Genomic DNA, 56,044 nt, shown 5'->3' with positions numbered 1-56,044 from the left:
CTAACGATTGACTATGCAGGAAGATAGGAAGTAAAAGAGACAGCCCAGTTGCATTTTACTCTGCAACCGGGCTGCTCGCTTTTAATAATCTCTGCGTCTTTGCAATGACTGACCAAATATCCTTTTCAAATTGGATACTACCATGAAATAGCGGAGCCAAAAAGAAAAGGGCCTCCTTTATATTCCTCAAATCCGCATAATCGGTTCGGTTGTCTTGGAGGTGTTGATGTGTTTCATAATATCGGGTCCGTAAATCTTCTGATACGGAATCTGAAGCAAAGTAGGTTGCAATGAGGCCGTCAATAAGTGCTACCTCATCCATCGTAAAGAACATATGATCTCTCCCATCACGCATAATACCAGCATATAGTACCACACAGCTCGCTCAAGTACAAGATGGAATACAGCAAGCACTATCCAGTTAGCTGAACTGGAAGTAATTGTTCTACAACAATACTACAATGAGACCAACAATAGATGCAAATAGCTGCGCTATGCTATAGCCTCTGATACCGCACCGGTATCAGAGGCATTTTTGTTTTTTCAAATTCATGGGTGGTCAAAAGGGTGTCGTTTTCTACATTTATTACGAGAAGCGCATGCGAGGTGTTTTATCTCTTGGCGACTGTAGCTTCTCGCACTATTTACCCAGCGCTGCACCTTGCTACGAAAATAAGTAGCGAGGGCGTGAACCTTGACAAACAGGCTTTCAACGCCTCATGAAAAACCATCGCAGCACAAAAAGCGGCAGGCCAAAACCTGTCGCCGGCCGAAGTATGGTACAGTGGGAATCAGCCTGGTGCCACCACAAAGTACCCCAGCTTTTGCAGTTCGTTCACCATACGGCTGGCCCGTTTGCGCTCACTTTGTTTTCTGCGGATCTCAAAACAGTCTTCGTTGTATGGAGAACCTGTCTTCAACATCGTGTAAATCAGCGCCAGCAGTTTGCGAGCCAAAGCAATCGTTGCACGTTTAGCGCCCTTCCGCTGTTTTATCCTCCAGTACCAACCGGAGAGGTACAAGCTTCGTTTTCCGGAGATGACCCATCCCACCTCGCAGAGCATACTCTTCAGATACGGATTACCTTTGTTAATGTGAGCACTCTTGCGTTTTCCGGCACTCTCGTTGTTACCGGGACTCAAACCAGCCCAGGAGCATATATGCTGGGAATCTGGAAAGGCACTCATATCGGTACCAATCTCCGCGATAATGGCTGCTGCCGCAGTTACATCAATGCCTGGTATGGAGCACAGGAGGCGTAATGCCTCTTCGTGCTTTGTGATCTCTTTCGTAATAGCGTCCTCCACAGTATGGCGGTGCTGTTCAAGCGCTTCCAAGTGCCCAAATATCATGCGAAGAAAGCCGCGCTGGTGCTCCGAGAGCGAACCGTTCAAGGCAATCAGTATTTCGTCGATACGTTTCCGGGTCTGCGTTTTCAGGCACCGGTCCAGAGCTTCCCGCGAAATATTTCCGTATTCCATGAGATGACGGATGATGTTTCGCCCGGAAGCGCCAAATGCGTCCGACAGAAACGCTGTGAAGCGGAAACCGGAGCTTTGCAGAAATTTATCGATGCGATTCTTTTGGGCGGTAATGTCGCGAACGATGCTCTTACGATACCGGGTCAGATGCCGCAGTTCCCGGAAGGTCTTATCTGGGATAAAACTTCCCTTTAGTAATCCGGCACGGAGTAATGTGGCGATCCATTGCGCGTCCCGCATATCCGTTTTACGCCCAGGCACATTCTTCATGTGGCGGGCATTCACGACCAGAATGCTGATCTGCCCATCAAAACATGGCTCCAGCATTTCGTAAATAGGCTGCCAGTAGATCCCGGTGCTCTCCATAGCGACATAGCGGCACTCTGCTTCCAACACCCAATCCCGCAGTTTCCGCATTTCCGGGATAAGTGTGCTGAAGGAGCGAATCTCGATTTCCGGATCGGTGCCTAGCTCACCTTTGGCAAGACAGGCAACGATAACGTCACGATGAATATCCAGTCCCATGGCGCAGGTCAATATGTCTTGCATCAAATCCCTCCCTGAATTATGCAGGCTGGGAATTGCCCGGGTGGGTATCCGAACTTTGCTACTCGTGCTCTTCACTTACGTGACGCAACATAGGCGGAGCGGTCCGGCCATGTAACGGCGCAGAGATCCAAAATGGGCGGGTGCATGCCTATGGGATGCCCAAAAAAATTCTTCCCTGCATGCAGGTGCTGGAATATGACCGTTCGTTTTTGGCTGCCCGGATTTTATTTGACCGCTTCAACGGTAGTATCATTATTTCCGGCGCGTTTGGATTGTTTAAAAAAAGCCTTGTCATTGACGTCGGCGGATATGACACCTCTACCATGGGAGAGGATATGGAATTGGTGGTCAAGCTCCATGTGTTCTGCCGGGAGCATGGGATCCCTTATCGAATCCGCTATGCTACCGACGCCATCTGTTGGACCCAGGCCCCGGAGTCTCTGAAGGACCTGTGCAAACAGCGCCGCCGCTGGCATATCGGCCTGTTTGAGTCGATGAGCCGTCACCGGCACATTTTGGCCAACCCCAAATATGGAATGGTGGGATTTGTTTCGTATCTATATTTCCTGATCTATGAGCTGATGTCTCCCTACATTGAGATTTTTGGCGTTTTCACCGTGATGCTGGCATCTGCTGTGGACCTGCTGAATGTCCCGTTTATGTTTTTGTTCTTTGGGATCTATGTGGTCTATTCTTCCATCTTATCGCTAACGGCATTTTTTGCCCGAATCCACACCATAGATTTGAAACTAACCTTTGCTGACATCCTGAAGGCCATCGGCTTGTGTGCTCTGGAAGTATCTTGCCTGCGGTTTATCCTGGCGTGGGTGCGAGCCACCTCGCTGATTGGATACCGGAAGCGTAAACCTTCCTGGGGAACGATTCAGCGAACAAGAATAAATGTGGAATGATGGAGGTACTATCATGAAAAAAGAAGATTTGAAAACCGGCTTTTGGGGCTATAAAAAATATAGCGTCTACCAGTACATCACAGCGCTTGAAGAGCAGTTCTCTGCCAAACTTTTGGCGCAGAGGGAAGAAGACCGTGCACTTCTGGAGCAAGAACGGCAGCGGGTGCACCAGCTGGAGGAAGAGCTGAACTCCTTGCGCCAGCAGCATGAGGCCTACCGCAATGAGCAAATGCTGATTTCCAATACTCTGATGGAGGCCCGGCGGTATGCGGAAATGCTGAGAGCGGAATCAGAGGAACGGGAGCGGGAGGCAGCGCAGCAATTGGAAGAGGAGGTTGGGAGGCAAAGCAAGCAGCTGCAGCAGTATGCCGAAAACCTGAGCAGTCTGCGGGAACGGCTGCGCTCCATCTTACAGGAGATGGATGACTCAGCTGAGCAGTTATCCACGGAGGTGGAGGACATGCAGACTAAGCTGTCCCATCGGAATATGTCTCTGTTTTGCCGCAAGTCGGAGCAAGCGGTGTGAGGTCAAAGCGGGTGGAAGATACTATTTTGGTCTATGTGGCCGGAAACCCGGATGCCTACCCGTTAGAGTACTACGATTCTGCCTCAGAAACCTACCAGGGGGTCATCCCACAGCTATTCGCGCAGTTTTCCGCCCAGAGCAACTATGAGATCGTCTATTACGCACCAGATAAAAGCGACCAGCGCAGCCACCTGGCCCGGAACCTTCAAGTGGACCTGCTTTCAGGATATGCGGAAGGAGAGGAACTGCCGCCGGAAACAGAGGAAATCGTTTTGTTTCATACACGCTATCAGGGAAACGAACGGTCCTACTACCTCTGCTTCACCAAGGCAGCGCCGGAATCGCTGCGCACAGATCTCCAACAATTCCTTTCCGCGGTATCGCAGGAAGAAATCAGTGGACTGCTGATGGAGTCAGCCGCAGTTGCGCCAAACGCAGATAGTCCCACTGTAGGAATGGGGGCTCTGGTTTTGTGTGCAGCCCTGTTGGCTGGAATCCTGGTGCTGGTTATGTGCCGCCATCGAAGGCAGATCAAAAAGATTCGGCGGGAGCTGGAGTGCGACAGGACCACGGGACTGGGACGGTTTGACGAGCTGAGCCGGGCTTGGTCACAAAAGGTTACGGAGAAAACCCGGATCCTGTATCATCTGATCTATTTTTATTTGGATACCGATCATTTGCACCGGATGGCAGGCGGGCAGGTGACCGAAGAAGTTCTGCGCCATTGTGCGGAGATTCTTCGGGAATATAGCCGCCAGGATGACATTTTGGCCAGAGTGGCAGAGGATGGATTTGTTTTGCTGCGGTTTTCTGAAAACCAAGAGCCAAACAGCGTCTGGATCGCCACGGCGCTGCAAAAAATCCGCGCCTACTGTCCGGAACACAATAAGGCCTTTGAAATTGACATTGCCGCCGGCGTTTATCCCATGTCGATGGGAGGGCAGGATCTGGAAGAAATCCTGTTTCTTGCCGGGCAAGAGGCGCGGCATGCCCTAGCGGTCCGTAAAGACGTTTCGGTTTTTACGGATGAGGCACGAAAGCGGCTTCAGTTAGAGAAAAAACTGCGGGATACCGTAGCACAAGCGCTGGATGGCAATGAGTTTCAACTCTACGTGCAGTTTTATGTGGATGCCAGTACAGATCAAATCGTGGGCGGGGAGGCACTTTCCCGGTGGTTCCATCCAGAACGAGGACTGTTGCTGCCGGGAATGTTTGTTCCTTTCCTGGAGAGGGAAGGACAAATTTCCAAACTGGACTATCACTGCCTGCAATCCGCCTGCCGTTTTTTGCAGACCCTTTGTGACCGGGGAGTACAGGATTTCTTTCTCTCCTGTAACTTTTCCAGAGATACCTTTGCCGCAAGTGATTTTCCTCAGCGCTGCCGGGAAATTCTAAACCAATACCAGTTTCCCAGGGAATTGCTGATTTTTGAACTGACCGAAAGTACGGCTGGACCAGGTTTTTCGCAGATTCGGAGCAATATGCTGCTGCTCAAAGAGTATGGCGTTCGTATTGCCCTGGATGATTTTGGAGAAGGGTTTACCTCCTTTGCTGATCTGCAGGAGTACCCGGCCGATGGAATTAAATTGGACAAGGCATTCATTGATCACGTTCTGACCAAGCCGGGCAATGCCATTGTGCGTGCCATGATTCAGGTAGGACATGAGCTGGGCATTACCATTCTGGCCGAGGGAGTGGAAACTGAGCCTCAGGCTATGGCTTTGCGGGAGGCTCAGTGTGATGTGATTCAGGGATTCCAGTTCCATGCCCCCATCCCAGAGGCAGAGGCCATCGAGAGAATTTTAAAGGCAAAACGGGCAGGGAACCGCTAACGGTCTGCTGTTAATTAACAAGGGGACGCATTGCAGAGAGGTCTTTGAGCAAACAGGATCTGTTTTGAGTGAAAAGAAAAAAGGCCCCCCACCCTTAGCCGGCAAAAGCGGACGGATAAGGGTGGGGAGCCTTTTGTTGTTCTTCGGACCGTCTGGTTTTAGTCCTCCTGCAAAGTGGGTAATAATCTTACGGCTGCCAGATAGTGGAAAGCCGCTGCGAAGATTACACCAAATGCCGCGCCCAGAAACGTATCCGCAATGCGCAGGATCACCGCCCCCTGGAGCCCATAGATCCCAGCGCCCAACATCAGCGCGCCGAAGCAATTCATGGCTGTTTTATACCGGTAGTCCGTGCAAAAGCCCAGACACAGACCTCCCAACGGCCCCATCAGGGAATGAAAGGATTCCGGTGTCACTTGATAGAGCAGGAAGAATGCGCAGCAGCCCGCTGCCACCCCTACCATCCGCTGCCGGAAGCGCACAATGGTACTGCCGGAGTATGGATATTCCGACAGCAGGGAGGCACAGGCAAACCCCATCCACATAAAACGTTCTACTCCAAATACCTGCCCAGCCGTCAGCACCAAGCTTACACCAAGAGCCATGCGCAGCTGCCACAGATAAACCGGCGAGGAGAAATCAAACCGTTTTACGATATGGTGAAAGCGGGTCGTGGTGTGTTGGTGCCGGTGTTTGATCAACAAAAGCGCACCACAGATGAAATAGCCTGCCAGTGCCATAAGTCCGCGGCGCATGAGAGCCTCTCCGGCTACCGGGTTGCCCGTCAGATAAATATAGGCAAAGCTATATAAGCCGCCATTGCCCATTTCAGGCCGCTGGACGGTCATATAGAGCAGGGCAAAAAAGGCGGCAAAGTGCAGTGGAATCAGAAAAATTGGGGGAAGCACCGCCGCCCAGCAGGGGACCAAAACTAAAATGGCCAAAACTGCGGCCAGAGCAGCCAATGAATCGCCAACGCAATACTCAAAATTGACAAAGCGGATTCCCAACATCATGCAGAACAGCGCTACCGCCAACGGGGTGTTGTCAGCGCCGAACAGCCCGGACAACAGGCTGATGAACACGACAGCAAAGGCTACGATCAGCACAGAGCGGACGGCCATGGCAGTCCAGTAATAGGCTTTCTCCCTGTTTGTGCTGCAAAGGGCACTGCTGCGTTTCAAAATAGCAGGGTCCATCTGGAGTGCATCATAAAACTTCATGGTCACGGGTTGTTTCCTGTCCTTTCTCAATGTGTGCGGCAAGCTGATCCGCGTAATACATAAATGCCTCAAAATCCTTCCGGGAACTGCGCCACAAATCGTAAAAAGGCTGCAAAATACGTTCGTACCCCTTTTTCAATTGGACGAGTCCTGTTTCGGTGATGAACAATTGATAGCTGCGTTCGTCTGCAGCCTGCCGCTGTTTGCGGATGCAGTCTTTTTCGTAGAGGGACTTCAGGCAGCGGCTCACGGCCTCTTTTTTCATGCCGCTGTTCTGACTGAGCAGAACGGGTGTGTTTTGTTCTGGATTCAGATACAGGTGGGCCAACAGTTCGCATTCGCTGGCAGTCAAAGCAGAGGCCTGCACGGGCAGCAGGGACCGCATGACCTTTTGGAACTGCTGCTGATAATGCACCATATCGGTCCATTCCATGGCATCACATTCCTCCCATATAGTTAACGATGTTAATTATATAACCGGGCCAGGTGCCTGTCAAGGAGAGAAATGGGGACAGTTTCCAGCGGTAAGATTGGCAGGGAATCATTGGAATGGTGCAGGAGCGGGGCCCCACAATCGTTCTCTCAAAGAAAGCAGCCCTGCACTTTGCATGCAGGGCTGCTGGTTTCATCGGTTCATCGGCACCATGGATATCTTTTTGCTGTCATGATGTTCGGGAAGGGGCAAATATGGCTCTGGCCTTCGTCATATTTTCCCGGATGCGCACCCCAAAGGGACAATTTGGCTCACATCTTCCGCACATCAGGCAATCGTCTGCCGTGGCAGAGAGAGACCAGTAGTGCTGTGCTACGGTCTCCGGTACACAATCCTGCTGGACAGCCAGATCCAGAAATTTGGTCACGGCGGCAATGTCGATGTGGGCCGGACAGGGCTGGCAGTGGTTGCAGTACATGCAACGGCCGGTCATATGGATGGCATTTCCGGCGCTGAAAATAGGAGCGTAGCTTCGTTCCTGTATGGGTGTGTCATAATATTTGACTGCCTCCAGCACCTCATCTACCGTGTGGCAGCCGACGATGACTACCTTGACGCCATTACGGTCCAAACAGTACTGGATACACTGAGGTACTGTCATAGCTACACCGAAGGGAGAGCTTTCCGCCTTCAACAGTGTGCCCGCGCCCAGCGGTTTCATCACGGTAATCGCCACCCCAGAGGCCTCACAGGCGGAGTACAGAGTTTGCCGTGCCTCATCCACCACAAGACCACTTTTTTTCATGCCCTTGAACTCCATCAAGTCATAGATATCGGTCTCAGCGCTCTCCATATCATAGGCGGGATTGATGCTGAACATCAGTACGTCAATGATTCCGCTCTCTACCGCCTTCAGGGCGATGTGAGGGTTGTGGGAACTCATTCCGATGTGGCGGATCACACCGGTTTCCTTCAATTTCTTAGCGTAGGCCAGAATAGGTCCCTCAAAGACGGTGCGGAAGTCCTCCTCGCTGTCCACATAGTGGATCATGCCCACATCGATGTAGTCGGTGTGCAGACGTTCCAGGAGATCTTCAAAGGAACGCCGGGTCTTTTCGATGTCTCGGGTGCGGGTATATTGCCCATCCTCAAAAACCGTGCACAGGTGTCCCTGAATCATAAATTTGTCCCGGCGCCCCTCCAGCGCAAAACCCAGATTACTGCGGGTGGGGGCCTGGGGCATGAAAATATCAATGTAGTTTATGCCCTTTTCCTGCGCCGCATCTATAATGGCGGCGCTCTCCTGGGCAGTCAAACCGTTGAACCACTCGCCGCCCAAACCAATTTCACTGACTCTTAACCCGGTGCGGCCCAATGTCCTGTATTCCATGTTGACCTCCTGTCAGGCTTGTTATCTTGCAAAACCATTAAAATCAGATATACTTGCATTATATCGGTTTGGATTTATCAGAACAAGTACGCACAATTTTCTTAGCAAGTGAACTAAATTTCACTATAGGAGGGGCCTATGGAAAAGATACGAGTGACCTGTGAGATGGAAGTTACCCTAAAAATGATCGGAGGGAAATGTAAGCCTCTGATTCTGGAAAGCCTGATTGAGCACGGCACCCAGCGCTTCAGCCAGCTTCTGCGTACCATTACGCAAGTGTCCCAGCGGACTTTGACCAACCAGCTCCGGGAGCTGGAGAGTGACGGCTTGATTGCGCGCACAGTGTACGCTGAGGTGCCCCCGCGGGTGGAATATTCCATCACCCCGAAAGGACATTCTCTACAGCCGATCCTGGAGCTGATGTGTGAATGGGGCGAAAAAAATATAGATGAACGCTTTGAGCTCACCAATCCCCAATGCACAAAGTAACGGTGTGGGGGAAGAAAAGAGCGTGTTATTTCGGCGGCGTTAGGAGTTTTGATAAAGCATGTCGCAGGTGCGCTGTGTGATGTCAATAGCGGCGGTCATCATCATCATTCCCTATGGCGTAAAAATGGTGGGACAAATGATGATGCGCAGCAGTTCCGCGCTGGGCATTCCCATGGGGTACATGTATTTGTCCATCCCAATCGGCTGTGTTGGAATTGCGGTTCAGTCCGCCTATAACATTTTGGAGCGGATTTTTGGAGGAAAGGAGGAAGAGTCATGGGCGCATTGATCTTTGGAGTCATGTTTTTCCTGATGATTTTAGGGGTACCAATTGCGTTTAGTATCTCTCTTTCTTCTACCGCATATCTGTTAGCTTCCGGCAATAATCTGGTGCTGTTGGCGCAGCGGCTGTTTTTAGGAATGGACTCCTTCGTGCTGCTGGCAGTCCCTCTGTTTGTGCTGACTGGTTATTTGATGGAACAGTGCGGCCTGTCTCAGCGGCTGATTGACTGGGTGGAGTGCATCTTTGGCCGGATTCCCGGCAGCGCCGGAATTGTGACCATCATTTCCTGTGCTATCTTCGCGGCTTTGACCGGTTCCGGACAGGTCACCATTGCAGCCATCGGTGCACTGACTCTTCCGGCCCTGTTAAAAAGCGGCTACAAGAAGGAAACTTCCGTGGGCATGATTGCCTGTGGCGGCGGACTGGGGCCGATCATTCCGCCCAGTGTTGGAATGATCGTCTATGGAACCACCATGAGCTTGAGCATTCCCAAAATGTTTATGGCTGCAATTCTTCCGGGCCTTTTGATGGTGGTTGGATTGTTGATTGTCAATGCCATTATCGTAAAAAAAGATAAAATTGCGGCCAGCACCGTGCGCTATACTGCCAAAGAAAAGGTGCTGCGTACCTGGAAAGCGCTCCCGGCTCTTCTGCTGCCCGTCATTATTCTGGGAGGCATTTACGGGGGAATCTTCACTGCCACAGAGGCTGCGGTCATTGCAGTGATCTACAGTCTCATTGTAGGCGTGGCTCTGCGTGAGATTCACTGGAAAGGCCTTTTAAAGGCGTTTAATGGGACCATCGAGACCTCTGCAATGATTGCACTGATCATCGGAGTATCCAATCTCTTTGGTTGGGAGCTGTCCTTCGAAAAGATTCCGCAGAGCATTGCCGATGCGGTGATTCCGTTTATCAAGAGCCAGAGTACCTATTTGATCGTCCTGTGCTTGATCATGCTGGTTGTGGGTGCTCTCATGGAGACGCTGACTGCCATTGTCATTTTGGCTCCCATTCTGGTCCCCATTGGAACGCAGATGGGCATTGATCCTCTGGTTGTGGGAATGGTATTTTGCCTGACGCTGATTGTCGGCATCGTTACACCTCCCTTTGGCGTCAATCTGTTTGTGGCCAGTTCTGTTATGAACGAACCCTTTGTCAAAGTGGTGAAAGGCGCGGCACCCTTTATCTTGTCCATGCTGATCGTTGTCATTGCTTGCGCGATTTTCCCGTCGATTATTACGCTGTTGCCCAGCATGATGGCGCAAACCTAAGAAAGGGCAAATTAGAATGAAGAAAGAATTTTACAAGCATTATATTTTTTCCGGGACGCCAAAAGAAGTGGGCCAACAGCACGGAGAGGAGCTGCGTGACGTGATTCATGCGCACCTGGAGCGCATTTATGACGACGCAGGTACCATGTCCGATTTAACCCGAGAGCAGGCATTGGAATATACCCGGCAGTTTGAACCCTATGTGGAGAAATATTCTCCCGATTTCACCCAGGAGCTCCAGGGGTTGGCACAGGGTGCCAATCTGACAGCGCAGGAGGCACTTTTGCTGCAGATCCGGCAGGAGGTATCCCATTATAAGCGGTTTGCCGCCCATGGACAGGAGTGTTCCTGTTTTGCGGTTGCTTCATCCTATACTCGGGATGGGAAGGTGTATTCAGGGCAGAACTGTGACCTGATCGGCGATTTTGAGCCTATGATGAACATGGTTACCATGGCAGTAACCGGAAAGCCCAAGGTAATGATGATTTTGCCCGCGGGGCAAATCAGCCACTCGGGCATGAACAGTGAGGGCATGTCTGCCAACTGTACCTTCTTAAATTGCAATGGATGGGGGATGGGTTATCCCCGCTATCTCATGTCGCGGCTGGCCTTGGAACAGTGGACGATGGAGGAGGCGTGTAAAAAGCTGGCGATTCCGGAGCGGTCTTCTCAGCGGAGTATTACGCTGTGCGACGCCAAGGGAACGATGCACATGTTTGAATTTACACACAGTGATATGGGAGAGCGGTCATGCAGCGGCTATGCCGTACATACCAATCACTTCCTGATTCCGGAGTTAAAACATCTCTCCAGTGCCACTCAATGGGAGCAGCACGATTCGGAGATGCGCCACCAGCGGCTGGAAGAGTTGGTTACCACCAACAAGGGAAATATCGACCATGAGATGCTCAAGAAGTTTTTGGCGGATCATGCCAACGGGAATAATTCCATCTGTGTCCATTCCTGTAAGGAGAATCCCTATCACACCTATGTAGCCATGATCAACAATTTGACGGATCGGGTCATGGAGGTTTGCCGCGGCAATCCTTGTCAGGGCGAATTTGCCATCTATACCTTTTCCGAATAGTTTAGAGACGGGAAAAGGGAGCGCTGCAGTGTAAGGCTGCAGCGCTCTTCTTTTTTGAAAATGGGAGGAAGCGGCACAGTCAGAGCAGTCTTCCAGGCTGGTCTGAATTATCTGTGCAGTGTTCATATCCCTCGTGTTTCTCATTGCCATTACCAGCCTGTTTCTTATGGCTTTTGTGATAGAAGGCCAAAGCTTGTTCAGAAGAGGCATCTTTCGGCTCATGGGGATGATCGCGCTTGTTCGCTGCCTGCAATTTCTGAATGCCATTATGAGAAAGGGGGAAGAAAGCCCTTCGCCTAAAACGGGATTGAAGAAATTTCCTGAACTCACTATAATAAAAGATAGCGCTTCGGTTGAGCGCAAAAGGACAACTACAGGCGGAGGAAATGTTCTAAAGTGCCTGAGTCAGCAGAAGGAGGATACCATGGAATCAAAGGAAACTTCCCCAAAACGTTTTTATCTCAAATGGCCCTGGAATGTGCTGGTTTACATCGCTCTGGTGGTGCTGCTGCGCATTTTTGCCATTCCGGTGATCCTCCTCATCATGTGGTGGAACAAAAAGCAGCAGCCGAACGGACCGGAGGAGGGCTACTGCCTCCAGCGTACACGGGGACGGCTTACCGGGCTGATCTGGGCAGCTCTTTTCCTGGTGGGGGGCGGACTGGCCATCTGGTTCTTCCTGACGGCCCAGACCATACCCCACGAGGCGGAGCAGTTAAAAGAGGAGCTAAGTTTCGGCTATTACCTCATTCCAGTGGGGGGAGCGGCGGCCATACTGGTGGGCCTCTTTCTGGCCTACCAAAGCCTGCGGGACGCTCTGGTCCCGGAGAAGAGTGCTCTGGCCCAGTCCATCCGCAACCAGCTTCCTTACCCCGACGAGGTGCCGCCGGTGAAGGAGCTCTTCGCCATGGTGGACCAGGACCTGAAAGCAAACGGTCAGTGGTGCGGCAAGCTGGGCGTGGGCAAGAAGTGGGTGCTTGGGGACGAAGTCTCCTCCATACCCCGCATCCGGGGCGTGTTCCGCCGGGAGGAGCATCATACCCGCCGCGCCGGTAAACGTACCCAGGTCATCCACATCTATGAGATCTGGATCGTGGACGACCGCCGGGAGCGGCAGGTCACCTCGCTGAAATCCAGGCGGGAACTGGATGAGGCCATGGACTGCCTGCAGCGGCGGGCCCCTGCCGCCGTGTTTGGGGTCTACGACTCCAAGGAGTACAAAGACCTGGTCTATGCCGAAGAGGACGAGCTGCAGTACGCCCAGGAACAGGCCTACCGCCAGCGGAAGGCCCGCTTTGAGGAGCAGGAGCGACGGGAGCAGGAGCGGCAGGCCCAGACCCAGGTGCTCACTCTGCCGGACGGCTCCGTGACCTCCCGTATCACATGGGATACCATCCATCAGCTGCTGCGGCAGCCCGATCAAATGGGAAAGACCGTGCCCTTCCAGTTGGTGCCCGGCATTCCCATCCAGGGGGAGGGACACACCTTCAGCCGTCTGGTGGGCCTGGCCGGGGGTGCGGCACAGCCCACCCGCATCCTGATGGAGGAGTACTCCGGCACACCCGGCGTGCCGGGGCAATACGCCTGGACACGGGATGTGGACGCCGGTGAGGCGGAGAATATCCTGCAGGGCTGGATGCGGGGGGAGATCCCTTCCCTGGAGAACTGGAGGAAAATGGAGCGGTCCGGCCGCACCTGGCAGCAGGTGGCGGAGCGCTGGAGCAGAGAACCTATCCCCACTCCCCCTCAGCCCCACCCGGACTGGCCCTGGCTCCTGACTGTGGGCGGTTATGCGGGCAGTACATCTGCCCCAAGCTGGACTGATGTTGAGGAAAACCTGCGGGAGCTGAGCCAGGAGGCGGACAGCTATCTGATCCTGGAGCAGAAGGACCCGGAAAACCTGGAGCAAAACTGGTTCATCCAGTGCGCCGTGGCCCTGAAAGGGCCGCAGGTCGGGATGTATGCGGTGGAGATTGGCTGCTCCACCCCCGGTGGTCCCCGCCTGTGGGAGCGGATGGCACCTGATGTGCAGGAGGTTGTAGAATATTTCTCTAACGCCTACTACCACAGAAACCTGGATGTCTCCGGGTTCCAGGAGACGGAGTTTTGAAAGCCTGAATCGGGAGGTACCTTACCATGAAAGAGAGAATCGGATACTGCGGACTGGACTGTGAGGTGTGCGATGCCTATCTGGCTACACTCCATAACGATCAGGCGCTGCGGGAAAAGACGGCCAAGCTGTGGGCTGAACTGAACCAGGCACCCATCTTGCCGGAACACATCAACTGTCTGGGATGCCGTGGAGATGGGATCAAAACGGTGTTCTGCGAACACCTGTGCGCCATCCGTCAGTGTGCCTTAAAAAAGGGCGTGACCACCTGCGGCAGCTGTCCAGAGCTGGAAAACTGCCGGACAGTGGGAGCTATTATTCAAAATAACCCTGCGGCCAAGAAGAACTTGGAAGAAACTGCGGGGCTTATGAATGGTACTTGACGAGGCGGAAGGAGGACATACATATGGGACGCTTTTTCAGCGACAGAGTGGAAACAGCCCTGAAATATATTTACTACGACCTGCGCTCCGGACGGGGCCAGGAGGGGTTCCGGCTGCTGGAGCAGGCGGTAGCCGACGGGGACGCCGACGCATGCTGCATCTTGGCCCGGTGCCTGTACGGACCGGAGTACACCTGGCCTGGCCACAATTTTCCCGCAGACGAACATGCGGGGGATGAGCTGATGCGCCGCTCCGTTCTGGAGGGCAGCGCCATCGGGACCCTCGTTTCCCTGCGCTGTGGGATCATGGATGACAAACTGGAACATACCATGCCATTGGAAAGCCTCCAGGCTGCCTTTGATATTGTACTGGATAAGGCCGAACATGGAGAGCCTTTCTGCCAGATGGTCATCGGCAATGTATACTACTGGGGAGATTTCTTCCGCATCCAGAAGAAGGACCGCCAAAGTTTTGACAGTGACGACGCCTTTTTGAGCTATGCGCGGGAAAACATTTCCCGGTGTGAGGACTGGCTGTGGAAGTCCCTGCGCAACGGGATTACCACCGGCGGGGTCAACCTAGCCAATTTCTATCGGGAGGGAGAAAAGGGGCTTATCTCTCCCCGGCCGGAAAAGGAAATTGAGGTGTACCGCTATGGGGCGGAGAAGGGCTATCCGGATTACCTTTTCTATTATGCCAACGAGCTCTACAACCAAGGGAAAAAGGAGGAGGCCTTTGCCCTCTACCGCAGGTCGGCGGAGCTGGGGGAGCCACGGGCCTTCTTCTGGGCAGGTTATGCCTATGAATTGGGTGAGGGGGTGCCCAAAGACAATGCACGGGCCGCCCAATATTATCAGCAGGCACTGGCGGCGCCCATCCAGGGAAAAACAAACCCCGCCAACCGCTTGGGAATGTTCTACTATGATGGTGAAGGCGTGGAGCGGGATTATGCCAAGGCCTTTCAGCTGCTCAAGTGGGCGGAAGACCATGGCGGTTCGGCTATGCTTTATTACCTGGGTGCCTGCTATGCCAACGGCCAGGGAACCCAGCAGGACTACGCCAAGGCCTTCACCTACCTGGAGCGGATCAACTGGAACTGTCATCCCGGATTTTATCTCTTGGGAAAGATGTACTGCAACGGCCTGGGTGTCCCAACGGACATTGCCAAAGGGGTGGAATACCTCCAGAAAGCCGGTGACCATGCCGGCGCCAAGGAGGAGCTGAGACATTACAAAAAGACCCTGTTCGGCAAGTGGGTCCGGCGGTAAGCTGGAAACCACCTGTGGAGGGTATGATATAGAAGAAAACCGGGAGGATTGCGCCCTTAAAAGCGCAGTTCTCCCGGTTTTAAATCGATAACGGGTATGAATTTTATTCGCCTGCATGGGATGTTTCCCTGTGGTGGGAAATGGGCATTCCACGGTGGTCAGATCCACCTGAAAGGACGACGGAGTGCTGCAGCGGGTGTGCAGTACCCTGACAGGAAAAGCTCCGTACGCTTTCTCAAAGGAATGAGAACCAAAAGAGGTGTTTTACTTTGGAAGATTAAGAAACCTTAAGAGAACGTTCATAAGCTTTTTCCATTCGCTGTGATATAATTTGGAACATCAATCAAGGCATAGCCTGGGAGGACCGTGTATGAAACGCATCATCACAAATGGGATTACCAATCTGGAGTCGCTGCCTGGCAGCAGCGAATGGTACTGGGGTGCCGACTATGCCAGCAACGATTTATATGAGGCGGAGGAGCTGTTCCGCAGCGGCCATCCTATTGACAAAAACCGGCTTGTCCTGGTCCGCTGCCCGGAGGGCACGGTCTATGAGCCGGTATGCACAAAGCCGGGGCAATATCTTGGAAGACCGGTGTATCACAACGGGCGGGTGGTACTGCTGATGGTAGATTTTCCAAAGGAAGAGATTCGTATTCTGACCTTCCACGAAGCAGAGGAAATCACTGAGCCGCTGGCGGTGCTGCCACTTTCGATCGTGGCGGACTGCTACAATCTCATGCTGGAGGCATCACCGCTTATGCTGACCCGGTCAGCCCACGACAATCAGTTTCAGATTATCTGGCCGGAACGCCGGGACTTTGCCATAGAGGACCATGAATTTTTTGAGTTTCTGGAAGGAAACAGGCTGTATACCTCGGTTTGGTATGAGGACCCGGACTACCGGGAGGAGCTTCTGGTGCGGGATTATGATACCGGGGAAGTACTGGAGCGGATACCAGGGAGTCTTCGTTCCATGCCGGACGGCCAGAACTGGCTTTTGGTGTGAGGAGGGGCCTATGAAACCGGATATTGAAAAAACAAGGGCCTATTACCGCAATCTCGGCCCGGAGAACATTTGTAGCTGTGCCTATTGTCAGAACTACTGTGCCAGGGTCAAGGCGGCTTATCCGGAAGTGGCATCCTATCTGGATTCTCTGGGGGTAGATATTGAAAAGCCATTTGAGACCTCTCCGCTGGAGCCGGACGAGAACGGATACCTGGAATACTGCGTCTGTCAGTATGTGGTCTTTGGCAGCTGCCCGGAGGACTTTACCCACCGGATCGGAGATGTGACCTTTGGCCGCTCGGACTGTCATCCCAATACGAAAATCGACGAGGAGCACTTTGTGCTGGACTTTTACCCCATCAGGCTGCTGTTTGAGGAGACGGAAAGCGAGGACATCGAACCATGAAATGTCTGGATTGCGGCGCTGAGATGGAGCAAGGCACAGCGCAGTGCGTTGGCGCTGGTTTTGAAAGTTGGTATGAGTTTACCTCAGAGACAGAGAAGAGGAAAAAGGGAATTGCGGGATTGCTCACCCGGCAGACCATCACCATTCCATCTACCCTGGCGGAGCACCCGGCGTGGCACTGTACCAGGTGCAGAAAGGTTCTGATGTGGGTAGACAGTAAGGCGTAAACGCACAGGGAAAGGAGCGCGGAGCTATGCTGGAACATCATTTTTGGGAAAATTTTAGAAAATGGGTCCCGCACCGGGATGTGGACGAAGTCTATGATGTGGAGAAGATCGGATTTGAGGGGGAGGAGGGTTTTGTGGTCCTCCTGCGCCCCGACCATTTCCAAGAAGAAAAGCGGTCGGAGTGGGCCCTCCGGCTGGTGTGGGACAGGATCGTTTCCTACACTGTCACCGACGAGAGCTACCGCCCGGAGCTTTGGGTGTCAGAGAAAACGCCGGACTGGGCCCTCTGGACCTTCTATCTCAGCGAGACCTCCGACCATCTGAACAGGTTCCGGGAAGAAAACTACCTTGTTCCGGAGAACACCCACCACTTTTTTATCTGTGGGACAAACCTGATGGCAGACATTTTGTCTGACGAATATCCCATGGCCACATTTCTGAAATGGAATCCGAAAGGACGCGATCATACACCAGGCAGAGAAGGAGAGGATAAGCGATGGCTTTGACATATGATGAAATGCAGCAACTGTTTGAACAGAAAGGGTTCAAAGGCTTTTCCATGCGGCCGTATGATGCTGAGATGGAATATCTTATTTCTGAGGCGGCGGAAGACAATGCAAAAGCGTATATCATTGATATAGTCCCCGGCGACCTTGAATTCGGACAGAATGATGGGATTGCCTTGCTGGAAAAGCATTATTATAAAGAGGCTAATATGGCCCGTCTGCTTCGTAAGTGGTTGGATATCGTTCTTCATTTTTCGTGCTACTATCCGCTGGAGACTGTTCTGGTTACTGGCGTAGGTTTACCCGATATCGAAGATTTCATAGAACAAACCCCCAATGAAGAAGGATATTACCTGGAAATCCCAATGGAATCCATCAATGACATGGATGAGCTGTCTGACCTGGTGTTTCAAAAGACCTTTGGGACCATGAGATTTTTGTTCCCAACACTGGATATGGTGATTCATATTGAGACCGGTGAAGTATACAATGTTGTCACGCTGAAGAAAATTACGGAAGAAAACCAGGCTGCCGTCGAACTCCTGAGGAAACTTGTGGAGGCCCAGGGGATGTTTCTGGTATAACGCCTGAAGGGATAGGGAAGATGACAACTATGGAAGCTAGTCATTGGACGATATCATAATACATTGGCTTAGACGCAGCCAGAACAAATTCAGTTCCATCATTAGCGCCCTGAAAAAGGCTGGACTCATTACAGTACTACAGGGAACTGGGGGCGCGGAGCTGTGCGCAGACCCATCTCAAATCACGCTGTATCAAATCTACACCGCATTGGAGCTGGACGGACTGTCCTCCCTCATCGGAATCCATCCCTGCCAGCGGCGGCCCTGTCCGGTGGCCCGGAATATCCGGCAGGTTTTCAGACACCCCGCCAAAAAATTGAGGATTCCATGAAACAAGCCATGGAAGGGATCCCCCTGCAATCTATGATGGTGTACTGCTTTAACAACGACGGGGATTGAATGAAGACAGAACAAGGATAATATTCAGGTAAATTTGGTTAACTTCCTACGTTTTTCAAAGCAAATTAAACCGCCGGGGACACATGAATAGCATGTGCCCCCGGCGGTTTGTTTCTTCGGTATATAGGTGCAGCACGGTTAATCGTGATACAGGAGAATGGTGTGCATTTCCAGCTATTATTCTTTGGGACCGGCGGTATGGTGCATGGACAGGGGTTTGACGTTGAAGTTGGAACGGTACTCCGTCTCATGCCAGTACAGATCCTCGGCCACCAGACACTCGGGGTTGAGTTCCACGCCGTCCAGAATAATTTCCTTGAACTTTTTATAACCGGCCCGGTCGATGAGGTGGCCGCCATGGAGATACTCAGGCTTGTAATCCATGACCCAGGCGGAGAATTTCTGCCAGTTTTTCAGAACGGCCAGAATCACGTCCTCCGTGGCCCAGTTGAGGAACATTTTGCCGGTGCGGGGGGTCTGCCGGCCTGTGCGGCCGCCCAGGATCACCCGGTAGAATTTGGTTTCCTGGCGGGTCCAAGCGCTTGTAGGACATACGCGGACGCACTCACCGCAGCCTACGCAGCAGCAGGCGTCCTTCTCCACCTTGCCGATGGCCGGATTGGCGGACAGAACCCGTGTGGCGCCGTTCTGACAGGCCCGGACACAGGCACCGCAGGCGATGCAGCGCTCGGGGTGATATGTCATGCGCGCCACGCCGATGATGCCAAAGTCGCACATATGGGCCTTATTACAGTCGTTAGGGCAGCCGGCAATGTTGATCTTGATGTGGTAGTGGCTGGGGAAAATGATAGGTTCGATCTTCCGGGCCAGCTCAAAGGTATTGCAATTCCCGCAGATGCAGTGGTAGTTGCCGATGCAGGCGGTGATATTGCGGGCCCCAATGGTGGGATAGCCCTCGGCGGGATCCCAGGGATGGGGCTCGTGGGCAATGGTATCCATGTCCACGTTGCACAGCTCAGCGTCCACTTCATTGATGTACGTCTCCAGGTAGGCGTTGACCGCTGGAATATTTTCGTAGGAAATGCCGGGAATGTCAAAGTTTTGCCGGGTACCTAAGTGGAAGGTGCCGTCGCCCCAGGTCTTGGCGATGTGCTCCACATAACTGAGATACTTGGCATCCACTGTGCCGCCAGGAACGCGCATCTGCAGCATGAACTCTCCAGGTACTTTGGACTGCCGGTAGCAGTTCAGCCGGACCTTTTTGATGTTGATATCTTGATTCATCCTTTGGCCCCTCCTTTCTCAGTCCACCAGGTCACGGGCCATTGTATAGGGGAATACCGGGCCGTCGAGACAGACATATATCTCGTCGATGCGGCAGTGGCCGCACTTGCCCACCGCGCAGGACATTTTGCGCTCGAAGCTCATCCAGACCTTTTCGGGATCTACGCCGTGGTCTGTGAGAGCCAGACCCGTAAATTTCATCATGGGCGGCGGGCCTACCACCACTACGGCATAGTCGCCGCCGAAGGTGTCAAAGGGAATTTCGGGCACAAAGGCTGTGACCATGCCTGTGCGCCATCCCTCCAGCGTGCCGTTGTCCAGGGTATAAATGGTGGAGAAGTGTTTCTTCCACTCTTCCAGTTCGCTGTGGAATACGATACCGTCAGAGTTTTTGAAGCCGCAGATCAAGTGAACCGACCGGGCGTAGCCGGGAGTCTGGGCCAGCATGTTGAGCATGGAACGCACGGGAGCCAGACCGGTGCCGCCGGTGATAACCACCAGATGCTTGTCACGGAACTGCTCCACGGGCCAGCCCTTGCCGTATGGACCCCGCAGGAACAGGGTATCTCCGACCTCTTTTTGGAAGATGACGTTGGTGACCTTGCCAACGGAACGGATGGTAAACTCCAGCCATCCGTCGCCCTGGGCAGAGACGGAGATGGGTGCTTCGCCGATCATGGGGATGGACAGCTGCATGAATTGACCGTGGGCGGGTTTGGCTTCGGTAGCGACCCGGAAGGTCCACTCATGACGGCTCTCTTTTTTGACGCTCAGGATCGTACAAGCTTGGGGCTGAACGGGATTCATCATAGCGCAGACCTCCTTTACTGACTGGCCATGGAAGCCTTGATTTCTTCCACGGCGGCAGATACTTTGTTAACGGTGGCAGAAATGGAGATCAGTTCAGGGCAGCGATGGGTGCAGCGGCCGCAGCCTACGCACATATGCTCCTCGCCGAAGCGGGCTTTATAGTCGTGGAACTTGTGGAGCACCTTGTAGCGCATACGGTCGGCGGCGGTAGAGCGAAACTCCCGTTGGCCGGCCATCTGGTCAAAGCCGGCAATCTGACAGGAGGCTGTTACCCGGCGGCGCTCGCCCACCTCCGGGTTGTCACCGTAAATGATGTCTCGGGTGGTGAAGCAGGTACAGGTGGAGCAGGCCACGGTACAGGCGCCGCAGGAGATGCAGCGGCTGTTGTACTCGTGCCACATGGGATGGGTTTTGAGAGCCTTGCGGACTGCCTTGTCGCTAAGATCGGGGACGGTGACCTTCAGTTCATTTTCCGCAACAAAGGTATGGATGTAATCGGCCTGGGGCATGTCCTGGAAGTAGGGAGCCAGGGACTCATCGGCCACCTTGACCAGAAGCCCGTCATGGGAGAACTTCAGAGCCAGGGAATAATCGTCGGTGCGGTTGGTGCCCATGGATACACAGAAGCAGGTGTCATCGCCGCCGTTACAATCCATGACAGCGAACTTTACCAGTTCCCGGACCCGTGTGTAGTATAGATCATCATAACCACCGTTGCCGGCGTAGATGCGGGCTTGAATCCGTTGGGCGTTGATGTCGCAGGGACGGGCCAGCAGCAGGATCGGTTTTGTTTTGGATTTGCTGGCACGATATTCATCTTCGGTAAAATAAAAAATGGCTTGCTGGATGGACGTGATGACTTCTTTGGCTGGGTAATCGGATTTGATGTCCCATACAATGTCGGAAAAAGCATCTACTTCCGCATAACGAATAATGTCGGTGTCGGAGTAGCGGCCCTGCTTAGGAAAACGCTTTGGTGCGTAAATGCGGTAGTCTTTTTTCAGTGCACGCAGTACGGTGTCCGCCTGGGAGACGGAGAGAGAAAAGCCCATATTCAGTACCTCCCTGATATAGTGTGCCATTGAAAACCGTCCGTCCCGGAACCACTCAGAGAAAGAGAGTGGGAATTGCGGCAGTTCCGCAGGAAATTTCCATATAGCCAGCCTCAGTATACCACGGCTCATACAGCTTGAATAGCAGTACTGCCCAAAAAGTAACAAATAATTTATAAAATATTGTATGATGCGCTGCAATATTAACGAAAAAACTATCTTTGTAGGGTAAAGCTCCATGAAACTTTGACTTCACGGAGTCTTTGTTGCCTCAAAGAGGGCAAAACCTCTGTCCCTTGGCACTTCTTTGGCTATACTGTTTCTGTGTGGTTGGAGCGGTGCGTGGTAGGTTCTGTAGTCAGAAACGCTCCCCGGCCCTTGCGGTGTCTTTTGCCGACAGGGACGGGGAGCGTTTTTATGCCTCTTAACTGTCTGTATTGTACCTCTGAGGGCAGGATGAAGCAAGTCATTTCTGCGCCGCCCACAGCTCAGAAATTGAGGGACTGTAGACAAAAAGAGGCGTTATGCTTCCAAAGATTAAGAAACCTTAAGAGAATGTTCATGAGAATCGTTCATTCGCTGTGATATAATCTCAAAACTTCATCAAGGTATAGCCGGAGGATATGATATGAAACGCATTATCACAAATGGGATCACCAATCTGGAGCCGCTGGCTGGCAGCAGCGAATGGTACTGGGGCACTGACTATGCCAACGGCGATCTGCACGAGGCGGAGGAGGCTTTTCGCAGCGGTCATCCCATCCGAAAAAACCGGCTTCTTCTGGTGCGGGATTTTGATACCGGAGAAGTGCTGGAGCGGATACCGGGAAGCCTCCGCCAGATGCCGGACGGCCAGAAGTGGCTCCTGGTGTGAGGGGGCGGAGTATTGATGTGGCTTGACCTTTTATTTCAGGGCTGCATGGATGCGGCGCAGTCAGAGCAAGTTTCCAAACCTGTCCGAGTCTTCTGCATCGCCCTCATATCCTTCGTGTTTCTCATCGCCATCTCCGGCTTATTTCTTCTGGTGTTTGTGATGGAAGGCCAAGGTCTTTTCAGAAGAGGGATCTTTCTGGTCATGGGGATCATCGCGCTTGCCGGCTACCAGTAAGGGATACCCTATAAAATAACGAAAAGAAAGGACGATGAAAGGATGGCACTTGATATATATGCAGCCAAAGACCTTGACCATGCGTTTGAGATTGCGTCGATGGACCCCGAAAAAATGATGGAAGATCACGTGGTATCAGAACCGGAAGAAATAGGCCACTTCTTGTACGATATCAGAGACGAACTCACAAACTATACATGCTATTATCAATTCGATCCATACAGGGAAATCCAACTGGAAGCAGACCAGGTTCCGGTAATCAAGACTTTTTCGCAATCCATCGTCAAGTGGCTTGAGGAACATGCCACAGAAGAAAACCGTGTAATTCAGCAATATGGCTTGTCCTTCCCGAAGATCCGGCGTTTTGCGGATGAATTGGGTCATGTATGTGATGTAGCCATGGAGCATGGATACGGATTGTCCGGCCTGGGAGACTAAACAGGCCAGAAGGAAAATGCATATGACAAATCTGCTATACAGCTTAATGCTGTTTAATGAGCGACAGGAAGGCTTTTTCATCGGCCTGTTCGAATCCACTGAAAAGGCCCGGCAAGTGGCGGAACACTACTTATCTGCTCTCCCAGGATTCCGGGATTACCCCTGTACCTATGAGATCACAGAAAAATTGGTGGTTGGTACAATCGGCCAATCTCAGAAAGTCCATATGATTTGGGGCTGGGACGAGGACGCAGAGGGGGATGAGACAGATGTCTGGAGCAGCGCCTGTTATGCGGATCTCTCAGAAGCCCAGAGGGCCATGGATGCAGCCAAGCGACGCATGAACAAGCAGGAGTGGAGCTTGGATACCTACCTCATTGATCAATGCCACTGGACAGAGGGCTTTGTACGGGCCTTTTCTTCAGAATAAGAGCGATAAAATACATATATGTGAATAACGGCATCATTTGCACAAAGATATTTGGGGAGGAAATCTCACGATGAATCCTGAAAAAACACACTTGTATAAAAAACAATATCAGCAACCAATCGAGGAAGAAACGCCTCCGCATAAAGGAAAATCAAAGACGGCTGCTACCTCTGATAGCCGAAAACGCTCTAAGCATAAACACATATACAAAAAAATCATCTTACACTATGGTAGTGACGCGTTTTGTTGGGGTAGACAATGCGAAATTTGCGGGAGATTGGATTCTACATATAAATCTTCTTATTGGAACTCCAAGGAGTTTCAGGTAACTGGTGAGGGCTTGTATGGAGAATGGAGAAGTATTTGCCTTACTGAAATTCACAGAAGATATCCTGAATACACCATTATGACATTGGAACATGCAAAGTGGGTGGAATGGACAGGAGAAAACAATAAAGAGAAAAAAGAGATTTCCCATGGGTAACTGTATTTTTATCGCATCCGATACTCCCCTGCCCGAGGTCACACCATCGCAAGATTATCTGCTGCGTACCTATCATTACTGCGTGTTGGAGGCGGTTATCAACTCTGTGGTGGACGATGAGTTTGAAAAGGCCGTGCTTACGACCTGCAACGCCGTCCTGAAATCCACAGGTACGCTGATTACCTGCACCCGCAACCTTGCCTACGTCGAAAAGGCATACGACAAGACGAAGCTGTCTGCCGGAGCGGGCGACTGTCTCTGGTATCTGGACGACAAGAATTACACCCTCGGCGTGACAAACGGCATCGTTTTCAAGCAGAAGTTCCACACCCGTGAGAGCTTTGTCGCCCTCCTCGAAAACTACTTCGACAGTGTAGCGGTACTCGCCTGCAACGCTGGCTACATCTAAGGAGATGAACGAGAACGGCACTCTGGTGGGCTATCCCTACAAGACCACCAATCTGCTTGAAACCACCGGCGGCAAGACCCAGATTGTGTTCGGCAACTGGAACGACCTCGTTATCGGTGAGCAGGGCGCACTGGAAATTGAAACCAGCCGCGAGGGTTCTTGGACGGATGACGCGGGCAACCTCGTTTCCGCTTTCGAGAACGACCAGACCCTCATCCGTGCTATCAACAACGTGGACACCGGCCTGCGCCATGACGAGAGCTTTGCTGTGGCTACTAAGGTCTCCGTCCCTGTGTAATGTGAGGAGGTAGCTGAATATGAAAAGAGAACTCATCCAGAACATCAAGGTGATTCCTTATAAGAGCGGGGACGCCATCGACCGCGAGAGATTCCTTTCCGGGGTCCTCGCGGTGTCCCTCGGCGCGGCCTCTGGCGAGCCTACCCGGCGGCCTCCAAATGCTCAATCGCAAGCGCGAGACAGTCGCGGGCGATTGCCTGAATGCAGTTCTCCACCAGCTTGCCACCGTAGGTTTCAAGCTGCGTCCACTGCTTGGTTGTCTGGTTCACGCCGCTATACAAGATGGATGGTTTATCCCACGAGTTCACACCGAGCTGCGGGTTCGCGTAGTACAGCTTTCTACGGCTCGGCAGCGTTATCGTCAGGAAGTCCAGCCCGTGTTCAATGTCCATCTCTCGGGCGAAGATAAGGTTTCTCACGCCCGCAGGCCGCCCTGTCTGAATGACCGATACCGCCGCGTTCTCCACTGCGTACCACAGGTCCACGATGCGCCTGTTCGCGTCACGCCAGCGGGAAACGATGTCCGGCAGGTCATCTTCGGGTATGCCCATTCGCAGAGCGCCCATCGCAATCAGAGCGCCCGTGCTGCCCTGATAGCCGAGGGCGAGTTCAGCGACCTTGCCTTTCTGCCGCAGTTCATATTCGGGATTTCCCTTTTTGATTCGGTCAATCGGAACCCCGAACATCTGACTGGCAGACGCCTCGTAGATTTTGCCGTGCGTCCTGAATACTTCGAGCCGCCACTGTTCTCCCGCCAGCCACGAAATAACTCGTGCTTCGATGGCGCTGAAATCCGCGTCAATTAAGGTATTGCCGTTGGACGCTATAAACGATGTCCTGATGAGCTGTGAAAGGGTATCAGGCACAGAGCCGTACATACACCGCAGCTTATCGGCGCTCCGTTCCTTGACCGCGCTCCGCGCCCACGGAAGTGTTTTCATGTCGATGTAGGTCCTCGGCAGGTTCTGCACCTGCACGAGCCGCCCCGCCCATCTTCCGGTGCGGTTCGCCCCATAGAATTGGAGCAGACCCCGAACACGCCCGTCGCTGCACACGGCGGCTTCGATTGCGTCATACTTTTTCGTGCTCGTCTTGCCCAGCTCCTGACGGATTTCCAGCATCCTCTCTGCGGGACCTGTCACGGATTTACTGTCAAGCATCGCCGCAACCGTGTCTTTTCGCAGGTCTCCCACTGGCTGGTTCGTATTGCTCTCAAGCCATTTGCTGAGCTGCGACACGCTGTTCGGATTCTCAAGGCCGGTGATGGAGACCGCCTCTGCCGTTAGCTTGTCGCGGGAGGCGGCGTCGATTTCCAACGCCCCGCGCACCATCTGCATGTCTACCGCAACACCCCTTGCATTGATGAGGAGATCGGTCTGCCACTGCTTCTCAATGTCCGCAGGGACAGGGAAGTTCGACAGCCGGCGGTCAATTTCCATCTCGGTCGTAACATCGCCCTTGCAGTAAGTCTTGAACAGCTCCCACTTATCGGGGTCGTGCTTGGGGAGATTCCGTGTCCTGCCGCCGTTGCTTTGTGTGGCGGCGCAGGGGACGCAGAAATAGCGGATAAGTGCCTTGCCGACCGAGAGCTTCTGCTTTTCAGCGGGGAGGCCCAGAGCCTTGCCGGTTGCGTCCAGTCCTGCGGTAAATCCACAGTAGAGGCCGTGAAGCATCGTGTCCCGCCACTGGTCCACCGGCAGCAAGTGCCCGCAGAATTTCGAGAGGCAGTACCACTCGAATGCCGCATTGTAGGCGTGTTTGATGTAAGCGGGATTGCCCAGAGCGTCGAACAACCATTCCGGCAGCAGCTCTCCCTGAGCCAGATCCACGATTTCTACGGGACCGCCATCTACGCTGTACGCGAACAGCAGAATCTCAAAGTCAGGGCTTTGCACGTACTTATACGCCCCGGCCTTTGCGATATTCAAAGTGTTTCGTTCATCAGAGCCATCGTCCACTTTCAGCAGCTCTTCGTTCAGACGCCCGATTTCCAGAATATTTTGGTTAATTTTTCTTTTCAATCGCTCAACCTTTTCCTCCAAATCTCCTACCTGTGCGGAACCATCTGCGATCTGCTGCTGGAGCTGGGCCAGCATAGCTTCCTGCTGGGCAATAGACGATTCTATCCGCGTTTTTTCGCTCGTCAGCAGTTCGATTTGATTGGCATATTCCTGCTGCACTCCATCAAGGCCATCCTGCTTATCTTTATCGTTTTGTGCAATCAGTACATCTTTGGAACTGGATGCCTGCAGCAGAGCAGCTTTTGCATCGGACAGCTCGTCTTGTGCGGCCCCGATCAGTTCTTTCAACTGTTCCGTTGAAATAGTGGCCAGAGGATCTCCCTTTTTCACCTCGCTGCCTACCTTTATCAGCAGGTTTTCCACCACGGTACCTGCTTCAAAAGTGTGGGCGTTTGGGCCGGTGTCCACAAGCCCACTGGATTCTACGCCCACCGTAATGGTATCCCGCACCGCTGTGTATTCCCGCTCCCGTACTGTGTCCTCGGCAGGCTTTTGAGGCATTAGCAGAGGAATGCTGATTGCCGCAGCCACCCCCAGGACAAGTACAGCAGCCAATTTTTTCTTATGCTTTCGTATGTTCACGTTTATTGCGCGCCTCCTTGTTGGCTTCCTGATGAAAGCAGTATATAAGGCGCACCTTTAAGAAACCTATAATGGCATGTCAAAAAGATAAAACGCCTTCGGAATGTTCCGAAGGCGTTTGGGTCAAATGAGCTCCCAGCGAATGCTGAATGTGGTTTTTTGATGCGGTACACTGGATACGGACAAGGTCGCTCCCATCTGCTCCACAAGGGCCTTGGCAATGGGCAACCCCAAACCGTAACTGCCGGTGTGTTTCCGGGAATCATCCACCCGATAAAAGCGGTCAAAGATTTTATCCATATGTTCAGGAGCGATTCCTTCTCCCGTATTGGAAACCACGAGGACTGCATATTTTCTCTGACGACGCAGGCAGACTTCAATGGCTCCCCCTGTGTTTGTATATTTACAGGCATTATCCAGCAAAATTCGAATCACCTGTTCCGCTTTATCCGGGTTGCCATTCACAGAAATATCTGTCTCAATCTGCTGCTGGAGAGCAATCCCTTTTTCGTACAGCACAGTTTCCACAGACAGAAGGGTGCGTTCCAGCAAATTGCTCAGACAGATCGGTTCCAGATTTACCGCTTGCTCGGTCTGGTCGGCACGGGCCAGTTCCAAAAGCTCTGTCACCAATTTATTCATGCGTCTGGTTTCGTGCGAAATGTAATCCAGCCATTTTTCCTGACTCTGGATGGTTTCCTGTCTATTTGTCTGCAGCGCCTCTAAATTTGCGCGGATGGAGGCCAGGGGCGTTTTGAGTTCATGGGAAGCGTCCTGGACAAACTGCTTTTGTTTACGGTAGGATCGCTCGATGGGAGCAACCGCCCGTTTGGCAAACAGAGCGCTGATCCCCAGCATGGCCAGCAGTGTCAGGATGCCCACAACTACAAAAGAAGCCAATAGTTCCAGTAAACTCTGTCTTGATGCTGTAATGTCCAAAAACGCGATCTGGCTGAACTGTTCAACGGCAACATTCTCAGAGGCGGAATCCACTTTCGCATAGGCTGGAATCCTTGAAAACAAGAACCGCCTTCCTTCTAATACGATTTGCCCTTCCTCATGCCCGTGGGTCTCCTGGACGGCCTGGTCGATCCATTCCCTGGATAATACGCCAAAGGAACTGTCAAAGACAACTTGATTTTGCTCATTTACAATCACGCCAAAGGCATCAGCATACTCCTGGGCAACTCCAACTATTTGGAACGAATCGTTTCTTTCGTTGGCTTCCTGGTAGCGCAAGGTAGTGGAATGAATATTCTCCAGCTTCAATAAATTTTGATTTTGTATTTGATAGGCAGTGATCAAATAAACGGCAGCGAAGGACAGCAGCAGCACGGCCGACAGCATTGCCATGTTGGTGAGAATAAAACGCCGTTTCAGCTTTTTGAACATGGTGTTCCCCTCCCAGCCCGCAGTGCATACCCCATTCCGCGAACTGTCTCAATGGAGGTATCCGCCCCCAAAGCCTTTAATTTTTTTCGCAAAAATGAGATATAGACCTCCACATGGCGATCCTCGGCATCACTGTCGAAGCCCCACACTTTCTCAATGATCCGGTCTTTTGAAATCACGCCGCCTCGTGCGTCCATCAGCATTTCTAAAAGTTGGCTTTCTTTTAAGGTGAGCTTAAAGGACTGGTTTCCGCAATAGAGAGACAGGGTGTAAGGATTCAAATGTGTATCTCCGAACGCATATCCGTTTTGAACAGAAATTTCCTGTTTTCTCCTGGCGAGCACCCGGAGCCGGGCCAAAAGTTCCTGCATTTCAAAGGGTTTTGTCAGGTAGTCATCCGCCCCCAAATCCAAGCCGGTCACTTTATCTTCCGTCTCGCCCTTGGCAGTAAGCAGCAGAACGGGAACAGCAATTCTTTCCTGCCGAAGTGTTTTCAGGATTTCTAAGCCGCTGCGTCCCGGCAGCATAATATCCAGAATGACGATGTCATAGATACCGGAAAGCGCACAGTCAAGGCCGTATTCTCCGTCGTGTGCCAGATCGACGGTATAATTGTTTTTCCCTAAAACCTGTGCCACAGCCTGCGCCATGTATTCTTCATCTTCCACCAGCAAAATCCGCATATTCCGCTGCCTCCTTTCTGAAATCAATTCAGTATAGCGGTCAAACCTTTAAGAAACCTATAACCACTCAAATGGCATAGAGAGACATAACAAAAATCTCATTTTTATATTGGATTTTATCTCTGTACAAAACAAGATGCAAGTAGTGTAAGCGTGGTTTTGTGGTGTGGTATCCTTAACTATGGGAAACTTCTTTTTCCAACTTGAGGACTGCCGGAGCCGACACACCCGGCAGGTCTGCCAGCTGCTCCTGAGTCAGGGAAAGCTCCTTTCGCTTTTCTCGAATGATTTCACCGATTTTCATACGCCACCTCCGGTTCTGGTGCTTCCATGATAACAGAAGGAGGGAAACGGAGCAATGGCGTGGTTGTTAAACAAAAGGGAAGAAAAAGAAACCACAGGTTAAATCACACCTCTCAAAACCTGGGGCGGGCAATTCTTATTTGGTGAAGATAGATGCTACACAAGGCCTGTTCAACAGTGGGGATATTCCCATGATTGTAGAACCTTTCGCTGCTCCGGCGTATGGAACCAATGCTCCACATTGTCCATGATCGTAAGCTGCGCCCCATGTTGCAGGGTAAATTCCTCTTTGGCAGACGGTATCTTCCTGTTGGAACAAATCTATGCTATAATCAAGCAATCATAGAAGAAAGGAGTGTGTTTTTATGATGAACACAAAGAAAATGGAGATTGTAAGAATGGAAGGAGGTGTGACGAAGTAATCGGTACAGACCTCCTTCCGTCTGGATATGTGAAGACGATCAAAATGGAGGCTATTACATTGCATCAACTGAAAACTTATGGCGTTTCAGAACGCTTTTTGGCAGAAGCTACTTTATATCCGAAAGAGACACTGGCCAGAGTGACCGCCCAATACCGGGGAAAGTATAAGATCGTGACCGAGCAGGCGGAACTGCTGGCAGAGGTATCCGGCAAACTTCGGTATGAGACAGAGGAACTGGCCCAATACCCCACTGTTGGCGACTATGTCATGGTGACGGTGGAGGGTGGACTGGCGGTCATCCACCGGGTGCTGCGGAGACGAAGCCTGTTTGTCCGAAGAGCAGTTGGCGTGTCCGGTCAGGCTCAGCCTGTGGCATCCAATGTGGATGTGGTCTTTTTGTGCATGTCCCTCAACCAGAATTTCAGCCTGAACCGCATGGAACGGTATCTATCCATTGCGTGGGACAGTGGGGCGACGCCGGTCATTGTATTGACCAAGGCGGATTTGTGTGAGGACCTTGCACAGGCGGTTTCTCAGGTGGAGGCCATCTCCTGTTTTTCGGATATTCTGACGCTGTCCATGTTTGATGAGGATATCCGCGACAAATTTGCGCCCTATTTTGCCAAGGGGCAGACCTGCGCGTTTATCGGCTCCTCCGGTGTGGGAAAATCCACCCTGATCAACTGCCTGCTGGGCACACAAGCCATTTCCACTCAGGAGATCGGCAAGGGGGACAAAGGAAGGCACACCACTACCGGGCGGGAAATGTTTCCCTGTCCGTTAGGCGGCGTGGTGATCGACACTCCTGGTATGCGGGAGATGGGGGCTGAGAGCGCAGACCTCTCCCAGACCTTTGGGGAGATCGAGGACTTGGCCCGACATTGCAGGTTCCGGGACTGCACCCATACCAACGAACCTGGGTGTGCTGTCCTGGCAGCGGTGGAACAGGGACGATTGGATCAGAGACGGCTGGACAGCTATCGCAAACTGGAGCATGAGAGCAGTTATGACGGACTGAGTAGCAGGGAAGTTGAGGTCAAAAAAGCGGAGCGTATGTTCAAGGAAGTGGGCGGCATAAAACAGGCCAGGCGGTTTGCAAAAGAACAGAACCAGAGGAAAGGAAGGAGATGAGCATATGAAACTGGATAACTGCTTTTTACAAGAGAATATGATGGGACCAAACGCATGGCGGATCGCAGAAGAGCTCACCAAGAATTTGCCCTTGCGGCCTGGAATGCGCGTACTGGATCTGGGATGCGGCCGAGGACTGACAACGGTGTTTCTTGCCCAGACCTTCGGTGTGGAGGTGTTTGCGGTCGATCTTTGGACCTCGGCCACAGAAAATTTAGTCCGCTTCCAGCAGGCTGGTGTGTCTCATCTGACCGTTCCCCTGCAGTTTGATGCGCTGCAGCTTCCGTTTGCGGAAGAATTTTTTGATGCGGTGGTCAGTGTGGATGCATACCATTACTTTGGGAATAACGATGTATACTTCAAAGATGTGCTGAAACCTGTTTTGAAACGAGGCGGAATCGTGGCCATCGCATTTCCTGGGATGAAGTATGAAGTGCAGGAAAATTTACCGGAGGAGATGAAACCTTTCTGGGAGCCTGAGGCACTGGAAATGTGGCACTCCATCAACTGGTGGAGGCCAAAGTTTGAACCATATCTCCATGCATTCCAAATCTCCGAGATGGACTGTTTTGATGAGGCGTGGCAGGATTGGCTTTCTTGTGGCAACCCATATGCAGTGGAGGATCGAGAGATGATGAAAGCAGATCATGGGCGGTTCATGAATTTGATTAAACTTGCCGGGACGGTCAAATAATAAATTTCCTGTCTAAAGGATTCTGGTGACCAGTTTGGTGTTTCTGGATTAAAGCGCGACTCAGGATCTGGGGCGCTGTGAACAAAAAAGACGGGCACTCCCGAAAGGGGTGCCCGTCAAGTGGTCAAAACAGAAATCCGTTTGTGGTATTTCTGTGGTCAAATGAGAAATCGCCGCAGTTTTCACTGCGGCGATTTCCAGTTTTGCCTTTTGTTGCCGAAAAAGATGCGAACTTGTAGATGTTGCACTACAATGGGTTTCAAAGATTATATGGGGTGCAGATGGAGCGGCCCACAAAAACCGCTCTAAATGTCTCGGTGAATTCAGTTATCAGTCCGATCATTCGCCTATAAAGATGCTGAAATTATCGGCGCCAAGAATCATCATACAACCCGGGAGACAATTCTCACGATTATAGTCGACGATTGCTTTGTGCAACTCTTTATCAGCCTCACTTTTTTGAGTATCGGCACTGGTATGGGAGTGCCACTCGCCAATGTAAGTAAGATTGTCTAAAGTAGTCTTATAAATATATTCAAGACGCTCAGGCAGATTAGCGCAACCTCTGATAAAAGAAGTTGGAGAGGAAATGCTATCATCTGGTGCCTTCACTTGGCAAACAACATAAACACGCTTTCTTGCTATATCATATGCTCCAATAAGAACGCCACCAGTTTCGTTAGGTAAAGCTCTTCTTCGATCCGCCTGCATTTCATTAAGCAACGATAATGACAACTCTACTTGCCACCCATTATATTCACGTGTAATCCATTTCTCTGCCATAAAAGACTCTTTTTCAACAGAGTCAGAGACGTGAGTCCATATAATTATTTTCCCATCGGCATTACTTGTATGCAATTTGATTGCTTTGCAGCATAATGCTGCGCTTAGAGAAACATTATCCTGTGATATGCGGCTTGAAATGCTACGGCATGTCCCAGAATATATCATAGTCTCTGGTAATGACATGTGATCCGAGTACTTTTCATTCTTCAGTAGCTCCCGGTATCAAGGTGCTGTGGAGCAGTAGGTGCTCCTTCAGGAAGCAAAACGGGCCAGGATCTTGGTCATTTCTTTCAGATCCTCGCCTTGCAGTCCAACTGCCAAGCGTTTGAGCAAAGCCGTCTGTTTAGGCGATAGCTTTGGCCAGTCCTGAAAGTACCAGTCAGCCATCCTTACTCCGCCGCCATATCGGCCACGGACTGTCTCAAGGGGGTAGGTGAGTGTGAGTTCTTCAATGTCACGGCGGATGGTTCGTTCACAGACGCCGAGTTCCGCGGCCAGATTCTGAACGGTATCGCTCCGTCGCCGGCACAGCAGGTTAATGATCTGCTGCTGGCGGTTGTTGCTTCTCACACTCTCACCCCCTTTCGCCTCCATAGGGAATCATACAGGTTAAAGCGGACGGACTATGTCCGGATTAAAAATTTTTTTGAAAACATTTCTGTAGTATCCAGATATTGAAAATGCTCATTCAACTCTGTGTGAGAGCCAAATGAGCGTAAAAAGAGCCACTTGCTCTCGCTGGCACGCGCCGTTAAGCTTTTTCATCATTTTGATGAAGAAGGTTTATCAAGCGGCGCATGGGAAGTCAGCGGATCAAGCGGCTCCGGGGCACAATCTTCGATTATTTTATTTTAGAAGTTGTCTAAACTCTACGGAAAGAGACAGGCGGAAATCCAACATTCTCTCCGTAATTAGGACATTGATAAACGGACAGTCATGGGTCCCACGGGACAGGACTTCAATCTTATGGTTACAATAATGGTTACAATAGGGACACAGGCGAGCTATAGTTATGCTGCTGCTCCTGGAGCGCTCCGCCTAAAGCCTATCCTGCTCCGCCTTGACTCGAGCATAACGGACCGGATTTTCGGTTCCCATATTGTATGGTCGGCATAGAATCGGCGCGCTTAAACGATGCGGGGCTGTAAAACTGGATGAGTATAAGATATATATCATTGCGTTTGGCCGTTACCGGCCTGTGCGGAGATGTCGCAAGGAGACTTACATTGAAATGCCAGTCATCGCCTTAGGTGTTTCCATTGGTGCAGGTAAGTTCTTCTTGGAGGAGGGGCGATTTGAGATGATTCGTCTCTCCAAAGTACTGTTCCGATGGGAGCGGATTTCGGGCTCGGGTCAAGGGGGCAGTGTGAAGTGGGCCTCTAATGATGGCCAGATCGTCTGGGTGGAAAGACAGATGCCGTGCGTCAAGGAGGGGTGGGGGTATTTGATTTAGTGGAGGGGTATATCTAAAAGTATATGATTTACGGGAACCTACTGTGGAAAACATGGATGATCATATGAATGGTTGCGGTGCGCTATATCCGCGGGTTGCGTTGGGCTCAAACAAAAAATACGCACCCAGAATAATTCTTTCAAGTTATGCTTGTTAAATCGTGGGGCACGCTCTATAGAGTGTGCTGTGATGCTAACAAAGATCTGACCTTAATCGAGTTGAGATTGAGAGAAACTTATCTTTGTTGTACAGTAGTGCAAAAGATAAAGTCAGAAAATGAGGTATGCAGATTTATTTTTTCAGCGTTGTCGGCACGAAAAAACATATAGATTAAAGAATTTGCACAAATTCAATTTTTTCTCCGTTTGGTCCCTGGATGGTAAAATATTTTTCACCATTGGCCCAAAAGGGCATAGAACAGATGTGATCATCCAGCAGGACATAGCCTTCAGCATTGATCTGCTCGAACACGGCTTCGATATCATTTACGTCAATAGCGATGTGATCCACTGCACCTGCCACGCCAGGACTACTGGAAGACTCATAGATTTCTATCATCAGTTCCTTCAGTTCAAGGAAGATGATGCGTCCGCCGTCATCACAGACAAGAAAAAATTTCTCTGTAAAGCCAAGGCCCTTGTAAAATTCTACGGTCTTATCATAACAGGTAGTGGGCATACCAAGGTGCGTGGTTCCGACTGCGTACGAAGTAATGTTCATCATAATTCTCCTTATCTGTTTGATATTTTTGCCCTATTGTTTGGTTTAAGGTTTCGCCTTATTATAACATAATTATGTTTGTACGTCAACAAATAAAAATACATATGGTATCTTTTTTGAATAAGCCAACAGCCTATGATTTAGATGGATTTTGCCTTCAAATAATTCACAATAATTAACAATATAATAAAACAATAAGAGATTTAATGTTTTACAAAAGCAACAATAGAAAGTTAATGACAAGAAAAATATAAAGTATTTTTTCAAAAAGATATTGACATCTTTTGATAATTATGTTATTGATTTAAATGCATAAGATAATTATGTTGAGCCAACCTAAAAAGTACAGAGGAGGAAAGGTTATGGATTATACCCAGATTAAAGTAACCATCGACGAACGTGTTGGTGTCATCACACTATGCCATCCCCCCCGCAATAGCTTTACCAAGCGTATGCTGATGGAGGTTTTGGCTGCACTGGACGAGTTTGAAGACAATGATGTGGTTCGCGCTGTCATGATGAAGAGCGAGGGACCTGATTTCTCAAAGGGAGCCGATTTTGACGACATTGACGATGAGTGGACCGGTGCTGGCGAGATTAAGGAGACATTCTCTGAACTGGGAGGACGACTGGTTGAACGTGTAGACTTCTATCCCAAGCCTACTCTGGTCGCTGCCCGGGGTATTTGTTTTGGTGGCTCTGCTGCAGTGTTCAGTTCTTTCGATATTCGTATCGTCGGCGAAAGCTTCCAAATGCACGATGGCGATATCTATTATGGCACCTGTGGTTCCTGGGGCATGAGTAGTCTGCGTCTGCCTGCCTGGATTGGCCGCAACCGTATGTTAGACTATATGTTCCTGAACGAGAACTTTACTGGCAGGCAGTTATATGAAATGGGAATGGTCAGCAAGGTTGTTTCCGATGAGTTGGTAGACCAGGTTGGCTTGAAATTTGCCAAAAAGATGTCCAAGGCAGCCCCTATTGCAGCCCGAATTTGCAAAGAGTCCATTCGAAGAGTTACCTTACCCAACTATGCTGAGCTGCGCAAGTTGGAGCAGGCCGACGCCGAATACATCTATACGACGGAGGATGCTAAGAATGGCTTGACTACTCTGACTGAAAACGAAGATGGCCCCATGTGTGAGTTTTTTGGACGATGATGTTTTCTCATATTTTCCATAGGATTCAACCCGGTGGGAGTCCGGGTAAAATAAATTTTTATAAAAGGGGAGAACAAATATGGCAATTGATAGTGGTATGTTGACGATGATTGCAGTCGTCATGGGCATATATTTTGTGTTCATGATCGGCATCAGCTGGATGGGAAGAAAACATGGTCGCACTTTTGACGAGGCTATCACAGCTGGCCGTAACTGTGGCGTATTTATGATTATTGGTTCTGCCGTTGGCTCGCATATTGGTAACGGTTTTGTTGTCGGTGGCGCTGCCAGTGGTGCTGCTACTGGTATTTCTGGTGCATGGTACGGCTTGGGCTGTGCTATTTCCTATTTAGTCATGGCCGTTACCATCAACAGAGTGGTTTACCGGGCTGGTTATATCTCTTTGCCAGAGTTCCTGCAGGCGCGCTACGGTGAGAAAATGACCTCTGTTATCTTTTCAGTTACTACAGCTCTTTCCTACATTGCAAATATTGCGGCTCAATTGATGGCTGGTAAGGCATTGTTTGAAGCACTTGGTTTTAACGGGACTTTCGGTGTGTGGGTTATTTGTGCAGTTGTTATTGCGTATTCAATGATTTCTGGTCTGTGGGGTGCCGCAGCAACCTCAGTGGCACAGGTAGCTATTATTATCGTATCTCTGGTGATTACCACTGTAATCTTGGTCAGCCAGGGTGCAGTGGGCGTAGTCAACGATGCAGTCCAGACTGGTCAAGTTCCAAGTACTTATTGGGATATCGGCCTTCCTGGCATTTCTGCTATTCTTATTACATGTATTCCTATTTCTCTGGCTGCGCTATGTGAGCAGTGCACCGTGCAACGTATCGTTTCTGCAAAAAGTGAAAAGGTGGCATTTTGGGGACTGATTCTTTCCTTTGTTATCATGATTCCTGCGGCGCTAATGCCTGCTTTTATTGGCATGTATGGCAATGTTTTGTACAACGACACCACTAACAGCGTTTTCTTCCGGGTTGCGTTGGAAGTTCTGCCTCCTCTAGCTGCTGCGCTGCTGATTGCTGCCGTCGTGGCTGCCATTATGTCTACTATTGATACCATGCTGGTTGCCTTTTCTACCATCGTTCTGCACAATATTTACCGCGGTATGATTAACCCTAATGTTTCGGAGAAAACATTGAAAAAAGGTGACTTCATCGTTCATCTCTGCCTAGGTGTTGTCTCAGCTTTCGTGGCTCTGCAGTTTACCAGTATTCTGGATCTGTTGTGGCAGATGTATAACTTCTGTGCGGCCTGTTGCTTTGCACCCTTTATTGGCGGCCTGTTCTGGAAGGGGGCCACTGCTAAAGGTGCCATTGCCAGTGCTATCACCGGCTTTATCTACATTGCTCTGAATATGATGGGTATCATCCCCACTACTACTATCCTGAGTATGTTCTCCTTCCTGCCTGCTGCTGTTGCGTTCGTTATCGTTAGCACTATTGACAACAAGAAAAATACAATTGCTACTTAAGTGAAACAATTTTACCTCCCTAATAAACCTTTTGACGGCTCCTACGTCCTCGTTACTTTGTCGAGGGGTCGGGAGCCGTCCCGCTATAAGGTGCGTGTTAACGCAATTTGCCCCGCCACCTGCGAGACCGAGATGTGGAAGCACTATTTGAGCACCCTTTCTCCTGAAGCAGCCAAAGCAAAGCAGAGTTTTTACATGAGCGTACAGCCTCTTGGTATGTGCCGACCTGAAGATGTGGCCTATGCCGCTGTATATCTCGCCTCCGAACGAGCTAGATTCATCACCGGAATAGCACTTCCGGTAGATGGCGGTGCTACTGCGATTTAAGCTTGAATGAAATGAGGTTTTCACTATGATTTTGACAGGGAAAGAGGCGGCTGCGCTGATTGACATCAGTATTGTCCGTACCAACCATTCATACCGCGATCTGCTTGATGTGGTAGAATTGGCAAAGCAGCATCGTTTCATTAATGTTCATGTGCTCCCTTGCTGGGTATCCACTTTGGCACAGCATTTAAAGGATGTGGAAGGTGTATATGTGGGTTCTCCTGTTGGATTTCCTTCGGGAGCTGCTACTACCCTGACCAAGCTTTTGGAAGCGGAACAGCTTATGCATGACGGTGTAGAGGAAATGGATATCGTCATGAATGTTGGCAAATTTAAGGCTGGAGAGTATGATTATGTACTCCGTGAATTGCGAGAAATCGTAGGCATGACCGATCACCGGGTTAAAACCAAAGTTATTATAGAGACACGTGCTCTAGCGGAAGATGAAATTTATCCTGCCTGTGATTTGGTCAAAGAGAGTGGTGCCGATTTTGTTAAGACTGGCACTGGCTGGATCCCTGGCCAGTTGGATTTAGGGCAGGTTCGTCGGATTAAGGAATATTGCGGTAAAGACATCAAATTGAAAGTTGCTGGTGGTGTCCGCACACGGGAGGACTTTGTTGCTTTGTTTGATATGGGTATAGAACGTGTAGGTATCAATGCACAATCTGCGGTTGAGATCGTTGATTCCTTGAATGCCACCCCTTATTATGGTTTAAAGTAAATCGCTGATCTTAAGATTAGAACAAGACCAAGATACACAAAGCGGAAAGGATGTTGATTATGCGAGAGAACGGCCCCGTTATTTATGAAAAGATAAGCTCCCCGAAAGGAAGCATTGCGAAGATAATGCTTAATCGCCCTGATCATGGCAACCGGATCGATGGTGAGATGTGGCATGACTTTATGGAAGCGGTGGATATGGCCAGCGTTGACCGTGATGTTCGTGTAGTCATTTTTGGTGGTGTTGGAAATGACTTTTGCTGTGGTTTTGACACCGGAGATCCCTCTGTATCTCTGAATGCCAACGAAGATGGTGTGGTCAGCTTTGCTGACCGCCGAGAGAACACTTGGGAAGAAGTCGATACCTGGCTAAAAATTTACAACATGCGAAAGCCCACTATTTGCATGGCACAGGGCACTGCTCTTGGTGGCGGCTGGTTGATTGCCATGTCTTGCGACTGTATCTGTGCTGCGGATAATACCGTGTTCGACAATACCGAATATGCCATGAATATGTCCTACACCCTATATTTGCCTTGGGATGCTTGGAAGCTGCCCATGAATATTGCCAAGGAGAAGGCTTTTACCGGCTATACCATCACGGCTCCTGAGGGATATCGCCTTGGCCTGTGCAACCGCTGTGTTCCTGTCGAACAGCTGGAAGAGACCACTATGGCGCTGGCTGAGCGTATGCTCAAGCTGTCTCCCTACACGCTGACGATGCACAAAGAAATGTACAAGATGGCTTACGATATGCGGGGCATCCAGCAGATTATCCCTTTTAGCAAGGAGATTTTTAACATCTCTATGCAGCTGCCTGGTACTCCTGAAAACGAAGCTCTGTGGGAGATTGCCAAGACCCAGGGCGGAGCCGCCATGGATGCCGAGTTCACCCGTCAGGCACGTGCCTTGAGGGAGGAGGAACGAGCATTCCGAGATCCTAAAGAAATCAATTTCTAACAAAACGTTGTGCTTTTCTCCTCTCCCTCTTTCTTTCGCGTTTAAAACGCGGCGGGAGCTGGCCGACAGACCATCCTCGTGGCCAGCTCCCGTTTCCTTTATTTCAGACAAAGGGCGGATATATTTGTGAAAAGACCGTGGATCGGCTATTTATCAGGGACATTATCGGCTTTTATTATGGGACTGTCTTGGTACGCGACAAAGCGTATCGGGCAGATCCATGATGGTGCTTTCGTACTGGACATCCTATCAATCCGCTACCTCATCAGTGGGAGTTTGTATCTGCTGGCATGGGGGGGAGGTGTGATTCGTCAGGATTATCGAGGAAAGTCCATTCGCCCTCTGGTTGAGCTAAGTCTGCTGATGCCGATTCTGTACAATATTTTAGAATACAGTGCACTAAACTACATTTCCTCAGCAGAAGTCGGGATGTTATGCTCCCTGTCTACTGTAGTGGCCTCTTGGCTGGGATACATTGTACTCAAAGAACGTATTTCCAACCGTGAAGGTATGTTTATGGTTGTTGCCGTTCTTGGTGTAATTTTAACCAATGTGGTGGACTTTGATCCTCACAGCAGCTCTAATATTGGGCGACTAATGATGATTGGCTGTGTCTTGTGTTCTTCGCTGAATCGGATCAAGTCCAGACAGGCTACCGATGATTTCACTGCGATTGAGATTACTGGAGTCATGATGTGGAGTTCTGCCATTGTTATGACTGTGTTAGCGCTGGGGCGCCATCTGCTTTTAGGGGATATAGGCCGATATATCGCTTTGGCCACCGATGTAAGGATATACGGCTATCTTCTCTTCTTAAGTGTGGGCTGTTCGCTGTTTGGATTTCTGCTGAACAATGTTGCAATTGCAAACCTTTCCATGACTCATTCCTCGGTCCTCATTACATTAGCTACCGTGGTGGCTGTTGTTAGCGGTGCAGTTCTGCTGCATGAGCCGTTGGAGTGGTATGATTACCTTGGATGTGCCGTTATTATGGTTGGTGTCATTGGCTGCAATATGTCCAAGCACAGCGACAAATCTATACTTAAGCAATCAGAATCGAAAGAGGAGTAAATAATATGGATATTAACAGCAAAAAGAAGCTATCGAATGGCGTGGAGATCCCTATCCTGGGTCTCGGTGTTTATCTGTCTCCTGAAGGGGAGGTAACTGCAAATTCCGTTCGCTGGGCGGTAGAGGCCGGCTACCGGCACATCGATGCTGCGGCCGTCTATGGAAATGAGAAAAGCGTTGGAGAGGGTATCCGCACCTGTGGCGTTCCCAGAGACCAGTTGTTCATTACCTCTAAGCTTTGGAATGAAGATATGCGCAAGGGACGTTCCAGAGAAGCATTTGAAGAAACACTCCAGCGCCTTGGCACAGATTATCTGGATCTATATCTGATCCACTGGCCTGTGGACGAGCACGTTCAGGCATGGAAAGTACTGGAAGAGCTATATGAGGCTGGCAAGGTTCGCGCCATCGGCGTGAGCAATTACCACAAGCAACACATTGAAGCCCTGGAGTGTACCGCCAAGATCATGCCCATGATCAATCAATTTGAAATGCACCCTTATATGTCTCAGCGGGCTCTAACCGATTTGTGCAAAGAGTACGGTATGCTCTATGAAGCGTACAGCCCACTAGGGGGCCAGAATGGTCCTGTTCTGAGCGATCCTATTATTAATGAAATTGCTGCTAACCGCGGCAAAACCACCGCTCAAATTGTTCTGCGGTGGCACCTGCAGCGAGGGACAATTATTTTGCCGAAGTCAAACCATAAAGAACGCATTATTTCAAATTCTAAACTATTTGACTTTGAGTTGAGTATTGACGAGATGACTCGCATGGATGCACTGAACAAAGACCTGCGTACCGGAGGGAATCCTGACTGTTTTGACTTTTAAAAGCTAAAACTCCCCTACCGCACCCGTTGCGATACGGTAGGGGAATTTTTGTGTGTTAACGCCATTCAATTTCCAGAGGATTGCGTTCCACCAGTCGGCGGAAGTGTACGGCCGGGTATCCCACCAACATACAGCCGCAAATGCGTTTACCCTTTGGTAAGTCTACCAGCTGTGCAAACAGCTCCATATAGTCCGGATGGCACGCCAAAAACTCCAGCAACCCCAGCCAACAGGTGCCCAATCCCATAGAGGGAGCCAGCAAAGCGATGAAGGTCAGGGAGAAATAGGCGTTTTTCTGCCAACTTCTCAGATCTTTGTCACTGATGGCCAAAATCAGTTGAGAGCAATCGTAAAACAATGCATCGTATCCATAGTGCTGCTGAAGCCAAACAGTATGTTTGACTTCCTTGTAGCCTGGAAAGCTTTCCGGAAGATCCTGAGCGATCCTGCAATACAGCTCATTGATCTCGTGGAGTTTTTCGCGCCCATTGACGACCAGATAGCTGATTCCCTGAGCGTTTTCTCCTGTCTGGGGGTAGCGCCCTATGTTCAATAGCTGTGCCAGAGTCTCACGGGGGACAAGCTCCTGCTTGTAGTAGCGGATCGATCGGGCTGTACGTAGAAAGTGCACGGCTTGTTTGACGGGCAAAGGTGTTCTCACCGGCTCTTGCTTTGGGGAGAGGGGATTGTCCATGCAGTCATGAGGACATATTGCCACACAGTGGCCGCAGCGGATGCATTTATCCAAATTGATTTCGACACCGTTAGGTGTTTTGGAGATAGCATTTGGCTGTAAGAAGCATTCTTGTATACATAGTCCGCACCCGGGACATTTAATTTGCTTGAGCATATAGGTTCCTCACTTTCACTGCTTTTTTGGAATGAGAGAGAAAGATGATAAATACTTGACAGAATTATTGATTTGCAGTACTATAAATAGGGAAAATGTTCCAATTAAGACTATTTATTGACCTTGATTTATTTTGTGACAGGTGAAAAATATGGGAAGAACACCCGCATATAAAGCTGTATACTTTTCCATCAAACGGGCAATCCAGGACGGATCCTACAAAGCTGGTACGTTGTTGCCTAGTGAGCCGGAATTGGAAAAACAATTTAACGTCAGTCGTACCACGGTTCGTAAGGCAATAGGTCTGCTCGCTGCCGAAGGGTATCTGGATGTAAGACAGGGCAGGGGAACACTGGTGTTGGATGTCACCACGACCCAGCGTCTGAACAGCATTACGTCCATTACTGAAACACTGATGCGTCGTGGGTACGAGGTAACCACTCAGGGCATCAGTATCGAGCTGGTTCCTGCCAGCCAAAACGTGGCTGCTGCGTTGGAGATTCCGGAAGGGACTAGCGTATATCTGGTGCAGCGTGTTCAATGCGCGGACGGTGTACCCATCGCTATTATCAAAAACTATTTGCGTTCCAGCCAAGTACCGGGGCTGCAGAAGAGAGCAGGAAGCTTTGTGGGCCTTTACAGTATGTTGGAGCGGGAGTACAATATCACCCTTCTTCATGCTACGGAGCATATATCTGCTGTCAGCGCCGACTTTGTGGAGGCACAAATCTTGCGAATCCCGATAGGAAGTCCTTTACTTTTAGTTCGACGCATTGCCTGTACGGAACACGGTCCCTTTGAATATGCGTTTATCAAACTGGTGGCTGACAAGTATGAATACAGTGTCCGACTTGAGGGGCGTGGCTGATGTACGCAAAACTAAATATTTAAGCGGGAGAGAGCCAGCGTTCGCTGGCTCTCTTTTTTACTTACTGTGTAAATGACATGTAATCACCAAGGTCGGCTAGCACATCACTGATGTGGACAAACTGTTTGAGCAACCGCTGATAGGCTTGGGCTCGATTGGCATCAGGTAAAAATGTATGCTGTACCTGATGCAGAGAAGGTATCTTGGTGTAGTCACTCCAGCAGCAGGTGGCTTTGGCACAGATGGCGGCTGCACCTAGAGCTGCGGCATCCTGGTCAATATTGGTCTTAATGACTTGAGCATTGAATACATCGGCAAACATCTGCATCCAAATCTTGCTTTTACTCCCTCCGCCACAAAACAAAAAGCGATCACTTACTTCTACTTGTTCTCGAAGGGCTTCCAGAGAAAGCCTGAGATTCAGAGCAATCCCTTCCAGACCAGCCCGAATCATATCTGCTCGAGTAGTTCCGAGGTGCATTCCGATGAAAGCTCCCCTGATGTTGACGCTTTTATCCTGACGGGTGCCACCAGCTAAGCTGGGGTTAAAGAACACACCGTTTGCGCCTAGAGGTACCTTATCAGCCCACTGATCCATGATGGTATAAGCATTACTGTCGGCTAGTTCGCTGCACAGTTGATCCCGGATCCATTGCAGGGAGGAACCGCCGGCAAAAATAGAATAGGCCGAGGTGTACATCCCTTCCTGAATGTGGGCAAACACATAGGGGCGGCGCTTGGCATCCAATACGGGGCGGTCAGAGTTGATGGGAATCCAGCTGGAGGACCCCAGTGAAACATAGACTCTGCCCTGCTCTGCGCCTACGGCACCTAGGGCCATGCATGCATTGTCCACTCCGCCGCAAGCCACGGGTGTTCCGGGGAGCAGGCCGCACTGGGTTGAAGCCTGTTCAGTAACGTGGCCGATAATATAGTGTGAGGGGACGATAGGCGGAAATATATTTCTGCTCAATCCAGCGGCATTCAGCAATTCGGCATCCAGGCAACCATTCTTTAGGTCGTAGGCCCCCAGTCCTGAAGCGTAGGAATGATCGGTATAGATCTCACCGGTAAAGCGGAAATTGATATAGTCCTTAGATCCGAGTACCTTGTCGATGCGGGCAAACAACTCAGGCTCAGTTTCTTTTAACCACATCAGCTTAAAAATCGAGTAGCAGGCGGGCGGAAATCCGTTTCCTGTTTTCATATACCAGGCTTCTTCCTCCACGGACTTGAAAAACTGTTCCGTTTGTTTTGCGGCTCGAGAATCCGACCAGATCGGCACCTGCTCTAACAAAACATTTTTTTTCGTATCTACTGGGATGGTCACCAAGCTGTGACCAGATAGGGCAACGCAGCCCACATCAGCAGCTGAGATTTTTGCTTTTGCTAGAAGCTTGTGAGAACTTTCGCACACTGCGTTCCACCAATCGCCTGGCCTCTGCTCGTGCCAGCCGGGTGCGGGATAATAGGTGGGATAGGGAATAAAGACCGTTGCCAATGTCTCCAGCTCCTGCGTGAAAAGAGAAGCCTTAACGCCACCTGTGCCCAGATCATATGAAATGAAGTGCATAAACTCGCTCCTTTCTATGTTTGCTCCAACATCATTATCATATCAAACATAGCTATGTTTGTAAATGGCATTTCGAGATTTTCTTCGAAAATTTCAAAATACATATTTGCTTTCTAAAAAAATTAACAAAAAAAGAAAATAAAATATCAAAAAAATATATTGCTGATATTGCATTGACATTTATACATAATTATGTTAGAGTGTTTTTGAAGAATGATAATACATTCTTAGTGTTTAACGTTATCTAGTTCATTAAGGAGGAGTACGATATGATCAAGCGTGAAAACTGGGGGTTTACAAATCCTGTGGTGTCCGACCTGTATGGCAAGCCGCCGTTAGTTTGGAAGGACATGGATATTCACCTGGTTGTGTACGAGACTGATATTGAAAACATTGAAAAGGTCATTCCTGAGCCACTGACTGCCCGCACCAACAAAGTTATCGTGTGGCATTCTCACTTTGATTTAGGAACTACCCAAGGAGCGTTCAGTGAAACAGCCATCTATGTTCAGGTCAAGTACAATAACTATGAGGCGGATTACGAACCTTTCCTGTATGTGGACAGCCACCTGCCTCTGACGGCCGGACGTGAGATTTGGGGTTATCAGAAAAAAATGGCAGACATTGAGATCAGCCGCGAGATGGAAGCTGTCCGGGCTCAGACTAACCGGCTTGGACATGAGATCGTCAAAGCACTGGTTGTTCCCCGCTATGAAGCGGACATGAGCGAGGTTCCCTGGAGCCCTGATGGTGTGTTCTCCCTGAAGTATATTCCCAGCGCTGAGGAGAATGGCGAGCCTCTGCGCCAATTAATTCTGACTCCTGGTGAGTTTACCGCTCTGCCTGATAAGTTCTTTGGTGGCCCGGCCTCTATTTCCTACGAACGCAGTGAAATCGATCCAACTTACCTGCTGGAGCCGAAAAAGGTCCTCGGCGGTTTCTGCGGCAAGGGGAACCTGTATTTGCCTTTTGGAAAGATCATTTGCGACTATAAGGATTAATTCCATAATTCGACAAGAATTAACCCGGACAGGGGCGCTCCGGCGCCTCTGTTTATTATTCCCTCTCTGAAAGGATGTGCTATGAGTGAATCGGTATAAATCGGCTAAACGGCCTACGTTTTATTTTATTGGCGTGACGACTGGCCAGTCTTCCATAATGAAAGTGTTTCCCAGATGGGCAGATATTATAGGTCTGGATGCGGAGATAAAAGGTATTGACTTTCAACCCCATTCTCCGGTTGAAGACTATCGAGAATGCGTTGAATTTCTAAAAAATGATCCTCTGTCTTTGGGAGCATTGGTTACTACTCATAAATTAGATTTATATCATGCCTGTGAAGATTTGTTCGACTATGTTGACCCTTATGCACGGAAACTGGGAGAGATTAGTTCTCTATCTAAGTTGGATGGGAAATTCTGTGCCCATGCAAAAGATCCCATCTCCAGTGGTTTGGCACTGGAGCACTTTGTGCCTGCAGACTATTGGAAGGATTATAATGGCGATGTTCTCCTTTTGGGGGCAGGTGGTAGTTCTCTGGCCATGACCCTGTATCTTACACAGAAAAAATTTGGTGATAATGTTCCTGAGCGAATCATCATTGCCAACCGTAGCCAGCCTCGGCTGGATTCTGCCCGTAAATTGTTGGAGAATTTGAACGATCGTACCAAGATTGAATATATTTTGAACCCTACCCCCGCTGATAATGATCGTACCCTTGCCTCCCTGAAGCCCCACTCTCTGATTGTGAATGCCACAGGATTGGGAAAGGATGCTCCTGGCAGCCCGTTGACCGATGCTTGCAGTTTTCCACGCGATTCTTTGGTGTGGGAAATCAACTATCGTGGAGAACTGATTTTCAAAGAGCAGGCCCTGGCACAACAGAAAGAAAAACATCTTCATGTAGAGGACGGCTGGAATTATTTCATTCATGGCTGGACACAGGTTATTGCTGAAGTATTCCACCAGCCTATTGAGGGAGAATTGTTGGAACGTTTGATCCAAGTGGCTAAGTAGTCTGAGCAAGGAGTTGACGATTGTGAATAACTTTGACTGGGAACACGGTTTCGCATTGGATTTTGATTTGATCAGCGGATTGTCTCAGCAGGCAGAAACCACCAAAAGGCGCTTATCTCAAATGAAGGGTATGTTCTACGATCAGACTGCCTATGAGCAGATGTTGGAACAAGATGATCCTTTGATCTATGAATTTTATGAATTGGGCTGTCCGGAACGGCCCGGCGAACTTGCCTTTGGTTCTACGATTCTCTATCCCGGCACAGTGGGGGAAGAATTTTTTATGACAAAGGGCCACTTCCATACTGACCTTATGACTGCCGAAGTGTATTACACTCTCAGCGGAAAAGGGTGCATGCTTCTGGAGAATATGGAAGGTGACTGGCGCATATTAGATATGAAGCCCGGTCAAGCGGTGTATGTCCCCCGTGGCTATGCCCACCGCACGATTAATACTGGTGACCAGCCTCTCATTGTTTTATTTGCCTTTGACGCCGATGCCGGTCATGATTATGGAACTATTGAGACAAAGGGATACCGCCAATTGGTAGTTAGGAGATCCGATGGGGTACAGATCGTACCGAACCCGAAGTGGCAGAATCATGAGTGATGTTAGAAGGATTACAACTGTCACTGGAGATATATCTGTATCGGAATTAGGGTTTTGTCAGTGCCATGAGCATATTATGCTCCGATCGGGGGTGCCTGCGACCCTAAATCCTGCACTTCGAGCTGATGATGTGGGCAAGAGCAGTTTGGAAGTGGCACAGTACATTCAGTGTGGAGGAACAAGTTTAGTAGACGCACAACCCATAGGATGTGGACGGATGCCTGAGGAGCTAAAACGGATTTCGGAGAATACCGGAGCTATTTTGATTGCCAGTACAGGATTCCATTTGCGCCGATTTTATCCCACGCAGCACTGGATCCATACCATTTCTGAGACACGGCTGGAAGGGTTGTTTGTCCATGAATTGACTGTTGGCCTTTATGAAAATGCCGATCGAACTCTGACCGGATCGGTATTGCCAATTCGGGCTGGTATTATCAAAACGGCTTGTGAGGGAGAACCCCTTTCTCAAGATTCTAGACGATTGTTTGCCGCTGCGGCTCGGGCGGCGCTACAGTGTGGAACATCTGTGATGATTCACACTGAAAAGGGATGTAATCCACTAGAAGTTTTAGACTACCTGTGTGGGTGCGGGGTGCCTCCACAGCGACTGATATTCTGTCACCTTGACCGCACGTTGCCTAACCAGTACATCACTGCTCAGTTATGCAAAGAAGGGGCTTATATCGAGTATGATACCATTGGCCGACTTAAATACCACAGTGACTCTGAAGAAATTCGTTTTATTCTTGAACTTCTGGAGCAGGGATTTGACCGTCAGCTCCTACTTTCTCTAGATACCACAAATCAGCGTATGCGCTCCTACGGCGGTGAGATCGGCTTGGATTATCTGCTAAAGATTTTTCTACCCATGCTGGAAAGTGCGGGAGTCGCGCGGGAGGTGTTACATACCATCATGCGGGAAAATCCGGCCTGCGCCCTCGGATGCCCCTTACATGTAAAGAGAGGTGCCTCAATATTATGAGTAGATTTACGGTTTTAGCAACTCCACGTTCCTTTGCCCAACGGGATCAGGCGCCAATTCGCCTATTAGAAAAAAATGGGTGCCATGTAATCCGCCTGCCGCAAAACGGCTGCGACCTAATGGAAGATCTCTGGAAGTATATCCCTCTAGCCGATGGCATTATTGCGGGATTGGAACCCTACGATGCCTCTTTGCTGGAACGGGCTGGTCAACTGAAAATTATTTCTCGCTATGGTGTAGGGTATGATAAAGTCGATTTACAAGTAGCCCGTCGATTGGGGATTCGAGTGGCTATAACCCCTGGTGCCAATGGAGATTCTGTGGCGGATTTGGCCGTTGCATTGATGCTCAGTGCAGCACGCAATATTTGTCCTATGAACCAAGCAATCCGGGAGGGACTGCCGAATAAGCCGATATCGGGGGTTGAGATGTGGAAAAAAACCCTTGGTGTAGTGGGGACGGGGCGGATTGGAAAAGGTGTTATCCAGCGAGCCTCTGGATTTGGAATGAGTATCCTTGCTAACGATGCGTATCCAGATGAGGAATTTCTCTGTACCTATGGAGGAAGCTATGTGGATTTGGACACGCTCTTTGCACAGTCTGATTTTATTACTCTGCATGCTCCTCTTACACCTGAAACAAAAAATCTGGTGGACGAGCGGCGACTAAGTCTGATGAAGCCTTCAGCTATTTTGGTCAATACTGCTCGGGGTGGAATCGTGGACGAGGATGCATTGTACTGTGCCTTAAAAGAGAAACGTATTGCTGCAGCGGCTTTGGATGCCACTTTAGAGGAACCAGCATGCAGAAGCAACCTTGCCCAATTGCCAAACTGCATCCTCACACCTCATGCAGGAGCTGCTACTGCGGAAGCAGCAAACAATATGGGTATGATGGCAGCTCAAAATCTTCTGCAGGTGTTAAATGGAGAGGATTGCCACAATTTAGTTTGATTCGGAAAGAAGGGACCATCGTTGAATAATGTTTTGACCCGCATTGCCGAAATTGGTATTGTTCCCGTTGTTGTACTGGATCGCGTGGAAGATGCGGTTCCTCTTGTCCGCTCTGTGCAAGCCGGCGGTTTGCCTTGCGCGGAAATTACATTGCGCACTCCTGCCGGTTTGGACGCTATTTCTGCTGTTGCGCAGGCCGAAGATAATATTATAGTTGGTGCCGGGTCTGTCTTGAACCTTGCCATGTGTAAGGACGCCCTGTCCGCTGGAGCAAAATTTATTGTCTCGCCGGGATTTAACCGGGCTGTTGTCTCTCACTGTGTGGAGCATGGTATAGCAGTTCTGCCCGGCTGCGTTACGCCGACAGAGATTATGGCAGCACTGGCTTTGGGTGTCCATACTTTAAAATTTTTCCCGTCCAATGTGTATGGAGGTCTAGATGCCATGAAGGCGCTTTCTGGTCCGTTTCCTGGGGTGAGATTTGTGCCTACTGGCGGCGTAAATGCTGCAAATTTGGGACAATATATTTCCGCTCCATATATTAGCGCAGTGGGAGGCAGTTGGTTGTGTTCCGCCAAAGATATAAAAGCGGGTGCATTTGACAACATTACCAGGCTGTGCACACAGGCTGTTCAGAGTGTCAAGCAGGCAAGAATGTGCACAAAAGAAAAAAACTGATATTTTTCAATTTGGTTTCTTTGTTAAACGACAACTGGGCAATAAAAGGCGCAAATTATACAGACATCACGGTAAGTGCCTATGTGCGTATGTAGGAATGTAATATAAAGTTTTAAGAGGAGAGGTGTCGCGTGAGCGGCACCTCTCCAGAATTTAAGCACATTCGTTCGTGTTTGCAAAATGGATATATCAGTTAATCATTGTGTTGGCTTCTGAAATGTAGCGGGTTTGTGGCAGTATGCTCTTGAAAAAGAAATCTTCTGATAATACATTGACATATAGATTCCTACGTCTTGCCATCGAGGGTGTAATGCCGTGTCTTTGAGTTAGTCCAAGAAGTGCTTGTGAGACGAATTGAGCACCTTGGACAATATAGAGCTACAGCTCCACAGCAACTTTCTTTTTCAGTTGACTCATTACAAGAAGAATGGTATACAGAACTGAATTTACTGTCTACCTAAATTCTGGCTTTGCAGGCCACAATGAAGTAATGTGGCAGTTTGATGCAAAAATTGAAAGCCCCCCACATAGTCTTTCAGCATATCTATGGAAACGATGTTTGGGTATCAGGTGTGCTAGGAATTCTGGTATCCAAACTTCTAGAAGATTAAAAACTCACGGTGAGAGCTAATCCTGATAAGAATTGCGTTTCAATGTGGACCTGTTGACAAAGCGCTTCAGTGAGAATTTTGTTGAGTCTTTTTAGTGTTTGTTGCTTTTTGGGACAAATATTCATTTTTTAAACGATTAGCAAGATGATTTTTGGAAAACTGACTTTGCTAACGGTTCTGCTATGCGTTTTGTTTTATTCCCAGTAATACAAGGGACATCCAAAGAAGGAAAACCCATCCAGGTCTGTGATCACCACATTATTTTGGCTGAACGCACAGTGGATGATGAGCAGGTTTCCGCTTTCATCTCTGCCACCTACGATCCCCACATGCTCATCACCGGGATAGAATACCAAATCGCCGGGCTGAGCCTCATTCCAAGAGATGGGGGTACAGTAGGTGTGCTGAATGTGAGCGCCGCCGCCGTAGCCTATGACGTACTCTCCATCAGTGACATTGTAAAATACCCAATCGACAAATCCACTGCAATCTAGCCCGTAAGGCAGGTAGGTTCCGGTAGTCGAGCTGCCGTCCGCCCATACCTTGGTAAGCTGGCCCCAGCGGGAGTCCCAGCCAATCACCAGAGACTTCCCGCCCCAGAAGTAGTTGACCTTGCCTACCAGCCTACAGGCTGTTTCCACCACAGCCCGGCGCTCTGGGTCCAGATCAGCGGGCAGGTCAGCCAGCAGCTTCTTTGCTGTGGCGTCAGAGATCGTGAGATCCCCGGCCAAGGCAGCCAGCATGTCGGAGTTTGCCAGCAGCTCATCCAACGCCGCATTCTGTTCCTCGGTGAAAGAATAAAATACCCGCATATCATCCGGTGTTCTGGCGGTGATGGTCACAGTGAGTATTTGCTCTGTCCAGGCCGGAGTGTCTCCGGAGGCGGGATGCTCCACCTCACTGGGGGTAGAGGTAAGTTTTGTCATGTCCCAGAAAACTGTGCGCAGGGCCTTCACATTGGCCGCATCCAATATCGCCACGGTCGTTCCATCAGCAGCGCACGCCGTTTTGGCGGCAAACACCGCCAGAATATCAGACCAGGGGGGCGGCTGTCCCTGGATCTCCAGCGTGTCATATCCACCCTCCACCTGCATGCTGGAGATCTTCTCTCCCAATTCGCCGTTGATCTGTGTCACCGCCTGGGCGGGAGAGATGGCCACGGTTGTTTCATCAGGCCCGGCAAAAAAGATGCCCAGCGGTGAGGCGAGGATGATGCCGCACAAACAGATGACGACCACCACCGCGATCACCACCCCACCGCCTGCCGTGGCCGCGGCGGCCAGAGCCTTAGCTGCCTCGAGCACGGCGCGGAGCGCGCGGTTTGCCGCCTGTGCGGCCTGCCTGGCGGTCACACGGCCTGCCTTTGCGGCCATTTGGGTTCGTGTCAGTCTGGCTCCCGCCTCCGTCGCACGGCGGGCCTGTCGTGCCGGAAACGCTCTTACAGGCGGTTTCCCACCCGGCTTTCCGATCCTAGCTGTTTTGCAAATGGGATGGCCAGACGATTTGACCGGTACGCCTAGTTCTTTTGCTGCCGTCTTTGCGGTGCTGCCCATAGCCTGCCTGGAGGTCTCCCCGTGAGGCCGGGGCTGCAAATGAGAACCATCTGTCTGCCCAGACACCTGATGTAGATGCTTGCGGGCCTCTATACCTTGTGGCCGTTTTCCCGAGGGAGGAGCTGCCATGGGGCCATCCTCTCCCACAGGCAAGCGCCGCTCCAGTTTCCCACTGCGGAGAAGGTTGCCCTGGCGCTCCTGCATAAAGGACGCTTTTCCCTGCTGCAAGGCGCTTGGTGGTGTGGCAGGCGCGGGATCGGCTTGCATCTTCAGATAGGCGTCCTTGGTCTTGATATTTCTCTTTTGAGGCGTTTGGAGTGCGGACTGCGGCTGGGGGCGGTTTCTGCCCGCACTCTGTGCCCGGAGCGGATCTCCCGCTTCTTTCCCGTGGCGGCGGCTCCTTGGAGGCAGGGTGCCGTCATCTCTTGGTCTTGCCGCTCCTGGCGGATCGTAACGGTCAGGGTATTCGTCCGGGCCTGCATCCGGGGTGTGTTTTGCACCTTTCTTTCGCCTTCCAAGCAAACGTTCGGCCAGCTGCTCCGCCCGTTTGACACCGCTCACCTCGGCATCGCCCAGCTGATCACCACCGAAGTTATCCCGCTGGCCGTGCTGGGCCGTGTCCCGCAGCTGGCCCCGCAGGCGTTCTGTGCCATCATCCAGCCCCCGTTGGATCAATTCCTTCGGCGCGGACTTGACCCGCTCTTTCAAAGTATGCTGCACCTGGGGCTTCTCTTTGATCTTATCGATATATCTCACCTCACTCCAGCAGGGAGGGGCCTTGGCCCCTCCCTGGTTTTATTACGCGGCCAAGTCAGATGGCTTGGTGGTCATCAGTTTATAGAGCTGCGTATGACGGGGGAAATTGTCCATGAAGGGCACAATGGCGCTACCGCACTTGATGAGACCCCGTCCAAAGTCCACATTGGTGATGTAGGAGAGCTGGTTGTCGGAGATATTCAGCAGCCGGGCCAGCTCCAGCCGGTCGGTGCTGGCCTGGTTGAGCATGACCAGGAACTCGCTGTTGGCCAGCATGGTCCGGGCCGTGTGGGACTGGAGCAGATCGTCCACATTCTGGGTCAGGCCGGTGCAGCAGGCACCGTACTTCCGGACCCGCTTCCAAAGGGTAAATAGGAAGTTGGCGCTGTACTCATGCTGGAACAGTAGATAGATCTCATCGATGTAAATCCAGGTATTCCGCCCCAGGCGGCGGTTGCGGGTGATCCGGTTGAGAAAGCTGTCCAGGATCACCAGCATACCCATGGAGAGCAGCTGTTTGCCCAGCTTCCGTATATCATAGCAGGCGATGCGGGAGCTCATGTCCACATTGGTGGGTTTGGCAAAGGTGTTAAGACTGCCCTCTGTGAACAGTTCCAGGGCCAGAGCCACGTCCCGCGCCTCGGCCTCCGGCTGGCGCAGCAGTTCCGCGTGGAAGTCCTGGAGCGTGGGGGCCTGGCCCTGGCAGCCGTCCCGCACATAGTCGTGATAGCACTGTGCTGTACAGCGGTCAATGATGGACTTTTCCTTGGCAGACAGCTTTCCGGCCCCCACAGACTGTTCACAGAGAGAAAGCAGGAACTCCGATTTCAGCACCACGGGGTTTTCCCCCTCGCCGTAGCCCTGCTCCATATCCATGGCGTTGATGTGGTTGCTGGAGGTGGCCGAGATCTCCACCACCTCACCGCCCAGCCCCTCCACCAGGGGCCGATACTCACTTTCCGGATCGATGATCAGGATGTCATCCTGGGTAGAGAGGGCCAGGGCGGTGATCTCCCGCTTAGCGGTAAAGGATTTTCCGGAGCCGGACACGCCCAGAACAAATCCGTTGCCGTTGAGAAGCTGCTTGCGGTCGGCAATGATGAGATTTTTGCTGATGACATTCTGGCCGTAGTAGATGCCGCCCCGGTCCCGGATCTCCTGGGCTTTGAAGGGCATGAGGACGGCCAGAGCCTCGGTGGTAAGGGTGCGCAGGGCGTCGATCCGCCGCAGCCCCAAGGGGAGGGCGGTGACAAGGCCCGCGTCCTGCTGCCAGTTCAGAGTGGTCAGCTGACACAGATGCTTGCGTGCGATGGACTGGAGAGTCTCTGTGTCGCTGTCCAGCTCCTCCTTGCTGTCGGCCAGATGCACCAGAGTCACCACGGCGAACATCATGCGCTGATCCCGTGTGGTTAGATCATCCAGCATTTCCCGCGTCTCTTTCCGCTGCTGCTCCAGGTCGTAGGGCACCACCGCAGAGAAGTTGTTATTGCTGTTCTGCCGCCGCTGCCAGTTGGTGACGTTGGTCTCCACCCCCAGCAGGCGGTTCTGCATCTCACGCACGGCCTCATCGGTGGGGACAGGGATCACGTCGATGGACAGCATCATGGTGCGGTTCAGACTGGTAAGCTCATTGATCATGGAGTCCTTGATATAGCTGGCATACTCCTTGAGGAACATGGCCCGGCCATATTTATCGCCCATGATGAAGTGATCCTTCCGAAACTCCACACTGTCCGGGCAGATGGTGTCCTTGAAGGAGCGTCCTGTTTTCATGCACTCCCGCAGGTCGATATGGAACCGGGACTCCTCGCCTACTCGGTAAAAGTCGTGGAGCACACGCAGTCGCTCCACCGCGTCCAGCTCCTCACAGTGGGAATCCAGGTGATTGAGCCGGGTGGTCACATCATTCATGACCCGGTCAAAGAAGGTGCGGGCCTCCTCGGGCGTTTTCTTATGGGCGGATACTGTGACATATCGCTCCTGCACCATGCTGTTGGAGGAGTCGGTGACCTTGTCCAGCAGCATGGCGTTGTACTCCGAACGGCCTCCGTCCAGATGATCCCCCTGGGGCGGGATCAGGATCTCCTGCTCGAAGTTGCGGCGGTTGAGCCGCTTGTTGTTGATGGTAATTTTGGTGGTAGAGCCGGTGTCCAGGGCATTGAGCAGTTCCGAGTAGCCCAGGAACATGGAGGTCTTGTCCTCTTTGGAAGCAATGGCGTAATTGATGTCAGAAAAGCGGATGGTTTTTGAAAATTTCCCGCCAAACTGAAAAAGCCCATCCGGCCAGAGACGGCGGATGGGGATAGTATCCTGTACAGACTTGGGCACCGAAAGGTGCTCTTTGTCCTGCTTCAGTGTGTTTTGAAGGGTTTTAATCAAGTCGGATGGCCTCCTTTATTGATGTGTGTTCCATAAGTTTGACATAGAGATCCTCCGTTCGGAATAAGAGCCGTTTGGGCATGAGAAATTCCGAGCGGATATAAGCCATGAGAAAGCGTTCCAGGGTCATGCCGTTGTAGGTGAAAAAACCGCCCAGGGCAAAGGGAAACGCGGCCAGGATGCACACCCAGCCGATCTCGCCTGTCCCAAGCACCGGACGCAGGCAAAAGTACACGACTAGCGCTACCAGAACGGCCAGAAGGGCAAACAAAAATTGCCGCAGGGACAGGCCGAAAAATAAGCTTTCCTGGTAATTCCGGACCTCTTTATTGATGCGGACCTCCAAGATCTCACCTCCTATATTTCTGCTTGGTTTTCATGGACAGACCGTTGCAAAGCCTGTCCGGCTATGGTACCATTTGCTCAACTTAGAAAGGGAGTGGAGCGTATGGCATACTTGATGCTCGGGATCGTGATGATTTTTCTCTCCATTGTGTTCCGGTTGGCAGCCGTGTTTCGCCTGACCATTCCACTGCTTTATGCGCTGGTCGTTCCCACCGTGTTCCATGAATGGTATTATGCCAATCAGACTCTGGCCAACGTCATCTGGTATGTGCTGCTGGCGGTGGTAGTCCTATCTTGGGTAGTTTCCCTGGTTCGGAAGGTTCGGGGCATTCTGCTCCGACGGAGAGAGGACAAGATGCTGGAGCTTAGGGGGACGGCACCGACTTTTCAGAAATTTCATAGACGCCGGGCAGCAGGTTCTCCACCATGGCGGAGCCGTCCGCCCCGGTGGTCACTTCCGTCACGCTATGGCCGTCC

60 protein-coding genes are annotated in these 56,044 nt (G+C 50.9%); 40 read left to right on the top strand and 20 right to left on the bottom strand.

Features of this window, described 5'->3' with window-relative positions; translation table 11 throughout:
* Positions 1–55: 55 nt before the first annotated feature.
* Together ACTQ3R_RS10750 and ACTQ3R_RS10745 are read right to left on the bottom strand one after the other, a co-directional pair.
* On the bottom strand, positions 56–334 hold the full coding sequence (locus ACTQ3R_RS10750; protein ID WP_441779239.1) for a hypothetical protein: 279 nt from the start codon (positions 332–334) through the stop codon (positions 56–58).
* 457 nt (positions 335–791) lie between these two features.
* Positions 792–2,030, bottom strand: a complete 1,239-nt coding sequence (locus tag ACTQ3R_RS10745) for an IS110 family transposase (RefSeq protein ID WP_441779240.1) — start codon at positions 2,028–2,030, stop codon at positions 792–794.
* 155 nt (positions 2,031–2,185) lie between these two features.
* Between ACTQ3R_RS10745 and ACTQ3R_RS10740 the strand changes: the two genes are divergently transcribed.
* The 3 genes from ACTQ3R_RS10740 to ACTQ3R_RS10730 are packed head-to-tail and all read left to right on the top strand — an operon-like array spanning position 2,186 to position 5,299.
* The gene (locus tag ACTQ3R_RS10740) at positions 2,186–2,941 is read left to right on the top strand and encodes a glycosyltransferase (RefSeq protein ID WP_441779241.1); all 756 of its coding nucleotides are present in this window, start codon (positions 2,186–2,188) and stop codon (positions 2,939–2,941) included.
* Between the two features lie 13 nt (positions 2,942–2,954).
* Complete coding sequence (locus tag ACTQ3R_RS10735; protein WP_441779242.1) at positions 2,955–3,467, top strand: hypothetical protein; 513 nt, start codon at positions 2,955–2,957, stop codon at positions 3,465–3,467.
* Positions 3,468–3,478: 11 nt separating this feature from the next.
* Complete coding sequence (locus ACTQ3R_RS10730) at positions 3,479–5,299, top strand: EAL domain-containing protein (protein WP_441779243.1); 1,821 nt, start codon at positions 3,479–3,481, stop codon at positions 5,297–5,299.
* A 158-nt stretch (positions 5,300–5,457) separates the two neighbouring features.
* On the opposite strand, the gene ACTQ3R_RS10725 is transcribed toward ACTQ3R_RS10730, so the two are convergent.
* From ACTQ3R_RS10725 to ACTQ3R_RS10715, 3 genes are all read right to left on the bottom strand, one after another.
* A complete protein-coding gene (locus ACTQ3R_RS10725; protein WP_441779297.1) occupies positions 5,458–6,522 on the bottom strand; it encodes an FUSC family protein in 1,065 nt (354 codons plus the stop codon).
* Entirely contained in the window at positions 6,509–6,955 is a 447-nt protein-coding gene (locus ACTQ3R_RS10720; protein WP_441779244.1) for a MarR family transcriptional regulator, read from the bottom strand. The genes ACTQ3R_RS10725 and ACTQ3R_RS10720 overlap by 14 nt, the downstream gene beginning before the upstream one ends.
* A 229-nt stretch (positions 6,956–7,184) precedes the next feature.
* Positions 7,185–8,345, bottom strand: coding sequence for an aldo/keto reductase (locus ACTQ3R_RS10715; RefSeq protein WP_441779245.1), 1,161 nt, complete (start codon positions 8,343–8,345; stop codon positions 7,185–7,187).
* 138 nt (positions 8,346–8,483) lie between these two features.
* Between ACTQ3R_RS10715 and ACTQ3R_RS10710 the strand changes: the two genes are divergently transcribed.
* The 13 genes from ACTQ3R_RS10710 to ACTQ3R_RS10650 all read left to right on the top strand — a co-directional run bounded on the left by ACTQ3R_RS10710 (position 8,484) and on the right by ACTQ3R_RS10650 (position 18,299).
* Positions 8,484–8,834: a winged helix-turn-helix transcriptional regulator gene (locus ACTQ3R_RS10710; protein WP_441779246.1), complete on the top strand. Its 351-nt coding sequence runs from the start codon at positions 8,484–8,486 to the stop codon at positions 8,832–8,834.
* 58 nt (positions 8,835–8,892) lie between these two features.
* Positions 8,893–9,123 carry a TRAP transporter small permease gene (locus ACTQ3R_RS10705; protein WP_441779247.1) on the top strand — a complete coding sequence of 77 codons (231 nt, stop codon included), beginning with the start codon at positions 8,893–8,895 and terminating at the stop codon, positions 9,121–9,123.
* On the top strand, positions 9,111–10,388 hold the full coding sequence (locus ACTQ3R_RS10700) for a TRAP transporter large permease (protein ID WP_441779248.1): 1,278 nt from the start codon (positions 9,111–9,113) through the stop codon (positions 10,386–10,388). The genes ACTQ3R_RS10705 and ACTQ3R_RS10700 overlap by 13 nt, the downstream gene beginning before the upstream one ends.
* A gap of 16 nt (positions 10,389–10,404) precedes the next feature.
* On the top strand, positions 10,405–11,475 hold the full coding sequence (locus ACTQ3R_RS10695) for a C45 family autoproteolytic acyltransferase/hydolase (protein ID WP_441779249.1): 1,071 nt from the start codon (positions 10,405–10,407) through the stop codon (positions 11,473–11,475).
* A 424-nt stretch (positions 11,476–11,899) separates the two neighbouring features.
* Positions 11,900–13,585, top strand: coding sequence for a hypothetical protein (locus ACTQ3R_RS10690; protein ID WP_441779250.1), 1,686 nt, complete (start codon positions 11,900–11,902; stop codon positions 13,583–13,585).
* Between the two features lie 26 nt (positions 13,586–13,611).
* The gene (locus tag ACTQ3R_RS10685; protein ID WP_441779251.1) at positions 13,612–13,968 is read left to right on the top strand and encodes a DUF3795 domain-containing protein; all 357 of its coding nucleotides are present in this window, start codon (positions 13,612–13,614) and stop codon (positions 13,966–13,968) included.
* A 23-nt stretch (positions 13,969–13,991) separates the two neighbouring features.
* On the top strand, positions 13,992–15,236 hold the full coding sequence (locus ACTQ3R_RS10680) for a tetratricopeptide repeat protein (RefSeq protein ID WP_441779252.1): 1,245 nt from the start codon (positions 13,992–13,994) through the stop codon (positions 15,234–15,236).
* A 370-nt stretch (positions 15,237–15,606) separates the two neighbouring features.
* Entirely contained in the window at positions 15,607–16,245 is a 639-nt protein-coding gene (locus ACTQ3R_RS10675; RefSeq protein ID WP_441779253.1) for a hypothetical protein, read from the top strand.
* 10 nt (positions 16,246–16,255) lie between these two features.
* Positions 16,256–16,651 carry a hypothetical protein gene (locus tag ACTQ3R_RS10670; protein WP_441779254.1) on the top strand — a complete coding sequence of 132 codons (396 nt, stop codon included), beginning with the start codon at positions 16,256–16,258 and terminating at the stop codon, positions 16,649–16,651.
* Positions 16,648–16,878, top strand: coding sequence for a PF20097 family protein (locus ACTQ3R_RS10665; protein ID WP_441779255.1), 231 nt, complete (start codon positions 16,648–16,650; stop codon positions 16,876–16,878). The genes ACTQ3R_RS10670 and ACTQ3R_RS10665 overlap by 4 nt, the downstream gene beginning before the upstream one ends.
* Before the next feature lie 26 nt (positions 16,879–16,904).
* The gene (locus ACTQ3R_RS10660) at positions 16,905–17,384 is read left to right on the top strand and encodes a hypothetical protein (protein ID WP_441779256.1); all 480 of its coding nucleotides are present in this window, start codon (positions 16,905–16,907) and stop codon (positions 17,382–17,384) included.
* Positions 17,375–17,968 (top strand): hypothetical protein, encoded by a 594-nt coding sequence (locus ACTQ3R_RS10655; protein ID WP_441779257.1) that lies wholly within the window; start codon positions 17,375–17,377, stop codon positions 17,966–17,968. Before ACTQ3R_RS10660 ends, ACTQ3R_RS10655 begins: the two co-directional genes overlap by 10 nt.
* A 43-nt stretch (positions 17,969–18,011) precedes the next feature.
* A complete protein-coding gene (locus ACTQ3R_RS10650; RefSeq protein ID WP_441779258.1) occupies positions 18,012–18,299 on the top strand; it encodes an Rrf2 family transcriptional regulator in 288 nt (95 codons plus the stop codon).
* A gap of 245 nt (positions 18,300–18,544) precedes the next feature.
* On the opposite strand, the gene asrC is transcribed toward ACTQ3R_RS10650, so the two are convergent.
* From asrC to asrA, 3 genes are read right to left on the bottom strand one after another with little or no spacing between them, the layout of a single operon-like run.
* Positions 18,545–19,612, bottom strand: coding sequence for a sulfite reductase subunit C (gene asrC / locus ACTQ3R_RS10645; RefSeq protein WP_441779259.1), 1,068 nt, complete (start codon positions 19,610–19,612; stop codon positions 18,545–18,547).
* A gap of 18 nt (positions 19,613–19,630) precedes the next feature.
* Positions 19,631–20,422 (bottom strand): anaerobic sulfite reductase subunit AsrB, encoded by a 792-nt coding sequence (asrB, locus tag ACTQ3R_RS10640; protein ID WP_441779260.1) that lies wholly within the window; start codon positions 20,420–20,422, stop codon positions 19,631–19,633.
* A 14-nt stretch (positions 20,423–20,436) separates the two neighbouring features.
* The gene (asrA, locus tag ACTQ3R_RS10635) at positions 20,437–21,474 is read right to left on the bottom strand and encodes an anaerobic sulfite reductase subunit AsrA (RefSeq protein ID WP_441779298.1); all 1,038 of its coding nucleotides are present in this window, start codon (positions 21,472–21,474) and stop codon (positions 20,437–20,439) included.
* A gap of 628 nt (positions 21,475–22,102) precedes the next feature.
* Here asrA and ACTQ3R_RS10630 point away from each other — a divergent pair.
* The 7 genes from ACTQ3R_RS10630 (at position 22,103) to ACTQ3R_RS10600 (ending at position 24,641) form a co-directional block, all read left to right on the top strand.
* Positions 22,103–22,348 carry a hypothetical protein gene (locus tag ACTQ3R_RS10630; RefSeq protein WP_441779261.1) on the top strand — a complete coding sequence of 82 codons (246 nt, stop codon included), beginning with the start codon at positions 22,103–22,105 and terminating at the stop codon, positions 22,346–22,348.
* Between the two features lie 12 nt (positions 22,349–22,360).
* Positions 22,361–22,582: a hypothetical protein gene (locus ACTQ3R_RS10625; RefSeq protein ID WP_441779262.1), complete on the top strand. Its 222-nt coding sequence runs from the start codon at positions 22,361–22,363 to the stop codon at positions 22,580–22,582.
* 42 nt (positions 22,583–22,624) lie between these two features.
* Complete coding sequence (locus ACTQ3R_RS10620) at positions 22,625–23,020, top strand: hypothetical protein (protein WP_441779263.1); 396 nt, start codon at positions 22,625–22,627, stop codon at positions 23,018–23,020.
* 22 nt (positions 23,021–23,042) lie between these two features.
* Complete coding sequence (locus ACTQ3R_RS10615) at positions 23,043–23,450, top strand: hypothetical protein (protein ID WP_441779264.1); 408 nt, start codon at positions 23,043–23,045, stop codon at positions 23,448–23,450.
* Between the two features lie 70 nt (positions 23,451–23,520).
* The gene (locus ACTQ3R_RS10610; protein ID WP_204887723.1) at positions 23,521–23,934 is read left to right on the top strand and encodes a hypothetical protein; all 414 of its coding nucleotides are present in this window, start codon (positions 23,521–23,523) and stop codon (positions 23,932–23,934) included.
* Entirely contained in the window at positions 23,927–24,343 is a 417-nt protein-coding gene (locus tag ACTQ3R_RS10605; protein ID WP_441779265.1) for a hypothetical protein, read from the top strand. The genes ACTQ3R_RS10610 and ACTQ3R_RS10605 overlap by 8 nt, the downstream gene beginning before the upstream one ends.
* A 4-nt stretch (positions 24,344–24,347) precedes the next feature.
* Positions 24,348–24,641, top strand: coding sequence for a phage major capsid protein (locus tag ACTQ3R_RS10600; protein WP_441779266.1), 294 nt, complete (start codon positions 24,348–24,350; stop codon positions 24,639–24,641).
* A 140-nt stretch (positions 24,642–24,781) separates the two neighbouring features.
* On the opposite strand, the gene ACTQ3R_RS10595 is transcribed toward ACTQ3R_RS10600, so the two are convergent.
* From ACTQ3R_RS10595 to ACTQ3R_RS10580, 4 genes are all read right to left on the bottom strand, one after another.
* The gene (locus ACTQ3R_RS10595) at positions 24,782–27,244 is read right to left on the bottom strand and encodes a DNA polymerase (RefSeq protein ID WP_441779267.1); all 2,463 of its coding nucleotides are present in this window, start codon (positions 27,242–27,244) and stop codon (positions 24,782–24,784) included.
* Between the two features lie 123 nt (positions 27,245–27,367).
* Positions 27,368–28,636, bottom strand: coding sequence for a sensor histidine kinase (locus tag ACTQ3R_RS10590; protein ID WP_441779268.1), 1,269 nt, complete (start codon positions 28,634–28,636; stop codon positions 27,368–27,370).
* The gene (locus tag ACTQ3R_RS10585) at positions 28,621–29,319 is read right to left on the bottom strand and encodes a response regulator transcription factor (protein WP_441779269.1); all 699 of its coding nucleotides are present in this window, start codon (positions 29,317–29,319) and stop codon (positions 28,621–28,623) included. Before ACTQ3R_RS10585 ends, ACTQ3R_RS10590 begins: the two co-directional genes overlap by 16 nt.
* Before the next feature lie 175 nt (positions 29,320–29,494).
* Complete coding sequence (locus ACTQ3R_RS10580) at positions 29,495–29,623, bottom strand: helix-turn-helix domain-containing protein (RefSeq protein ID WP_441779270.1); 129 nt, start codon at positions 29,621–29,623, stop codon at positions 29,495–29,497.
* Between the two features lie 480 nt (positions 29,624–30,103).
* Here ACTQ3R_RS10580 and rsgA point away from each other — a divergent pair, with 480 nt between their 5' ends.
* Both rsgA and ACTQ3R_RS10570 read left to right on the top strand, forming a co-directional pair.
* Positions 30,104–31,177, top strand: coding sequence for a ribosome small subunit-dependent GTPase A (gene rsgA, locus ACTQ3R_RS10575; RefSeq protein WP_441779271.1), 1,074 nt, complete (start codon positions 30,104–30,106; stop codon positions 31,175–31,177).
* 4 nt (positions 31,178–31,181) lie between these two features.
* Positions 31,182–31,871 (top strand): SAM-dependent methyltransferase, encoded by a 690-nt coding sequence (locus ACTQ3R_RS10570; RefSeq protein WP_441779272.1) that lies wholly within the window; start codon positions 31,182–31,184, stop codon positions 31,869–31,871.
* Between the two features lie 339 nt (positions 31,872–32,210).
* Here ACTQ3R_RS10570 and ACTQ3R_RS10565 read toward each other — a convergent pair whose 3' ends face one another.
* The 3 genes from ACTQ3R_RS10565 to ACTQ3R_RS10555 all read right to left on the bottom strand — a co-directional run bounded on the left by ACTQ3R_RS10565 (position 32,211) and on the right by ACTQ3R_RS10555 (position 34,833).
* Positions 32,211–32,654, bottom strand: coding sequence for a Mov34/MPN/PAD-1 family protein (locus ACTQ3R_RS10565; protein WP_441779273.1), 444 nt, complete (start codon positions 32,652–32,654; stop codon positions 32,211–32,213).
* A 255-nt stretch (positions 32,655–32,909) separates the two neighbouring features.
* Complete coding sequence (locus tag ACTQ3R_RS10560; protein ID WP_441779274.1) at positions 32,910–33,227, bottom strand: DeoR family transcriptional regulator; 318 nt, start codon at positions 33,225–33,227, stop codon at positions 32,910–32,912.
* A gap of 1,213 nt (positions 33,228–34,440) precedes the next feature.
* Positions 34,441–34,833 carry a VOC family protein gene (locus ACTQ3R_RS10555; protein ID WP_441779275.1) on the bottom strand — a complete coding sequence of 131 codons (393 nt, stop codon included), beginning with the start codon at positions 34,831–34,833 and terminating at the stop codon, positions 34,441–34,443.
* 359 nt (positions 34,834–35,192) lie between these two features.
* On the opposite strand from ACTQ3R_RS10555, the gene ACTQ3R_RS10550 reads away from it, so the two are divergent.
* From ACTQ3R_RS10550 to ACTQ3R_RS10520, 7 genes are all read left to right on the top strand, one after another.
* A complete protein-coding gene (locus ACTQ3R_RS10550; RefSeq protein WP_441779276.1) occupies positions 35,193–35,990 on the top strand; it encodes an enoyl-CoA hydratase/isomerase family protein in 798 nt (265 codons plus the stop codon).
* A 79-nt stretch (positions 35,991–36,069) separates the two neighbouring features.
* On the top strand, positions 36,070–37,476 hold the full coding sequence (locus tag ACTQ3R_RS10545) for a sodium:solute symporter family protein (protein ID WP_441779277.1): 1,407 nt from the start codon (positions 36,070–36,072) through the stop codon (positions 37,474–37,476).
* The gene (locus tag ACTQ3R_RS10540; protein ID WP_441779278.1) at positions 37,477–37,803 is read left to right on the top strand and encodes an SDR family NAD(P)-dependent oxidoreductase; all 327 of its coding nucleotides are present in this window, start codon (positions 37,477–37,479) and stop codon (positions 37,801–37,803) included.
* 25 nt (positions 37,804–37,828) lie between these two features.
* Positions 37,829–38,527, top strand: coding sequence for a deoxyribose-phosphate aldolase (gene deoC / locus ACTQ3R_RS10535; RefSeq protein ID WP_441779279.1), 699 nt, complete (start codon positions 37,829–37,831; stop codon positions 38,525–38,527).
* Positions 38,528–38,586: 59 nt separating this feature from the next.
* On the top strand, positions 38,587–39,486 hold the full coding sequence (locus ACTQ3R_RS10530; RefSeq protein ID WP_441779280.1) for an enoyl-CoA hydratase/isomerase family protein: 900 nt from the start codon (positions 38,587–38,589) through the stop codon (positions 39,484–39,486).
* Between the two features lie 126 nt (positions 39,487–39,612).
* Positions 39,613–40,557, top strand: coding sequence for a DMT family transporter (locus ACTQ3R_RS10525; RefSeq protein ID WP_441779281.1), 945 nt, complete (start codon positions 39,613–39,615; stop codon positions 40,555–40,557).
* Between the two features lie 5 nt (positions 40,558–40,562).
* On the top strand, positions 40,563–41,390 hold the full coding sequence (locus ACTQ3R_RS10520) for an aldo/keto reductase (RefSeq protein ID WP_441779282.1): 828 nt from the start codon (positions 40,563–40,565) through the stop codon (positions 41,388–41,390).
* A gap of 55 nt (positions 41,391–41,445) precedes the next feature.
* Here ACTQ3R_RS10520 and ACTQ3R_RS10515 read toward each other — a convergent pair whose 3' ends face one another.
* Positions 41,446–42,240 (bottom strand): nitroreductase family protein, encoded by a 795-nt coding sequence (locus ACTQ3R_RS10515; protein WP_441779283.1) that lies wholly within the window; start codon positions 42,238–42,240, stop codon positions 41,446–41,448.
* 151 nt (positions 42,241–42,391) lie between these two features.
* On the opposite strand from ACTQ3R_RS10515, the gene ACTQ3R_RS10510 reads away from it, so the two are divergent.
* Positions 42,392–43,108, top strand: a complete 717-nt coding sequence (locus ACTQ3R_RS10510; protein ID WP_441779284.1) for a GntR family transcriptional regulator — start codon at positions 42,392–42,394, stop codon at positions 43,106–43,108.
* Between the two features lie 61 nt (positions 43,109–43,169).
* On the opposite strand, the gene ACTQ3R_RS10505 is transcribed toward ACTQ3R_RS10510, so the two are convergent.
* The gene (locus ACTQ3R_RS10505) at positions 43,170–44,681 is read right to left on the bottom strand and encodes a xylulokinase (protein ID WP_441779285.1); all 1,512 of its coding nucleotides are present in this window, start codon (positions 44,679–44,681) and stop codon (positions 43,170–43,172) included.
* A gap of 269 nt (positions 44,682–44,950) precedes the next feature.
* Between ACTQ3R_RS10505 and ACTQ3R_RS10500 the strand changes: the two genes are divergently transcribed.
* The 6 genes from ACTQ3R_RS10500 to ACTQ3R_RS10475 all read left to right on the top strand — a co-directional run bounded on the left by ACTQ3R_RS10500 (position 44,951) and on the right by ACTQ3R_RS10475 (position 49,923).
* A complete protein-coding gene (locus ACTQ3R_RS10500) occupies positions 44,951–45,682 on the top strand; it encodes an acetoacetate decarboxylase family protein (protein WP_441779286.1) in 732 nt (243 codons plus the stop codon).
* A gap of 85 nt (positions 45,683–45,767) precedes the next feature.
* Positions 45,768–46,697, top strand: coding sequence for a shikimate dehydrogenase family protein (locus ACTQ3R_RS10495; protein ID WP_441779287.1), 930 nt, complete (start codon positions 45,768–45,770; stop codon positions 46,695–46,697).
* A 22-nt stretch (positions 46,698–46,719) separates the two neighbouring features.
* Entirely contained in the window at positions 46,720–47,307 is a 588-nt protein-coding gene (locus ACTQ3R_RS10490) for a glucose-6-phosphate isomerase family protein (protein ID WP_441779288.1), read from the top strand.
* Entirely contained in the window at positions 47,261–48,292 is a 1,032-nt protein-coding gene (locus ACTQ3R_RS10485; protein WP_441792697.1) for a phosphotriesterase family protein, read from the top strand. The genes ACTQ3R_RS10490 and ACTQ3R_RS10485 overlap by 47 nt, the downstream gene beginning before the upstream one ends.
* Positions 48,289–49,245: a phosphoglycerate dehydrogenase gene (locus tag ACTQ3R_RS10480; protein WP_441779290.1), complete on the top strand. Its 957-nt coding sequence runs from the start codon at positions 48,289–48,291 to the stop codon at positions 49,243–49,245. The genes ACTQ3R_RS10485 and ACTQ3R_RS10480 overlap by 4 nt, the downstream gene beginning before the upstream one ends.
* A gap of 21 nt (positions 49,246–49,266) precedes the next feature.
* On the top strand, positions 49,267–49,923 hold the full coding sequence (locus ACTQ3R_RS10475) for a bifunctional 4-hydroxy-2-oxoglutarate aldolase/2-dehydro-3-deoxy-phosphogluconate aldolase (RefSeq protein ID WP_441779291.1): 657 nt from the start codon (positions 49,267–49,269) through the stop codon (positions 49,921–49,923).
* Positions 49,924–50,728: 805 nt separating this feature from the next.
* Here the strand turns inward: ACTQ3R_RS10475 and ACTQ3R_RS10470 are convergent.
* Genes ACTQ3R_RS10470 through ACTQ3R_RS10460 form a run of 3 tightly spaced genes read right to left on the bottom strand, consistent with a single transcriptional unit; the run spans position 50,729 to position 55,568 of the window.
* Complete coding sequence (locus ACTQ3R_RS10470) at positions 50,729–52,843, bottom strand: NlpC/P60 family protein (protein ID WP_441779292.1); 2,115 nt, start codon at positions 52,841–52,843, stop codon at positions 50,729–50,731.
* Positions 52,844–52,885: 42 nt separating this feature from the next.
* Positions 52,886–55,222: a VirB4-like conjugal transfer ATPase, CD1110 family gene (locus ACTQ3R_RS10465; RefSeq protein WP_441779293.1), complete on the bottom strand. Its 2,337-nt coding sequence runs from the start codon at positions 55,220–55,222 to the stop codon at positions 52,886–52,888.
* Positions 55,215–55,568, bottom strand: a complete 354-nt coding sequence (locus ACTQ3R_RS10460) for a PrgI family protein (protein WP_317326203.1) — start codon at positions 55,566–55,568, stop codon at positions 55,215–55,217. The genes ACTQ3R_RS10465 and ACTQ3R_RS10460 overlap by 8 nt, the downstream gene beginning before the upstream one ends.
* Before the next feature lie 102 nt (positions 55,569–55,670).
* Between ACTQ3R_RS10460 and ACTQ3R_RS10455 the strand changes: the two genes are divergently transcribed.
* The coding region (locus ACTQ3R_RS10455) for a hypothetical protein (protein ID WP_441779294.1) at positions 55,671–56,044 on the top strand (374 nt) is incomplete at its 3' end.

Origin of the sequence: Lawsonibacter sp. LCP25S3_E2, assembly GCF_052117285.1 — a bacterium.
GTDB lineage: Bacteria > Bacillota > Clostridia > Oscillospirales > Oscillospiraceae > Lawsonibacter.
The sequence above is the reverse complement of the archived record's forward strand: the minus strand, read 5'-3'. Positions and strand labels throughout refer to the sequence as shown.

What these genes read in the sequence shown, in the direction of transcription:
- asrA (WP_441779298.1), bottom strand. Translation starts at nt 21,474, where the DNA reads ATGGGCTTTTCTCTCTCCGTCTCCCAGGCGGACACCGTACTGCGTGCA.
- ACTQ3R_RS10545 (WP_441779277.1), top strand. Translation starts at nt 36,070, where the DNA reads ATGGCAATTGATAGTGGTATGTTGACGATGATTGCAGTCGTCATGGGC.
- ACTQ3R_RS10550 (WP_441779276.1), top strand. Translation starts at nt 35,193, where the DNA reads ATGGATTATACCCAGATTAAAGTAACCATCGACGAACGTGTTGGTGTC.
- ACTQ3R_RS10605 (WP_441779265.1), top strand. Translation starts at nt 23,927, where the DNA reads ATGGGTAACTGTATTTTTATCGCATCCGATACTCCCCTGCCCGAGGTC.
- ACTQ3R_RS10710 (WP_441779246.1), top strand. Translation starts at nt 8,484, where the DNA reads ATGGAAAAGATACGAGTGACCTGTGAGATGGAAGTTACCCTAAAAATG.
- ACTQ3R_RS10720 (WP_441779244.1), bottom strand. Translation starts at nt 6,955, where the DNA reads ATGGAATGGACCGATATGGTGCATTATCAGCAGCAGTTCCAAAAGGTC.
- ACTQ3R_RS10705 (WP_441779247.1), top strand. Translation starts at nt 8,893, where the DNA reads ATGTCGCAGGTGCGCTGTGTGATGTCAATAGCGGCGGTCATCATCATC.
- ACTQ3R_RS10555 (WP_441779275.1), bottom strand. Translation starts at nt 34,833, where the DNA reads ATGATGAACATTACTTCGTACGCAGTCGGAACCACGCACCTTGGTATG.
- ACTQ3R_RS10500 (WP_441779286.1), top strand. Translation starts at nt 44,951, where the DNA reads ATGATCAAGCGTGAAAACTGGGGGTTTACAAATCCTGTGGTGTCCGAC.
- ACTQ3R_RS10700 (WP_441779248.1), top strand. Translation starts at nt 9,111, where the DNA reads ATGGGCGCATTGATCTTTGGAGTCATGTTTTTCCTGATGATTTTAGGG.
- ACTQ3R_RS10600 (WP_441779266.1), top strand. Translation starts at nt 24,348, where the DNA reads ATGAACGAGAACGGCACTCTGGTGGGCTATCCCTACAAGACCACCAAT.
- ACTQ3R_RS10750 (WP_441779239.1), bottom strand. Translation starts at nt 334, where the DNA reads ATGTTCTTTACGATGGATGAGGTAGCACTTATTGACGGCCTCATTGCA.
- ACTQ3R_RS10690 (WP_441779250.1), top strand. Translation starts at nt 11,900, where the DNA reads ATGGAATCAAAGGAAACTTCCCCAAAACGTTTTTATCTCAAATGGCCC.
- ACTQ3R_RS10735 (WP_441779242.1), top strand. Translation starts at nt 2,955, where the DNA reads ATGAAAAAAGAAGATTTGAAAACCGGCTTTTGGGGCTATAAAAAATAT.
- ACTQ3R_RS10680 (WP_441779252.1), top strand. Translation starts at nt 13,992, where the DNA reads ATGGGACGCTTTTTCAGCGACAGAGTGGAAACAGCCCTGAAATATATT.
- asrB (WP_441779260.1), bottom strand. Translation starts at nt 20,422, where the DNA reads ATGATGAATCCCGTTCAGCCCCAAGCTTGTACGATCCTGAGCGTCAAA.
- ACTQ3R_RS10515 (WP_441779283.1), bottom strand. Translation starts at nt 42,240, where the DNA reads ATGCTCAAGCAAATTAAATGTCCCGGGTGCGGACTATGTATACAAGAA.
- ACTQ3R_RS10505 (WP_441779285.1), bottom strand. Translation starts at nt 44,681, where the DNA reads ATGCACTTCATTTCATATGATCTGGGCACAGGTGGCGTTAAGGCTTCT.
- ACTQ3R_RS10655 (WP_441779257.1), top strand. Translation starts at nt 17,375, where the DNA reads ATGGCTTTGACATATGATGAAATGCAGCAACTGTTTGAACAGAAAGGG.
- ACTQ3R_RS10630 (WP_441779261.1), top strand. Translation starts at nt 22,103, where the DNA reads ATGAAACGCATTATCACAAATGGGATCACCAATCTGGAGCCGCTGGCT.
- ACTQ3R_RS10675 (WP_441779253.1), top strand. Translation starts at nt 15,607, where the DNA reads ATGAAACGCATCATCACAAATGGGATTACCAATCTGGAGTCGCTGCCT.
- ACTQ3R_RS10485 (WP_441792697.1), top strand. Translation starts at nt 47,261, where the DNA reads ATGGGGTACAGATCGTACCGAACCCGAAGTGGCAGAATCATGAGTGAT.
- ACTQ3R_RS10715 (WP_441779245.1), bottom strand. Translation starts at nt 8,345, where the DNA reads ATGGAATACAGGACATTGGGCCGCACCGGGTTAAGAGTCAGTGAAATT.
- ACTQ3R_RS10480 (WP_441779290.1), top strand. Translation starts at nt 48,289, where the DNA reads ATGAGTAGATTTACGGTTTTAGCAACTCCACGTTCCTTTGCCCAACGG.
- ACTQ3R_RS10585 (WP_441779269.1), bottom strand. Translation starts at nt 29,319, where the DNA reads ATGCGGATTTTGCTGGTGGAAGATGAAGAATACATGGCGCAGGCTGTG.
- deoC (WP_441779279.1), top strand. Translation starts at nt 37,829, where the DNA reads ATGATTTTGACAGGGAAAGAGGCGGCTGCGCTGATTGACATCAGTATT.
- ACTQ3R_RS10610 (WP_204887723.1), top strand. Translation starts at nt 23,521, where the DNA reads ATGAATCCTGAAAAAACACACTTGTATAAAAAACAATATCAGCAACCA.
- ACTQ3R_RS10530 (WP_441779280.1), top strand. Translation starts at nt 38,587, where the DNA reads ATGCGAGAGAACGGCCCCGTTATTTATGAAAAGATAAGCTCCCCGAAA.
- ACTQ3R_RS10745 (WP_441779240.1), bottom strand. Translation starts at nt 2,030, where the DNA reads ATGCAAGACATATTGACCTGCGCCATGGGACTGGATATTCATCGTGAC.
- ACTQ3R_RS10565 (WP_441779273.1), bottom strand. Translation starts at nt 32,654, where the DNA reads ATGGCAGAGAAATGGATTACACGTGAATATAATGGGTGGCAAGTAGAG.
- ACTQ3R_RS10670 (WP_441779254.1), top strand. Translation starts at nt 16,256, where the DNA reads ATGAAACCGGATATTGAAAAAACAAGGGCCTATTACCGCAATCTCGGC.
- ACTQ3R_RS10615 (WP_441779264.1), top strand. Translation starts at nt 23,043, where the DNA reads ATGACAAATCTGCTATACAGCTTAATGCTGTTTAATGAGCGACAGGAA.
- ACTQ3R_RS10580 (WP_441779270.1), bottom strand. Translation starts at nt 29,623, where the DNA reads ATGAAAATCGGTGAAATCATTCGAGAAAAGCGAAAGGAGCTTTCCCTG.
- ACTQ3R_RS10570 (WP_441779272.1), top strand. Translation starts at nt 31,182, where the DNA reads ATGAAACTGGATAACTGCTTTTTACAAGAGAATATGATGGGACCAAAC.
- ACTQ3R_RS10685 (WP_441779251.1), top strand. Translation starts at nt 13,612, where the DNA reads ATGAAAGAGAGAATCGGATACTGCGGACTGGACTGTGAGGTGTGCGAT.
- ACTQ3R_RS10620 (WP_441779263.1), top strand. Translation starts at nt 22,625, where the DNA reads ATGGCACTTGATATATATGCAGCCAAAGACCTTGACCATGCGTTTGAG.
- ACTQ3R_RS10660 (WP_441779256.1), top strand. Translation starts at nt 16,905, where the DNA reads ATGCTGGAACATCATTTTTGGGAAAATTTTAGAAAATGGGTCCCGCAC.
- asrC (WP_441779259.1), bottom strand. Translation starts at nt 19,612, where the DNA reads ATGAATCAAGATATCAACATCAAAAAGGTCCGGCTGAACTGCTACCGG.
- ACTQ3R_RS10520 (WP_441779282.1), top strand. Translation starts at nt 40,563, where the DNA reads ATGGATATTAACAGCAAAAAGAAGCTATCGAATGGCGTGGAGATCCCT.
- ACTQ3R_RS10695 (WP_441779249.1), top strand. Translation starts at nt 10,405, where the DNA reads ATGAAGAAAGAATTTTACAAGCATTATATTTTTTCCGGGACGCCAAAA.
- ACTQ3R_RS10510 (WP_441779284.1), top strand. Translation starts at nt 42,392, where the DNA reads ATGGGAAGAACACCCGCATATAAAGCTGTATACTTTTCCATCAAACGG.
- ACTQ3R_RS10725 (WP_441779297.1), bottom strand. Translation starts at nt 6,522, where the DNA reads ATGAAGTTTTATGATGCACTCCAGATGGACCCTGCTATTTTGAAACGC.
- ACTQ3R_RS10665 (WP_441779255.1), top strand. Translation starts at nt 16,648, where the DNA reads ATGAAATGTCTGGATTGCGGCGCTGAGATGGAGCAAGGCACAGCGCAG.
- ACTQ3R_RS10590 (WP_441779268.1), bottom strand. Translation starts at nt 28,636, where the DNA reads ATGTTCAAAAAGCTGAAACGGCGTTTTATTCTCACCAACATGGCAATG.
- ACTQ3R_RS10740 (WP_441779241.1), top strand. Translation starts at nt 2,186, where the DNA reads ATGCCCAAAAAAATTCTTCCCTGCATGCAGGTGCTGGAATATGACCGT.